53 protein-coding genes (2 of these 53 cut by a window edge) are annotated in these 57,213 nt (G+C 65.4%); 24 read left to right on the forward strand and 29 right to left on the reverse strand.

All coding sequences use genetic code 11. The features are described 5' to 3' along the window. The 6 genes in view from ACOGJC_RS04980 to ACOGJC_RS05005 are tightly spaced (at most 38 nt apart) and all read left to right on the forward strand, a layout consistent with a single transcriptional unit that may run on beyond the window. Window positions 1-876, forward strand: partial view of a DPP IV N-terminal domain-containing protein gene (locus ACOGJC_RS04980; RefSeq protein WP_419847406.1) — the end only. 1,221 nt of this gene lie to the left of the window's left edge; the window shows 876 of its 2,097 coding nt (coding positions 1,222-2,097); its start codon lies off the left edge, out of view; the stop codon is at window positions 874-876. 4 nt (window positions 877-880) lie between these two features. Next, window positions 881-1,846, forward strand: coding sequence for a TIGR03619 family F420-dependent LLM class oxidoreductase (locus tag ACOGJC_RS04985; RefSeq protein ID WP_419847407.1), 966 nt, complete (start codon window positions 881-883; stop codon window positions 1,844-1,846). Window positions 1,847-1,848: 2 nt separating this feature from the next. After that, on the forward strand, window positions 1,849-3,051 hold the full coding sequence (locus tag ACOGJC_RS04990) for a CoA transferase (protein WP_419847408.1): 1,203 nt from the start codon (window positions 1,849-1,851) through the stop codon (window positions 3,049-3,051). 38 nt (window positions 3,052-3,089) lie between these two features. Next, the gene (locus tag ACOGJC_RS04995; RefSeq protein ID WP_419847409.1) at window positions 3,090-3,980 is read left to right on the forward strand and encodes a TIGR03620 family F420-dependent LLM class oxidoreductase; all 891 of its coding nucleotides are present in this window, start codon (window positions 3,090-3,092) and stop codon (window positions 3,978-3,980) included. 5 nt (window positions 3,981-3,985) lie between these two features. After that, a complete protein-coding gene (locus ACOGJC_RS05000; RefSeq protein ID WP_419847410.1) occupies window positions 3,986-4,927 on the forward strand; it encodes an SDR family NAD(P)-dependent oxidoreductase in 942 nt (313 codons plus the stop codon). Between the two features lie 11 nt (window positions 4,928-4,938). Next, window positions 4,939-5,793 carry a phytanoyl-CoA dioxygenase family protein gene (locus ACOGJC_RS05005; protein WP_419847411.1) on the forward strand — a complete coding sequence of 285 codons (855 nt, stop codon included), beginning with the start codon at window positions 4,939-4,941 and terminating at the stop codon, window positions 5,791-5,793. Here ACOGJC_RS05005 and ACOGJC_RS05010 read toward each other — a convergent pair. Both ACOGJC_RS05010 and ACOGJC_RS05015 read right to left on the reverse strand, forming a co-directional pair. Then, window positions 5,790-6,983, reverse strand: a complete 1,194-nt coding sequence (locus tag ACOGJC_RS05010; protein WP_419847412.1) for an acetyl-CoA acetyltransferase — start codon at window positions 6,981-6,983, stop codon at window positions 5,790-5,792. The two genes, ACOGJC_RS05005 and ACOGJC_RS05010, sit on opposite strands and share 4 nt — an antisense overlap. A 13-nt stretch (window positions 6,984-6,996) precedes the next feature. Then, window positions 6,997-8,436: an OB-fold domain-containing protein gene (locus ACOGJC_RS05015; protein ID WP_419847413.1), complete on the reverse strand. Its 1,440-nt coding sequence runs from the start codon at window positions 8,434-8,436 to the stop codon at window positions 6,997-6,999. A gap of 31 nt (window positions 8,437-8,467) precedes the next feature. On the opposite strand from ACOGJC_RS05015, the gene ACOGJC_RS05020 reads away from it, so the two are divergent. Together ACOGJC_RS05020 and ACOGJC_RS05025 are read left to right on the forward strand one after the other, a co-directional pair. After that, a complete protein-coding gene (locus ACOGJC_RS05020) occupies window positions 8,468-9,883 on the forward strand; it encodes an amidohydrolase family protein (protein WP_419847414.1) in 1,416 nt (471 codons plus the stop codon). A gap of 12 nt (window positions 9,884-9,895) precedes the next feature. Then, the gene (locus tag ACOGJC_RS05025; protein WP_419847415.1) at window positions 9,896-12,133 is read left to right on the forward strand and encodes a xanthine dehydrogenase family protein molybdopterin-binding subunit; all 2,238 of its coding nucleotides are present in this window, start codon (window positions 9,896-9,898) and stop codon (window positions 12,131-12,133) included. Window positions 12,134-12,166: 33 nt separating this feature from the next. Here ACOGJC_RS05025 and ACOGJC_RS05030 read toward each other — a convergent pair whose 3' ends face one another. The 4 genes from ACOGJC_RS05030 to ACOGJC_RS05045 all read right to left on the reverse strand — a co-directional run bounded on the left by ACOGJC_RS05030 (window position 12,167) and on the right by ACOGJC_RS05045 (window position 17,417). Then, the gene (locus ACOGJC_RS05030; protein ID WP_419847416.1) at window positions 12,167-13,444 is read right to left on the reverse strand and encodes an ATP-binding protein; all 1,278 of its coding nucleotides are present in this window, start codon (window positions 13,442-13,444) and stop codon (window positions 12,167-12,169) included. Between the two features lie 100 nt (window positions 13,445-13,544). Continuing rightward, entirely contained in the window at window positions 13,545-14,804 is a 1,260-nt protein-coding gene (locus tag ACOGJC_RS05035; RefSeq protein ID WP_419847417.1) for a hypothetical protein, read from the reverse strand. A gap of 167 nt (window positions 14,805-14,971) precedes the next feature. After that, a complete protein-coding gene (locus ACOGJC_RS05040; RefSeq protein WP_419847418.1) occupies window positions 14,972-16,225 on the reverse strand; it encodes a DUF222 domain-containing protein in 1,254 nt (417 codons plus the stop codon). A 64-nt stretch (window positions 16,226-16,289) separates the two neighbouring features. Then, on the reverse strand, window positions 16,290-17,417 hold the full coding sequence (locus ACOGJC_RS05045) for an amidohydrolase family protein (protein ID WP_419847419.1): 1,128 nt from the start codon (window positions 17,415-17,417) through the stop codon (window positions 16,290-16,292). Window positions 17,418-17,483: 66 nt separating this feature from the next. Here ACOGJC_RS05045 and ACOGJC_RS05050 point away from each other — a divergent pair, with 66 nt between their 5' ends. The 8 genes from ACOGJC_RS05050 to ACOGJC_RS05085 are packed head-to-tail and all read left to right on the forward strand — an operon-like array spanning window position 17,484 to window position 24,237. Next, window positions 17,484-18,878 carry an amidohydrolase family protein gene (locus ACOGJC_RS05050; protein WP_419847420.1) on the forward strand — a complete coding sequence of 465 codons (1,395 nt, stop codon included), beginning with the start codon at window positions 17,484-17,486 and terminating at the stop codon, window positions 18,876-18,878. Between the two features lie 12 nt (window positions 18,879-18,890). Next, entirely contained in the window at window positions 18,891-19,700 is an 810-nt protein-coding gene (locus ACOGJC_RS05055) for a PaaI family thioesterase (RefSeq protein WP_419847421.1), read from the forward strand. A gap of 34 nt (window positions 19,701-19,734) precedes the next feature. Next, complete coding sequence (locus tag ACOGJC_RS05060) at window positions 19,735-20,733, forward strand: NADP-dependent oxidoreductase (RefSeq protein ID WP_419847422.1); 999 nt, start codon at window positions 19,735-19,737, stop codon at window positions 20,731-20,733. A gap of 18 nt (window positions 20,734-20,751) precedes the next feature. Continuing rightward, entirely contained in the window at window positions 20,752-21,519 is a 768-nt protein-coding gene (locus tag ACOGJC_RS05065; RefSeq protein ID WP_419847423.1) for a crotonase/enoyl-CoA hydratase family protein, read from the forward strand. Then, complete coding sequence (locus tag ACOGJC_RS05070; protein ID WP_419847424.1) at window positions 21,516-22,073, forward strand: 2-oxoacid:acceptor oxidoreductase family protein; 558 nt, start codon at window positions 21,516-21,518, stop codon at window positions 22,071-22,073. The genes ACOGJC_RS05065 and ACOGJC_RS05070 overlap by 4 nt, the downstream gene beginning before the upstream one ends. Beyond that, a complete protein-coding gene (locus ACOGJC_RS05075) occupies window positions 22,070-22,351 on the forward strand; it encodes a 4Fe-4S dicluster domain-containing protein (protein ID WP_419847425.1) in 282 nt (93 codons plus the stop codon). Before ACOGJC_RS05070 ends, ACOGJC_RS05075 begins: the two co-directional genes overlap by 4 nt. Next, window positions 22,348-23,418, forward strand: coding sequence for a hypothetical protein (locus tag ACOGJC_RS05080; protein ID WP_419847426.1), 1,071 nt, complete (start codon window positions 22,348-22,350; stop codon window positions 23,416-23,418). Before ACOGJC_RS05075 ends, ACOGJC_RS05080 begins: the two co-directional genes overlap by 4 nt. Before the next feature lie 30 nt (window positions 23,419-23,448). Then, the gene (locus ACOGJC_RS05085) at window positions 23,449-24,237 is read left to right on the forward strand and encodes a thiamine pyrophosphate-dependent enzyme (RefSeq protein ID WP_419847427.1); all 789 of its coding nucleotides are present in this window, start codon (window positions 23,449-23,451) and stop codon (window positions 24,235-24,237) included. Here the strand turns inward: ACOGJC_RS05085 and ACOGJC_RS05090 are convergent. Next, window positions 24,234-24,965, reverse strand: coding sequence for a tyrosine-protein phosphatase (locus ACOGJC_RS05090; protein ID WP_419847428.1), 732 nt, complete (start codon window positions 24,963-24,965; stop codon window positions 24,234-24,236). The genes ACOGJC_RS05085 and ACOGJC_RS05090 overlap by 4 nt on opposite strands. Window positions 24,966-25,115: 150 nt before the next feature. Here ACOGJC_RS05090 and ACOGJC_RS05095 point away from each other — a divergent pair, with 150 nt between their 5' ends. The 4 genes from ACOGJC_RS05095 to ACOGJC_RS05110 all read left to right on the forward strand — a co-directional run bounded on the left by ACOGJC_RS05095 (window position 25,116) and on the right by ACOGJC_RS05110 (window position 28,618). After that, window positions 25,116-25,634: a hypothetical protein gene (locus tag ACOGJC_RS05095; protein WP_419847429.1), complete on the forward strand. Its 519-nt coding sequence runs from the start codon at window positions 25,116-25,118 to the stop codon at window positions 25,632-25,634. Between the two features lie 574 nt (window positions 25,635-26,208). Beyond that, window positions 26,209-26,739 carry a hypothetical protein gene (locus ACOGJC_RS05100; protein ID WP_419847430.1) on the forward strand — a complete coding sequence of 177 codons (531 nt, stop codon included), beginning with the start codon at window positions 26,209-26,211 and terminating at the stop codon, window positions 26,737-26,739. A gap of 74 nt (window positions 26,740-26,813) precedes the next feature. Further along, on the forward strand, window positions 26,814-27,635 hold the full coding sequence (locus ACOGJC_RS05105) for an enoyl-CoA hydratase/isomerase family protein (protein WP_419847431.1): 822 nt from the start codon (window positions 26,814-26,816) through the stop codon (window positions 27,633-27,635). Beyond that, window positions 27,635-28,618 (forward strand): NADPH:quinone oxidoreductase family protein, encoded by a 984-nt coding sequence (locus ACOGJC_RS05110; RefSeq protein ID WP_419847432.1) that lies wholly within the window; start codon window positions 27,635-27,637, stop codon window positions 28,616-28,618. The genes ACOGJC_RS05105 and ACOGJC_RS05110 overlap by 1 nt, the downstream gene beginning before the upstream one ends. A 34-nt stretch (window positions 28,619-28,652) precedes the next feature. Here the strand turns inward: ACOGJC_RS05110 and ACOGJC_RS05115 are convergent, their stop codons facing one another. The 8 genes from ACOGJC_RS05115 to ACOGJC_RS05150 are packed head-to-tail and all read right to left on the reverse strand — an operon-like array spanning window position 28,653 to window position 34,685. Then, window positions 28,653-29,120, reverse strand: a complete 468-nt coding sequence (locus tag ACOGJC_RS05115) for a universal stress protein (RefSeq protein WP_419848198.1) — start codon at window positions 29,118-29,120, stop codon at window positions 28,653-28,655. A gap of 14 nt (window positions 29,121-29,134) precedes the next feature. Next, window positions 29,135-29,923: an SDR family NAD(P)-dependent oxidoreductase gene (locus ACOGJC_RS05120; RefSeq protein ID WP_419847433.1), complete on the reverse strand. Its 789-nt coding sequence runs from the start codon at window positions 29,921-29,923 to the stop codon at window positions 29,135-29,137. Window positions 29,924-29,934: 11 nt separating this feature from the next. Further along, entirely contained in the window at window positions 29,935-30,423 is a 489-nt protein-coding gene (locus ACOGJC_RS05125) for an ester cyclase (protein ID WP_419847434.1), read from the reverse strand. Then, complete coding sequence (locus tag ACOGJC_RS05130; protein WP_419847435.1) at window positions 30,414-31,043, reverse strand: cysteine hydrolase; 630 nt, start codon at window positions 31,041-31,043, stop codon at window positions 30,414-30,416. Before ACOGJC_RS05130 ends, ACOGJC_RS05125 begins: the two co-directional genes overlap by 10 nt. 55 nt (window positions 31,044-31,098) lie before the next feature. Beyond that, window positions 31,099-31,911, reverse strand: coding sequence for a trypsin-like peptidase domain-containing protein (locus tag ACOGJC_RS05135; RefSeq protein WP_419847436.1), 813 nt, complete (start codon window positions 31,909-31,911; stop codon window positions 31,099-31,101). Next, window positions 31,901-32,272 (reverse strand): nuclear transport factor 2 family protein, encoded by a 372-nt coding sequence (locus ACOGJC_RS05140; RefSeq protein ID WP_419847437.1) that lies wholly within the window; start codon window positions 32,270-32,272, stop codon window positions 31,901-31,903. Before ACOGJC_RS05140 ends, ACOGJC_RS05135 begins: the two co-directional genes overlap by 11 nt. A 27-nt stretch (window positions 32,273-32,299) precedes the next feature. Beyond that, window positions 32,300-33,523 carry an acyl-CoA dehydrogenase family protein gene (locus ACOGJC_RS05145; RefSeq protein WP_419847438.1) on the reverse strand — a complete coding sequence of 408 codons (1,224 nt, stop codon included), beginning with the start codon at window positions 33,521-33,523 and terminating at the stop codon, window positions 32,300-32,302. Window positions 33,524-33,539: 16 nt separating this feature from the next. After that, a complete protein-coding gene (locus ACOGJC_RS05150; protein WP_419847439.1) occupies window positions 33,540-34,685 on the reverse strand; it encodes an acyl-CoA dehydrogenase family protein in 1,146 nt (381 codons plus the stop codon). 86 nt (window positions 34,686-34,771) lie between these two features. Here ACOGJC_RS05150 and ACOGJC_RS05155 point away from each other — a divergent pair, with 86 nt between their 5' ends. Then, window positions 34,772-39,331: a fibronectin type III domain-containing protein gene (locus tag ACOGJC_RS05155; RefSeq protein ID WP_419847440.1), complete on the forward strand. Its 4,560-nt coding sequence runs from the start codon at window positions 34,772-34,774 to the stop codon at window positions 39,329-39,331. 100 nt (window positions 39,332-39,431) lie between these two features. On the opposite strand, the gene ACOGJC_RS05160 is transcribed toward ACOGJC_RS05155, so the two are convergent. Beyond that, window positions 39,432-40,667: a Fic family protein gene (locus ACOGJC_RS05160; RefSeq protein ID WP_419847441.1), complete on the reverse strand. Its 1,236-nt coding sequence runs from the start codon at window positions 40,665-40,667 to the stop codon at window positions 39,432-39,434. 342 nt (window positions 40,668-41,009) lie between these two features. Here ACOGJC_RS05160 and ACOGJC_RS05165 point away from each other — a divergent pair, with 342 nt between their 5' ends. After that, window positions 41,010-41,306 (forward strand): hypothetical protein, encoded by a 297-nt coding sequence (locus tag ACOGJC_RS05165; protein ID WP_419847442.1) that lies wholly within the window; start codon window positions 41,010-41,012, stop codon window positions 41,304-41,306. 2 nt (window positions 41,307-41,308) lie between these two features. Here ACOGJC_RS05165 and ACOGJC_RS05170 read toward each other — a convergent pair whose 3' ends face one another. The 4 genes from ACOGJC_RS05170 to ACOGJC_RS05185 all read right to left on the reverse strand — a co-directional run bounded on the left by ACOGJC_RS05170 (window position 41,309) and on the right by ACOGJC_RS05185 (window position 43,744). After that, the gene (locus tag ACOGJC_RS05170) at window positions 41,309-41,896 is read right to left on the reverse strand and encodes a hypothetical protein (protein ID WP_419847443.1); all 588 of its coding nucleotides are present in this window, start codon (window positions 41,894-41,896) and stop codon (window positions 41,309-41,311) included. A 27-nt stretch (window positions 41,897-41,923) separates the two neighbouring features. After that, on the reverse strand, window positions 41,924-42,394 hold the full coding sequence (locus ACOGJC_RS05175; protein WP_419847444.1) for a hypothetical protein: 471 nt from the start codon (window positions 42,392-42,394) through the stop codon (window positions 41,924-41,926). Beyond that, a complete protein-coding gene (locus ACOGJC_RS05180) occupies window positions 42,395-43,135 on the reverse strand; it encodes a DUF6338 family protein (protein WP_419847445.1) in 741 nt (246 codons plus the stop codon). A 471-nt stretch (window positions 43,136-43,606) separates the two neighbouring features. Continuing rightward, the gene (locus tag ACOGJC_RS05185) at window positions 43,607-43,744 is read right to left on the reverse strand and encodes a hypothetical protein (protein WP_419847446.1); all 138 of its coding nucleotides are present in this window, start codon (window positions 43,742-43,744) and stop codon (window positions 43,607-43,609) included. A 90-nt stretch (window positions 43,745-43,834) separates the two neighbouring features. Here ACOGJC_RS05185 and ACOGJC_RS05190 point away from each other — a divergent pair, with 90 nt between their 5' ends. Beyond that, window positions 43,835-44,038, forward strand: a complete 204-nt coding sequence (locus ACOGJC_RS05190; RefSeq protein ID WP_419847447.1) for a hypothetical protein — start codon at window positions 43,835-43,837, stop codon at window positions 44,036-44,038. Between the two features lie 339 nt (window positions 44,039-44,377). On the opposite strand, the gene ACOGJC_RS05195 is transcribed toward ACOGJC_RS05190, so the two are convergent. Then, window positions 44,378-45,553 (reverse strand): steroid 3-ketoacyl-CoA thiolase, encoded by a 1,176-nt coding sequence (locus tag ACOGJC_RS05195; RefSeq protein ID WP_419847448.1) that lies wholly within the window; start codon window positions 45,551-45,553, stop codon window positions 44,378-44,380. Window positions 45,554-45,646: 93 nt separating this feature from the next. Between ACOGJC_RS05195 and ACOGJC_RS05200 the strand changes: the two genes are divergently transcribed. Beyond that, a complete protein-coding gene (locus ACOGJC_RS05200; protein WP_419847449.1) occupies window positions 45,647-47,314 on the forward strand; it encodes a class I adenylate-forming enzyme family protein in 1,668 nt (555 codons plus the stop codon). A gap of 12 nt (window positions 47,315-47,326) precedes the next feature. Here ACOGJC_RS05200 and ACOGJC_RS05205 read toward each other — a convergent pair whose 3' ends face one another. The 8 genes from ACOGJC_RS05205 to ACOGJC_RS05240 form a co-directional block, all read right to left on the reverse strand. Further along, the gene (locus ACOGJC_RS05205; protein ID WP_419847450.1) at window positions 47,327-48,715 is read right to left on the reverse strand and encodes an amidohydrolase family protein; all 1,389 of its coding nucleotides are present in this window, start codon (window positions 48,713-48,715) and stop codon (window positions 47,327-47,329) included. A 205-nt stretch (window positions 48,716-48,920) separates the two neighbouring features. Next, complete coding sequence (locus ACOGJC_RS05210) at window positions 48,921-50,033, reverse strand: methyltransferase (RefSeq protein WP_419847451.1); 1,113 nt, start codon at window positions 50,031-50,033, stop codon at window positions 48,921-48,923. A gap of 21 nt (window positions 50,034-50,054) precedes the next feature. Next, a complete protein-coding gene (locus ACOGJC_RS05215; protein WP_419847452.1) occupies window positions 50,055-51,089 on the reverse strand; it encodes a zinc-binding dehydrogenase in 1,035 nt (344 codons plus the stop codon). 26 nt (window positions 51,090-51,115) lie between these two features. Continuing rightward, complete coding sequence (locus ACOGJC_RS05220; protein WP_419847453.1) at window positions 51,116-52,057, reverse strand: ABC transporter permease; 942 nt, start codon at window positions 52,055-52,057, stop codon at window positions 51,116-51,118. Window positions 52,058-52,105: 48 nt separating this feature from the next. Continuing rightward, window positions 52,106-53,197 carry an ABC transporter permease gene (locus ACOGJC_RS05225; protein ID WP_419847454.1) on the reverse strand — a complete coding sequence of 364 codons (1,092 nt, stop codon included), beginning with the start codon at window positions 53,195-53,197 and terminating at the stop codon, window positions 52,106-52,108. A gap of 64 nt (window positions 53,198-53,261) precedes the next feature. Beyond that, window positions 53,262-54,887 carry an ABC transporter ATP-binding protein gene (locus tag ACOGJC_RS05230; RefSeq protein ID WP_419847455.1) on the reverse strand — a complete coding sequence of 542 codons (1,626 nt, stop codon included), beginning with the start codon at window positions 54,885-54,887 and terminating at the stop codon, window positions 53,262-53,264. Then, window positions 54,884-56,185 carry a hypothetical protein gene (locus ACOGJC_RS05235; protein ID WP_419847456.1) on the reverse strand — a complete coding sequence of 434 codons (1,302 nt, stop codon included), beginning with the start codon at window positions 56,183-56,185 and terminating at the stop codon, window positions 54,884-54,886. The genes ACOGJC_RS05230 and ACOGJC_RS05235 overlap by 4 nt, the downstream gene beginning before the upstream one ends. Before the next feature lie 50 nt (window positions 56,186-56,235). Continuing rightward, window positions 56,236-57,213: the 3' portion of an aromatic ring-hydroxylating oxygenase subunit alpha gene (locus tag ACOGJC_RS05240; RefSeq protein WP_419847457.1), read on the reverse strand. The gene runs 210 nt beyond the window's last position; only the last 978 of its 1,188 coding nucleotides appear in the window; its start codon lies off the right edge, out of view; it ends in the stop codon at window positions 56,236-56,238.

The following is a 57,213-nucleotide window of genomic DNA, read 5'->3' on the forward strand; positions in this document are numbered from 1 at the left end:
GTCCGGGCGGCAACCGCTGAGCGAGACGCTGCCGTAGGAGTAGTCACCCCCACCGAGGGCATTCCCATCTCCTCTTCGGCCAGCACCCCTTCTCTCTCCCCTTCGCCCCATTTTTCCGTTGTCGGCAGCCGAGAATTACGCACCGCAGTGCTGTACCCGTCGGACGACGACGGAACCGGCGGCCATCCTCTGCCGGTGCTGCTCGACCCCTATGGCGGCCCCCACGCCCAGCGCGTGCTCAAGGCCCGCTCGCCGTTCCACGTTTCGCAGTGGTTCGCCGACCAGGGATTCGCGGTGGTCATCACCGACGGCCGGGGCACACCGGCCCGCGGTCCGGCTTGGGAGCGGGCGGTGGCCGGCGATCTAGCCCATCCGGTACTGGAAGACCAGATCGACGCCCTCGATACGCTGGCCCAGCACCACCCCCGCCTCGACTTGGGCCGGGTGGCCGTAAGGGGTTGGTCGTTCGGCGGCTATCTGGCTGCGCTGGCCGTGTTGGTCCGGCCCGACCGGTTTCACGCCGCCATCGCCGGCGCCCCGGTTACCGACTGGCACCTGTACGACACCCATTACACCGAGCGCTACCTGGGCCACCCCGACCACAACTCCGAGGCCTACACCCGCACCAGCCTGCTGGAATTGGCCGGAGACCTGACCCGCCCGCTCCTGCTGATCTGCGGCTTAGCCGACGACAACGTGTTCGCGGCGCACACCCTCCAACTCTCCCAAGCCCTGTTTGAAGCCGGCCGCCCCCACCAAGTGTTGCCCCTGCCCGGCGTCACCCACATGACCCCTCAAGAACAGGTGGCCGAGAACCTCCTGCTGCTGCAACGGGCGTTCCTCTTCGACAGCCTCGGACTCCACCCGCCACAATGACCCCATGGCGCGCATAACTGCCGATGGCGAGATTCTTTGCGGGATCCAGCTTCCGATCCAGACCCTCAACGAGCGAATCTGCCAGCCGTGGGAGCCAACTGCCACCGTGGACGACCTGTTGGCCATCACCCAAACCGCGGAGGCCGCTGGGTTCGGGTTCGTGGGAGTGTGCGACCACATCGCCATCCCAAACAACGAATACGCCGCCCACATGTCCACCACGTGGTACGACCCGATCTCCACGCTCAGCTTCCTGGGAGCAGCCACCAGCACCATCCGGCTGCTCTCGGAGGTATACGTCCTTCCCTATCGCCATCCCCTGACCACCGCGAACTCGTTCTGCACCCTCGACCATCTCACCGGCGGACGAGCAGTGATGGGAGTGGGTGCCGGCCACGTCGAGGCCGAGTTCGAAGCCCTGGGATTGAACTTCGCCGACCGGGGGCGGATGACCGACGAGGCCATCGACGCGGTGCGGGTGGCCGTGGAAGCTGCCGGAGGGTTCTGCGAGTTCAGCGGAGAGTTCTACAACTTCAAAGACATGGGAGTGGGCCCCGCCGCCGCGCAGGACACCATTCCCGTCTGGATCGGAGGCAGCACCCGCCCGGCCCTGCGCCGGGTGGTGGAGCGGGGGGACGGCTGGATCCCCCAGGGCACGCCCCGGGAGGCCATGGCCGAGCAGATCGACTACATGCGGGCCCATGCCGACGTGGTGGGCCGCGACCTCGATGAAGTGGACCTCGGCTGGTTGGCCGGGACCGTTTACATCGGCGACCCGCCGGAGGGGCTTTTCCCCCCGGGATGGCCGTTTATCGGCGGCTCTCCCGACCAGATTGCGGAGTCGCTGCGCTATGCCCACGAGCTGGGGACCTCGGTGGTGTTTCTATTCTTCCGATCCCGCGACGCAGCCGAGTATGACGACCAAGTCGCTCGCTTCGGCACCGATGTCCTGCCCCTGCTGGACTCCTGATCATGAGCGGCGTGCTGGCGGGAATGCGGGTGGTGGAGGGATCGGCGTTTGTGGCCTGCCCCTCAGGGGGGATGACACTGGCGCAACACGGGGCCGACGTGATCCGCTTCGACGCCATTGGCGGCGGCATCGACTACCAACGGTGGCCGCTCACCCCCGAGGGCCAATCGTTGTACTGGCAGGGTCTCAACAAGGGGAAACGGTCGATCCAGGTCGACCTCCGCTCCCCCGAGGGCCAAGAGCTGATCACCGCTCTGGCCACTGCCCCCGGGCCTGACGCCGGCATTTTCACCACCAACTTCCCCGCCGTCGGCTGGCTGTCATACGACAGCCTCCGCCAACACCGCGACGATCTCATCATGGTGGCCATCACCGGCAACCACGACGGCTCCACCGCGGTGGACTACACCGTGAACTGCGCCATGGGCTACCCCTGGGTCACCGGCGATGACGGCACCATCAACCACGTGCTGCCCGCCTGGGACATCATCTGCGGCCAAACCGCCGCCCTCGGAGTGCTGGCTGCTGAGCGCCAGCGTTCCCGCACCGGTGAGGGCAGCCTGGTGAATTTGGCCCTGTCCGATGTGGCACTGGCCTCGGTGTCGATGCTGGGCCATGTGGCCCAGGCCCAGCTCCTGGGCACCCAGCGGCCCCGGATCGGCAACAACGTCTACGGTGCCTTCGGCCGGGATTTCGAGTTGGCCGACGGCGAGCGCATCTATATCGCGGGGGTGAGCGGCCGAGAGTGGCAGGGCGTGGTGGCCGCCTGCGGCATCGCCGATGAGGTGGCTGCGCTGGAGGCGGAAACCGGCCTGGACTTCACCCGGGTGGACGGAGACCGTTATTTGGCCCAGGATCGCCTCAATCCACTGGTGGCCCAGTGGTGCGCAAGCCACACCCTGGCTGAGGCGTCGGCCGCCCTCGACGCCCAAGGGGTGTGCTGGGGCCGTTACCAGTCGATGCTGGAGCTGGTAGCCGACGACCCCCGCTGCTCCACCAAGAACCCGCTGTTTGCCGAGGTAAACCACCCCGAGACCGGGCAATATCTCACCTCTGGCCCCCCGCTTCGGTTCTCTGAGGAGCATCTGGTCGATCCCGGCCCCGCTCCCCGGCTGGGCCAGCACACCGACGAAGTGCTGGCCGATGTGCTCGGCCTGTCGGGCAGCGAGATAGCCCGCCTGCACGACAGCCAGATCGTCGCCTGACCATCTCTCTGCCGCTAGCGGGCCGCTACGTTGACCCCATGAGCATGGATATCGGCCGCGTCGGGGTCTGGACCCGCACCGACAGCTTCTCAACCAGCGAGGCCATCGAATTCGCCCAACGGGTTGAAGAGTTGGGCTATGGCGCCCTTTGGATCCCCGACGCCTTCGGCCGCGATCCTTTCGCCCACGCCTCCCTGCTGCTCAACCACACCTCCACGCTGGTACTGGCCACCGGCGTGGTGAACATCCACCTGCGGGAGGCCCAGGCCACCTCCTGCGCCCAGAAGGAATTACACGACCAGTCGGGTGGTCGTTTTCTGCTCGGCCTCGGGGTGTCCCACCAAGCTCCAGTGGAGCGATTGCAGGGCAAGCCCTATCCCAAGCCCATCCCGTCGATGCGGGAGTACCTCGACAAGATGGAAAGCGCCATGTGGTGGGGACCGGAGCTCGACGGCGAGCCGCCCATGGTGCTGGCCGCCCTCGGCCCGCTCATGTTGAAGCTGGCTGCCGAGCGCACCATGGGCGCCCACCCCTACTTCGCGCCGCCCGAGAACTCCCGGCGATCCCGGGAGATCATGGGCCCCGACGCCTGGATCTGCCCAGAGCAGAAGGTGATGCTGGAGACCGACCCGGTGCGGGCCCGGGAGCGGGCCCGAGCATCCATGGCCGGGCCGATCACCATGCCCAACTACCGCAACAACCTCATGCGCTGCGGCTTCGAGGAGAGCGCCCTCGACGATGGCGGCAGCGATGAGGTGGTTGACGCGGTGGTGGCCTGGGGCGATGAGAACGCCCTGGCCGAACGGGTGCGCCAGCATCACGAAGCCGGTGCCACCCACGTGTGCATCCAGCCGCTCGACCCGGTGGACAAGACCCGTCCCAGCCTCGAAACCCTCGAGACTCTAGCCCCTCTCTTGAACGGAGCGTGACCTCAATGTCCAATGTGAATGGTGGGCCCAATGAGTTCCAAGACCGGGTCGCCCTGGTCACTGGCGCCGCCGACAGAATCGGCCTGGGGTTCGCCCACGCCATCTACCTGGCTGAGCGGGGCGCCAAGATCGTGCTCAACGACCTCGGCAGCGGAACCCTGGGCCTGGTCGAGCAGGGCTTCAATCCCGACATCGCCGAGGAGGCCGCGCAACGCATCCGTGACGCCGGTGGCGAGGCCATCGCCAACAACGGCGACGTGGCCGACCCAGCCACCGCCCAGGCGATGGTGGCCAGCGCAATGGATGCCTGGGGCCGGGTGGACATCCTCATCAACAACGCCGGGGTGGCCAGCTCGGCGTTTTTCCCCGACATCGACGCCGACGAGATGCACCGACACGTGGGGGTGACCCTGCTGGGATGCCTCAACACCGCCAAGGCGGCGTGGCCCCACATGGTGGAGCGGGGCTACGGGCGAATCATCAACACCGGCTCCCCGGCCTGCTTCGGCAACCCCATCGCCTCCTATGCGGCCACCAAGTCGGGGCTGTTCGGCTTCACCCGCACCGAGGCCATGTTCGGCCAAGCCCACAACATCACCGCCAACCTGCTGTTGCCCGCGGCCATCTCCCGGCTGACCGAAGGCCTGCCCGAGTCGCCCTTCAAATCGCACCTGCGGGAACACTTCGGCGCCGAGAAGGTGGCCCCGGTGGTGGCCCATCTGGTGAGCGACCAATGCACGGTAACCGGCGAGGCCTTCACCGCCGGCGGGGGCAAGTTCGCCCGCATCGTCTACGCGGCCTCCCCGGCCCAAGACATCGACCTGACCATGGAGTCAGTGGCCTCGGGCATGGCCCACGCCATGGACACCTCCGACTGGACCCCCCAGGGCTCCACCGCCGAAAGCATGGTCCACCTCGGCATGCCCCCCGAGTTGGAGCAGATGTAAGGATTGTCGCTATGGCACTGGTGAGCGACAAGGAAATCGAGGCCTTCTGGCGGGACGGCGTGGTGGTGATCCGGGGAGTGCTCTCCGACGAGACCCTGGCCTCCATGGCCAAGCCGGTAGACCGGGCTCTGGGGTCAGAGGAAATGAACAACATGACCGAGATGGGCACCATGGTGGTACCGCCCAGCGGCGGCACCGTGCTCAACGACCCCGCGGCGGCTAAGACAGGCGCCCCCCGCGGCCAGTTTCATGGCGGCACCGACCACTGGTGGGACGATCCTGACTTCGAGGCATTCGCCACCCAGTCGCCCCTGCCCCAGTTGGCCGCCGAACTGATGCGAAGCAAAGAGCTGTGGTTCTACGAGGACAGCGTGCTGGTGAAGGAGCCCCATACCGAGGAGCCCACCTCCATCCACCAGGACATGGCCTATTTCCAGCTGGAAGGCGACAAAGTGTGTACCACTTGGTGCCCGCTCGATCCCATCTCCAAGGCCACCGGGGCCACCGTTTACGTGAAGGGCTCGCACCGCTGGGAGCGGAACTTCCGCCCCAACTGGTTCGTGAGCCAGCTCTCCATGCCCAACACCGACGGCGAAGAGGTCCCCCACTACGACCGGGACGACTCCGAGCACCTGCTCTGCTTCGACATGGCGCCCGGCGATGTGGCCGTCCACCACGCCATGACCCTCCACGGCGCCCACGCCAACGTGACCGATCAATGGCGCCGAGCCATCTCAGTGCGCTACTGCGGCGACGGCACCGTCTACCGCTTCAAGCGGGGCACCCCCCTAAAGCCCCACCACTCTGAAGTATCCGAAGGCGACCCCGTAAACCACCCCCGCTGCCCCCAAGTCTGGCCCCGCTAGCCCAGGTCGGGGCCGAGGATGGAGACGAAGGAGACCATTTCGCCGGGGTAGCCGCCGAGGTTGTGGACTAGGCCGAGGTTGCGGGTGGACAAGTCGATCTGGCGATCTTCGCCGGCTTTGTTGCGGAGTTGGAGCCAGCACTCGTAGTGCATTCGGAGGCCGGAGGCCCCCACGGGGTGGCCGAACGCTTTTAGGCCGCCGTCGGTGTTGATGGGCATGTCGCCGGTGCGCTCGAAGGTTCCGGCCAGTACCTCTTTCCACGCCGTGCCCCGCTCGCAGAAGCCGAGGTCTTCCATGAGCACCATCTCGGTAGGAGTGAAGCAGTCGTGGACCTCGGCCATGGCCAGCGCGGAGCGGGGATCTTCGATGCCAGCTTGGCGGTAGGCGTCAGCCCCGGCCATCTCGCACTCGGGGAAGGTGGTGTAGTCGTAGTCGGGATCGATGAGCCCGCCGCCGGTGCCCGACACGAACGACAGCGCCTTGATGTACAGCGGATCGTCGCAGTACCGGTGGGCGTCTTCTGCCCGCACCACGATGGCCGCCGCTGAGCCATCAGCCACGCCGGAACAGTCGAACACCGACAGCCGCCCGGCCACCGCGGCCATCTCGCAGATCTTCTCGGCCGGCATCTCCCGGCGGAACTGGGCCAGAGGATTGAGCGCCCCGTTGCGGTGGTTCTTTTCGGCGATCTTGGCCACCACCATGCGCAGCTCGTCCTCGTCCACCCCGTAGCGGGCGGCGTAGGCGGGCAGCACCAGGCTGTACATGGCCGCCGCGGTCAGGTTCCGCTTGGTGCCGTCATGGGGGGCGGGCGCGGCGTTCAGCCCCTGGTAGCCGGAGTCCTTGATCTTCTCCACTCCGATGGCCATGGCCATGTCGTAGGCCCCGCTGGCCACCGCGTAGGAGGCTTGGCGAAGCGCCTCAGAGCCGGTGGCGCAGAAGTTCTCCACCCGGGTGACCGGCTTGCCCTCCAGCTTCAACGGCTGGCTCAGCGTCAAACCGCTCATCCCGCTGGAGGCCGTGCCCAGCCAGAAGGCGTCAACGTCGTCTTTGCTCACTCCTGCGGAGTCGAACGCGGCGGTGGCCGAGTCGATCAGCAGGTCGTCGACTCCCTTGTCCCAGTGCTCCCGGAACTGGGTACACCCCATTCCGATGATCGCTACCTGGTCTTTGATGCCATGACTGGCCATCGGTCGCCTCCCCTTATTCCGACGAAGACCCCGACCGCGCCGGGCGGGCCTTCCAGAAATAGTTGTTGATGCCCTCGGCCTCGTACAGCCGCCGGAAGGTCATCTCCACTCGCTGGCCGATGCGGACCGCGTCGGGTTCTACGTCGGTCAGCTCCACTGGGAGCCGGCCGCCTCCGTCGAAGTCCACTACTGCGAACACCACTGGCGGGCTCACCGAGTACACCAGCCGGTCGATAGTGAAGGTCACCACGGTGGCCCCGACGTCGGCCATTGGTGCGGGGTCCATGGCATCGAGCTCGTCCTCGGCTCGGATAGACACCCGGGCCGGCGGCAAGTGGAGCGTCCCGCTCTCGGTGCCCCGGCTGCCCACGAAGCCGTACTTCCAGTCTTGGGCCCGGGCCGCGGCCGACGACGACGGTCGGGTGGGCTCGGGCCTATTGGGGGGCTGGACTTGGATCATCTCCCGCCACTGCAAGAATGTGGCGTAGTTCACCTCGGCCCCGCCGGCGATCTGATCGGCCACCGGGAGAGCCGGTGTGAATTCGGCCAGCGCCTCAGTGGTCCGCAGCACCAGTACCTCCACCCCGTCAGCCAGCATCACCACCGCGATGGTCTGACCGGGCTCGGCCTGCTCCAGCTCGTTGGCCAGCACCAGACCGGGATGAGCGGTGCCGGTATTGCCCACCGTCGCGGCCAAGTCGTCGGCCACTCGAGCTACCCCGAGCTGGCCCGCCACCCGCTTGACCGCTCGGCCGTGAGACCCGGCGACCACGGCCACATCCACATCCGCCGCCTCAATGCCAGCTGCGCCCAGCGCCTCTTTCCACGCTTGGGCCGCCAGCGGGCCATAGCGGGTCTCGCCAAACCGCTCCTCCCATTGGCCGGTGCTTGGCGAGCCCGGCTGGCGCCAGCGGTCCACGAACTCCTCGGTGGCCGACGCCGATCCCAGCAACTCGGCTACCACCGGCCCATCGTCCTCGGTACCGATCAAGAATGCGGCGGCACCGTCGCCACCAGTGGCTTCGTCAGCGCCGGTGGGCAGTCCGCCCCTGATGTCGGCGGTCACCACCAATGTCGGCCCCTTCGCATCCAGGGCGGTCCGCAGTGCCCCGATGCCGGAACGCACCGCGCCCCCGAAGTCCAGCGCGCCCACCGAGGTGTCCAACCGCAGCGCAGCGTGGATGGCGGTGGCGTTGGTCTTCTCCAGATAGGCGGGGTCGGCGGTGGCGAACCACAGCGCTCGGGGCTCAGCATCAACCGGGCGCAGGGCCAACCGGGCCGCCTCCACCCCCATGGTGGTGGTGTCCTCGTCGTAGGACGCCACCGATCGGGTGCCCCGGCCGCCCCCTTTGCCCATCACCGCGGCGATAGCCGACCGGTCCAAGCGCCGGTAAGGCACATAGCCCCCGAAGCTGATGATGCCTCGCATGATTCCGAAGTGTACGCCTGACACCGCAATTCACTGGGGTCGTAGTGTGTCCCCCATGAGCTTTGAGCCCAGCGCTGAGGTGCGGCGCATCCGCGACGCCATCGACCATCCCATCATCGACTCTGACGGCCACATCATCGAGTTCCTGCCCGAGGTTCACGACATCATGGCCACCGTCGGCGGACCGGAGTTGGTGGACAAGTTCAAGGTGGTCGAGTACGGGGCCCGGAAGTCCATCGACCTGTCGCTGGAGCAGCGCCGGGCCGCCGGGATGATGCGCTCGGCGTGGTGGGGGCTCCCGGCCCGCAACACCCTCGACCGGGCCACCGCCCTACTGCCCAAGCTGCTGTACGAGCGCCTGGACGAGATCGGAATCGACCTGGCCGTGCTCTATCCCACCTACGGGCTGACCTGCATGGGCCTCGAAGACGAAGATCTGCGCCTCGGCGCGGCCCGGGCGTTCAACCTCTACTTCCACCAGGCCTACGAGCCCTACTCCGACCGCCTGATGCCGGTGGCCATCATCCCCATGTTCACCCCCGATGAGGCCATTGCCGAGCTGGACTTCGCGGTGGGCGAGCTGGGCATGCGCCCGGTGATGATGACCGGGCTGGTGCCCCGGCCGGTGGACCCGGAGAACACCAGCCACCGCCATGCCCGCCGCATGGACACCCTGGGCATGGACTCCCCCCACGACTACGACCCGGTGTGGCAACGATGCACCGAGTTGGGCGTGTCGCCCACCTTCCACTCCGCGGGCATGGGCTGGGGCAGCCGCACCTCGGAGACCAACTACGTGTACAACCACCTGGGCAACTTCGCCGCCGCCGGCGAGGCCCTGTGCCGGGCGGTGTTCATGGGCGGGGTGGCCCACCGCTTCCCCGAGCTGCGCTGGGCCTTCCTGGAGGGGGGCGTGGCCTGGGGCGTGAACCTGCTGTCGGATGTGATCGGCCACTGGGAGAAGCGCAACCGCGACGCCATCAGCCACTACGACCCCGCCGCGGTAAACATGGACGAGCTGGACCAACTGTTCGACGCCTACGGAACCCCGGCGGCCAACAGCCATCGGGACCGCCTCCAAGAGGCGCTGCACATGCTCAGCGAGCCCGATGAAGACCCGGCCACCATCGACGAGTTCGCCCTCAGCGGAGTGGACACCGTGGACGACATCTTGGCCATCTGGGACCGCTTTCACTTCGGCTGCGAGGCCGACGACCCCATGACCGCCATCGGATTCAACCGGTCGGTGACCCCGAAGGGCCAGGTGGTGAAGGGGATCTTCGCCTCCGACGTGGGCCATTGGGACGTCCCCGACGTGCGCGAGGTGCTGCCCGAGGCCTACGAACTCGTGGACGACGGCATCCTCGACGAGGCCGACTTCCGAGCCTTCACCTTCGAACACCCGATGTCGCTGTGGGCTGGCACTAACACTGACTTCTTCAAGGGAACTGTGATTGAAGAAGCGTTGTAAAGACCGCCGGTCGTGAGCAATTGGGAAGGCCGGGTCGAAGACTTCGACCTGCTGACCGGACGGGCCCGCTTTGGCGGAGATCTCAACGTTGAGGGCGCTCTCTGGTTGGGGTTCGTTCGATCCCCGATAGCCCGAGCCACCATTGCGGCCTTCGACACATCCGAGGCTGAGGCCCTCGACGGCGTGGTCGGAGTGTTTACCGCCGACGGCTTGGGCTTGACCACCCAAGCCGGCCTGGAGGGAATCTCCCCGGCAAGGATTAGCCGCCCACCGCTAGCCGATGGATCAGTGGCCTACGTCGGGGAGGCGGTGGCCGCCGTAGTCGCTATCAACGAGGCAGTGGCGGTCGATGCCTGCGAGTTGGTGACTGTGGATTACCAACCCCTTCCCCCGGTGCCCGACCAAACCGCCGCTACCGCTGAAGAGGCCCCGCTTCTCCACCCGGATCACGGCTCGAACACTGTGCTCACCATCCCGTCGGGCGATCTGGCCGCCACCCAGGCTGCGCTCGACGCCGCCGATGTGACTGTGACCGTCAAACAGCACTATCCCCGGGTGGCCTGCTCTCCCATCGAGGGAGTCGCCGGTCTCGTGGTCCCCAACGGCGACCGAGTGGCAATCCACATCAATGCCCAGATGCCGTCCCTGACCCACGACGAACTGGCCGGCACCCTGGCCACGGACGATGACCAGATCAGCCTGATCGTTCCCCCCATCGGCGGCGGTTTCGGGGGCAAATGCGACGGCGAGAACGGCCTTTTCGCGGTGGGCGCCCGCCTAGCCCTACGGCTGAACCGCCCACTCCGCCTCGCCCAGTCTCGCCCCGAGAACCTGCTGTCGATGCAAGCCCGCGACCAAAGCCAGCGCATCACTTTGGCCGCTAACCGAGACGGCATCGTCACTGCCCTCAAGGCCGAGGTGAGCGCCGATGTCGGCGGCTACGCCGGGATGGGCGCGTTTGAGCCGCTGCAAACCCAACGCCTCATCCCCGGCCCCTACCGGATTGACCAGGTTGCCGTCAACGCCTCCGCGGTAATGACCAACACCGTTCCCACCGGGCCGTACCGGGGACCGGGAAGAGCTGAAGCTATCGGGCTAGTGGAGCGAGCCATGGACACCCTGGCCCGCGACCTAGATCTGGACCCCGCCGAAGTCCGCCGCCGCAACCTGCTGCGGCCCGCGGATTTTCCTCGGCAGATGCCTGGTGGACTGGTCATGGACGAGGCCGACCATCTCGGTGCGTTGGAACGAGCCCTGTCGGAGATTGGCTATCAACAACTCAGAGAAGACCAAGCCGCCCGCCGCGCTGCCGGGAATCAAAATCTGCTCGGCATCGGCATCAGCTGCTGGGCCGACTTCACCGGCCGTCACGAGCCCTGCCAACCGGCGGCGGCCCGAGTTGCTGAAGACGGCAGTATCGAAATCGATGCCGGCATCGCGCCAATAGGCCAGGGCATGCAGACCGTCGTCACACGCCTAGCGGCGGAAACACTGGGCCTCGACCCGGCCCACGTCGCCTCAGTAACCCCTGATACCGGCCGCTTCCGCGCGGCACTAGGGAGCTTCGGCTCTCGATCTGCGTCCCTGGCCAGCAGTTCTGCCGTCCAAGTGTCGGAACGCCTTCGAGACAAGCTGAAAGAACGGGCAGCAGACTTGTTGGAGGCCGCGGTAGACGACATCGAATTGCGCCCCAATGGCACCCTAGGAGTGCGAGGCATGCCCACCGCCAGCATCCCACTGGCCGACTTGGCCGGAACCGAGGCCACCGCCGCCTTCGACCAGGGCCAGCCCACCTTCCCCGGCGGCACCCATGTCGCCGTCGTGGAAGTGGACACCGAAACCGGCGCAGTAGATCTGCTTCGCCACGTCGCTGTCACCGACTGCGGCCGGCTGCTCAGCGAGGTACAAGCCTCCGGCCAAGTCCAAGGCGGGGCCGTGCAAGGCATCGCCATCGCCCTGTTCGAGGAGATGCGCTACGACGCCGACGCCAATCCGCTCACCACCAGCCTGGCCGACTACCTCGTGCCCGCGGCCAGCGATGTCCCTGAGGTAGAGACCCAATTCATAGAGACCCCCACCGACCGCAACCCCCTTGGTGTCAAAGGAGTGGCCGAAAGCGGCGCCATCGCCGCCCCCGCCGCCGTCCAGAACGCCATCATCGACGCCCTCTCCCCCCTAGGAGTCACCCACATCGACATGCCCTGCACCCCCGAACGCGTCTGGCAAGCCCTCCGCAACTCCGGGCGGTGATCACGCAGTCTCCAACTAGTCAATAGCCATTTCTCACTTCGAGATTGGTGAGCGCCACAGGGAACTCAGGGGAAGGGCCCACACTCGGTCATCAACCTGAAACGGCACTGAGGCGCTACTCAGAATCACTCCACCGGCAAAGTCGTCCCCAAGTCGGTCTCTCAGCCACAAGATTCCCCTAGCGTCATCCCGACTGACAACGCTTGAAGACTTGACTTCGATTCCAACGACTTTTCCCTGGCTTTCGAGCACGATGTCTACTTCTTTCCCATCGCGATCTCGCAGGTGGAACATCTGGGTCTCTTTCTTCGCGGTCTCGATATGCGCCAACAATTCAGTTGCCGCAAAGGTCTCGAACATCTGCCCCACCATGTTCGGGTCTCGGCCCAAAGACGCGGCGTCAACGTTGAGAATGTGAGCGGCCATACCTGAGTCGGTCAAGTAGACCTTGGGAGACCGGTTCAGCCGCTTCAGTCGCTTGGTGTGCCATGCCGGGACACGGCTGATCACGCTGAGGTCTTCGAGCATGGCCAGATGGAGGTCCGCTGTCTTGAAGTCCACACCGGCGTCTTTCGCGGTGGCCTGTTTGTTGAGCTCTCGGCCCGTACGAGCGGCACACGACCCCAGCACAGCACGCAGCTTCCCCCCTTGAGGCGAGCGATTGGACACTTGCAGTGCATCCCTGTCGACAAGCTGGTCAACGTAGGCGCTGTACCACCGGCGCCGATTCCGGCCACTCAGCTCTACCGCTACGGGAAACCGCCCGCCCAACATTGCTTCGAGATAGTCATTGCGGGTCCACTCCGACTGTCCAAATTGCATCTGTTCAAGCTCAAAAAGGTCGTCGATCGGGTTGTACCGCTCGTTGCGCTCCATCTCAGCCCGGGTCAAGCCGTGCATCCTGACTCGGATGAGACGACCTGTACCCGGCCATGTGGTCGCCTGTTGGGCGGCCCGCACAGAACCGGTGACAATAAACCTTCCCGGCCGATTCAATCGGTCTGCATCCACGGACCGCTTGATCGCTCCCAGGATCTCAGGTGCTTCTTGCCATTCGTCAACCAAGAGCGTGCCGTCTGTTGCTGCCAAAGCCCCGTCGGGATCTTCTCTCGCTGCTAGCCGGGCACCAGGTCTGGACAAATCCAACGTACTGTCGGCAAAGCGGCTCATTGACGTTGATTTGCCACAGCCGCGAGGTCCGACCACCAGCAAGGCGGAAAACACTGGTAACAGCTCTTCAGCCACCAGCCATTCGACGGCCCGGGGATAGAGCTCTCCTGCTCCCAGCCTCGGATTTTCCGGCGTGCCCATAGGAGAATCCTACATTTGCCGAGCTTTAATTCCCAATATTGCCGGAGATAAATTCCTGATTCTGCCGTGTTCTAATTCCCAATATTGCCAACTGACCCGCCTACTCCTGCCAAACCGCATTGCGGATGCCACTGGCCAAGACGTTGAACGTCCCATCGGCCAGATCCAGAACGCCCATCCGCCCGTCAACCAGGGTTACCAGCAGCCAACCTCTCTCCAAGTCCATATCGTTGATCGCGTCGTCAACTTCGACCTCGTAGAGCGGGTCCAGGGTCTCAGAATCGACAACTACGACTTTGGCCGATGACCTGTTGCACGCCACCTCCGGAGGCGGGAGGCAAAACTGCTCGGCTACTACGAGATTCCCCTGTTGGTCACCTGCGGGCAGCATCCACCCCAACCCGCGAACATTGGAATCGGTCGCACTCTTGTCCAGACTTATCTTCGCCAACCATGGATACCAGCCCAGACCACTCACGAAGGTCCGGACCACCACCGCAACGGCATCCTCACCTACCCATGTTGATCGGACCACGATGGATCGGCCGAATTCCCACCGCTGGTCGGATGCCCTGCTGGAATCCAAGACCAAGTGGTGGTAGGGAAGGTCCCCAAATGCCTCATAGGAATAATCTCTTCGATCTGAGGCAAATTCGCTGAACACAACCGGCCCAGATCGTAAGGACGCAAGTCCATCGCGTGAATCGCGTAAGGCATAACTTTCAACCAATAACGTTCTCTGACCGTCTACCGACGTGTACCAAATGCTGTAAGGGAGCCAATAGCGCTTCTCTCGCTTCTCAATGTCCAAGAGTTCGAACCCTTGCCCCGACGGGTCACAGCACATTCTCAGCAATACAGACCTTGGTTCGACCCACTCCACATCTCTGATGAATCCGGGGGGGACCTCTGCGTCGGGGTACTCCGGATGCTCCGTTCCTCGCTCTCCGCAATACAGGAAAGTCTCTTCGCTCATGTTGTATTCCCATAGGGTCGTGGTGATTCCTGATTGAACATCGATGGAGACAACGTCGCACTGCTCCGTCGAAGCGATGATCGCCACGGGCATGTCCCCAGTCGTTCCGAATGGCTCCCCCTCCAGGGTGGTACCACCCGGCAGTGGCTCTGCACTCGGATAAATGACATGCATCGTTCCTTCAAAAGGCTCTGCTGGTGCTGCTGAAATGGGTGCATCAGTCAGAGGCACGGGCTCGGGAGTGCTGGTCGGATTCGCAAGCTGGTCCGGCTCCACTGCTAGCGATGTCGAAGTCGGAACCGGGTCCTCGCTAGGAGCCGCCGTCGGCGTTGCAAGAACCGATGGCGTAGCGGATCCAGTCACTAGAGCTTCCTCGCTGGGCACCGCCGTGCCAGGGTCTAGAGCTTCCTCCAAAATCGACGGGTCCGACTCGCAGCTGATCGAACCCAACAACAAGACCACTGCCAATAGCAGTACTGAGCCTCCCCGGGCATAGTGCACAGGCACCATCAAATCATGGCAATGAAACCGGTGGGGGTAGGAGTGTCCGCTCAGGCCGCGGTTGGTTGTTCAGCGGGCGGCGGGTGGGTTGTGGGGCTGGGCCGGGGTGGGGGTTGGAGGCGGTATCGGCCGGTTTTGGTGTCGTTTTCGATGGTGTGGTGGTGTTTGTGGACTTTGGTGTGGCAGCGGGGGCATAGCAGTACGAGGTTGGTTATGTCGGTGGGCCCGTTTTGGTCCCAGGGCACGATGTGGTGGGCGTCGCAGATCTGTGGTCTTAGGCCGCAGCCCACGCAGCGGCGGTCTCTTTTGTACAGGGCCAGCTTTTGGGCTTTGGTGGGCGCTCTTTGGGCTCTGCCCATATATAGGGGCTGCCCGTCGGCTGAGAAGATCATCGGGACGATGTCGGCGTCACAGGCCAGGCGGCGGAGTTCGTTGAGGTCAATGGGCGTTCCGTCGATGAGACCGGCGTTCTTGAGCCGGCCTTCGATGGCGTCGTATTCGGCGGACACCACCAGCACGGTTTTCTGCGGGCGGGTCCCGCAGTCAGGCACGCCCGCCAAGGGGTTGGGGTTGGCGCTGTCGGCGGGCTGTTGGGTGACGAGCGCTACTAAGGCGTCGGCGTTGCGCTGCTCGAAGGTGCGGATGGGGTCGTAGGCGATGTCATCGACGAGCATCTTGTCGCTCATGGCGCCAAGCGCGACCTTGAACCGCTCGCCGGACACCTGGTCGAGCTCGCCGTGCACCACGACCATGCCGCCGGTGCCGTCGAACACCTTGAGGGACCGGCGGGCCCGCTGGCGCTCGGCCCGGCTCATGCCGTTGTCGACGCGGCGCTGGTCCTCGCGCGCGGCGACGGTCTTCTTGAAATCGTCGTGGCCCTGCCAGCCGCCCAACTCCAACAGCTCTTGTTGGTCTTGTTCGCTCATCGGCGCCCGCTTGTGAGACTCCACCACCATCCCGCCCTGATCCGCGGAGATGCGACCATCCTGAACCGCGCCGAGAATCTGGGGCATGGCCGCGACGCCCTGGGCCGTTCTGGCCAGCTGGCGGGCCCGATACGCGCTGATGCCGAACTGATGGCAAACCGTGGCCGCCGCACCCGGACCCTCGAGCTCCCCGTAGCGGGCAACCAGCCCGACCAGATACCCCTCAGCCCGGCGGCGCAACAAATCAGCCTGGCCCATCAAACCCAACAACTCCGAAGCACCCGCCCCAGAGAAATCCGGGAACCCGAAACCCCCACCAACGCCAGCATCGCCGCTGGCATCAGCACTGTTTGTACTGGGATTCGCCGTAAATTCCATAAATGAAATTATACCAACCCCGGTGACATATTCCTCCCTGAAATATGCCCAAAAAGCCGAAAAATCAGACGGTCAGCCCGTAGAGCTCGGCGCAGTTGTCTCGGAGGACTCGGTCGATTTGGTGGTCGGTCATGTGGGTGGTCTGCTCGGTGAGCATTTCTTGGGACCAGGGCCAGGTGGCGTCGGAGTGGGGGTGGTCGTTGGCCCACATCACCCGGTTCACGTTCATGAGGTCGAGCAGCTTGAACGCCACCCAGTCGTCTTGGAACGTGAGGTAGACGTTCTCCCGGAAGTAGTCGCTGGGCTTCTTGGACAGCTCGGCGCTCTCCAGCCAGTTGCGGTGGCGGTTGTAGGCGTGATCGGCCCGGTACATCCAGTGGGGCGCCCAGCCGGCGTCGGCCTCCACGCACACCACCTGAAGGTCGGGATGGCGCTCGAATACGCCGCCGAAGATCAGTGTGCCGATGATGTCCTGATTCCCCCGGATGATCCCCAGGAACGAGTTGATCTTGGGCCCCCGGAACTGGGCGGCCATGGGATGGTCGTTGCCCGACGTGAGGATGTGGAACGACAGCGGCATGCCCATCGACACCGATGCTTCCCAGAAAGCGTCGAACTCGGGAGCGTCGTAGTCGATCCCCGAAGCCGGATAGCCGGGCAGCATGACGCCCTTGAGCCCGAGGGCCTTCATCGCTTCCAAGTCGGCGATGGCCTCGTCCACTGAGCGCACCGCAGTCTGGCCCAACCCGATCAACCGCTCAGGGGCGTGGGAGTTGAACTCGGCAATCCAACGGTTGTAGGCGTCGAAGCAGGCCTTCTTGTAGTCGCCGTCGGGGTGGTTGCAGATGGTCATGCCCACCGACGGGTAGATCACCTCGGCCACCACTCCATCCCGATCCTGCTCGTCGAGCCGGGCCACTGGGTCGTACCCACCGGGGTGCAGGTCCTCCCAGCGGGTGCCGCTGGACAGGCTGATCTCGTGCCAGCTCTTGCCCGCCGCCGCGATCATTCCATAGGGCATCCGATTGCGGCCGTTGTCGATGGACATGAACGCCCCCATGGCGTCGTCCCAATCTACACGGGGGGCCCGATCCCGGAACTTGGGGTCGATGTAGTCGATGTAGGTGTTGTCGGGCTCGGTGACGTGGGAGTCAGCCGAGATGCAAGGACGTACGGGGGTGACGGTACTCATGATTCGAACCTTCTCAATCGGGTGTCACTGAGACAACCACCAACGGTAGTAGCTAGCGTTGCCGCCATGAGCAGCCAACGATCCGCCGCCGACATCCGAGCCGACCTCGGCCATCCCGTCATCGACGCCGACGGCCACGTGTTCGAGCACTACCCGGCCCTCCACCAGTACTGCCTCGACGAAGGCCTCGACGGAGGGCTCTACCCTCAGATGTCCAACTGCTCGTTCAACGGGGAGCCCAATTGGTCGGGCCTCTCCCCTGATGACCGGCTGGCCCGACGCTCCTTCCGGGGTCCGTGGTGGGCGCTGCCGCTAGGCAATACTCGGGACTTCGCCACCGCGGTGTCTCCGGCGATGTTCCACGACCGCATCGAGGAGCTGGGCATGGACTTTGCGGTGTGCTACCCCAGCATCGGCCTCAACTTCCCGGCCTACCGCGACGACGAAATCCGCAACAAGCTCTGCCGGGCGCTCAACCGCTACCTGGCCGACAGCTACCAGGGCCTGCAAGACCGCCTCACACCGGTGGCGGCCATTCCCACCCAAACCCCCGAAGAGGCCATTGAGCAGCTCGACTTCGCCGTCACCGAACTGGGCTTCAAAGCAGTGATGATCGGCGGATTCGCTCTCCGCCAGGTGCCGGCCGGAGGCGAGATGGCCACCTGGATCGACTCGCTCGGCCTCGACTCGGCCTACGACTACGACCCGCTATGGCAGCGGCTGGTAGAGCTGCAAACCCCGGCCAGCCTCCACTCCGGTTCGATGGGCTGGGACGGCCGGCGCTCAGTCAGCAACTTCACCTACAACCACATGGGCAACTTCGGCACGGCCAGCGAGGCCACCGCCAAGTCGATCTTCTTCGGCGGGGTCACCCACCGCTTCCCCGACCTGCGCCTCGGCTTTTTGGAGGGCGGGGTCACCTGGGGCGCCCAGATGGTGTGCGACCTCCTGAGCCACTGGGAAAAGCGCGGCCCCGAGGGCCTCAAGGCCTACGACCCGGCCCTCTTCGAGCCCGATTACTTCGAATCCTTGCTGGCCGAGGCCAACGACCCCATCGATCTGCCCTCCGGCTTCGGCAAAGTGATGCAGAAGGGCATCAGCTCTGATCAGGTCGTTCACGACTTCGAGGCCGCGGGCATAACCTGCCCCGAGGACATCCTCGAGCAGATCGACCGCTCCTACTGGTTCGGCTGCGAGGCCGACGACCCGCTGGTGCGGCTGGCCTTCGACGGCGCCCTGCCCGAAGGGGCCACCCTCAACGCCATCTTCTCCTCCGACGTGGGCCACTGGGACGTGCCCGACATGTCCGAGGTGCTCCCCGAGGTGTGGGAGCAGGTGGAGCACGGCTGGCTCAACGAAGACCAATTCCGGGCCTTCACCTTCGACAACGCCCACCGCTTCTTCTCCGAAGCCCGCCCCGACTTCTTCAAGAACACGGTTTTGGAGAGTGCCACCGTCTAGAACTAAGGGGCCATGACCGTCCCCGCACAAGCACCTCCGACGTTCACGCTCCTCGCCCAGTTGGGGATCTATTGCGACCCCAACTCGCAGCCCGGATACGGAAAGCTCCGGGTGTTCGAAGAGCAGTGCCACGGCGGCCATGTGAGACCCTCGGTGCTGATGCTGGCCGCCGACATCACCGGGGGCATGATCGGCGAGAAGGAAGACCCAGAGTGCTGGCACTTCACCACCGACTTCCAACTCCGAACCGCCGCCGTCCCGCTGCCGGAGCAAATCGACGTACACACCGAGGTGCTGCGGGCCGGGGCCAGCACGCTGATCTGTGAGTGCCGCTTCTCCACTCCTGACGGCGCCGAAGTGGGCTACGCCCAGATCGGTTTCGGACGCCACCACCAACGTCCCGGCGATCCGGCCAAGCCCATTCACGACCCTCCCCGGCCCGACCTCATGGGGCTTCCCGACATCGACCGGCCCCTGGCCGAAGTGGCCGGCATCGAGGTGGTGGACGCCTCCGTCGGCCATGTTGAGGTGGAGCTCACCCCGCAACTGCTCAACCCCGCCGGCATCATGCAGGGCGCCATGGTCACCCTGGTGGGCGAGGTGGGCGCCGAGACCCTGGCCGAACATGAATTCGGTGCCCCCCACGCGGTGGCCGACATGGACATCCGCTACCTGCTGGGCGGCAAGATCGGCCCGGTTTACAGCACCTGCCGCTGGATGGGCGACCCGTCGTCGGGCTGGGTGGTGGCCGAGATCAGAGACTTAGGCAAGGGCGACCGCCTGATCGCCACCATGATGCTTCGGGTCCGACCGGCTCGCTGAGGGGGCATTCGCCCCGCCGGAGTAGTTTGGCAAGATGAACCGCCAGTGGATCTACGCCGTGCGGCCCGACGGACCAGTCAGCGTGGACAACTTCGAATACCGGGAAACCGACATCCCCGAGCCCGGCGACGGCCAGGCACTGGCCCGGCTGTGTTACCTCAGCTTCGAACCGGCCATGCGCACGTGGTTGGAGGACTTCATCACCTACATGCCCCCCGTACCTCTGGGCACGCCCATGCTGGCCCCCGGCGTTTCCCAGGTGATGGCGTCCAACACCCCAGCGCTGAACGAAGGCGACCTGGTCAGCGGCATGATGAGCTGGCAGGACTACGAAGTGGTGGGCGAACAGACCAGAGTGGTGCCTCCCGGCACACCCATCCCAGTCATGCTGGGCCCCCTAGGCGGCACCGGGCTCACGGCCTATATCGGCTTGCTCGATATCGGCCGCACCGAGCCGGGCGACACGGTGCTCACGTCGGGCGCGGCCGGGGCCACTGGATCGGTGGCCGCTCAGATCGCCCGCGTCAAAGGCTGTCGGTCGGTGGGCATCGCCGGAGGGACGGACAAGTGCCGATGGCTTCTGGAAGAAGCCCGGCTAGACGGAGCCATCGACTACAAGAACGAGGATGTGGACGCCCGGCTCGCAGAGCTCTGCCCTGATGGCGTGGACGTGTACTTCGACAACGTGGGCGGCGACATGCTGGAGACGGTCATGAGCCACATGGCCCAAGGAGGGCGGATTGCCAGTTGCGGCGCCATCTCCACCTACAACCAGGGCATGCGCCGGCCGGGACCGTCCAACATGTTCCAGGTCATCGAAAAGCGCCTCACCATCCAGGGCTTCGTGATGTTCGACCACATGGACCGGGTACCAGCGGCCATCGAAGACCTCGGTCGTTGGGTGGCCGAAGGTGAAATTGCCTTCCAGACCGACATCCAGGAGGGGTTCGACAACATTCCCACCACTTTCTTGCGGCTGTTCTCCGGGGCCAACCAGGGCAAGCAGCTCTTGAAGGTGCGGGACCCGGAGTAGGAATCGGGGTAGCGCGCGATGAGCCTGGTCCTCTACGAGACCGAGGGACGGGTGGCGGTGATCACCCTGAACCGACCTGAGGCCCGCAACGCCATGAGCCCGGAACTGTCCGCCGCCCTGGGCGAGGCATTCGACCGATTCGAAGCCGACGATGACCTGTGGCTGGCCATCCTGGCGGGCAATGGCCAGATTTTCTGCGCCGGGGCCGACCTCAAGGCGCTGTCCGAGGGCCGGGCGGCGGGCATCATCACCGCCGAGGAGGGCTTCGGCCGGTTCGCACGACGGCGCCGGGACAAGCCGGTCATCGCCGCGGTGGACCGCCCCGCGCTGGCGGGGGGATTCGAACTTGTACTGGGCTGTGACCTGGTGGTGGCGTCCACCGAGGCGGTCTTCGGCCTGCCCGAGGTGAAGCGGTCGCTGGTGGCGTCCGAGGGGGGCGTCACCCGGCTGCCCCGCCGCATCCCGACCAACATCGCCATGGAGCTGGCTCTGACCGGCGACACCATCGACGTCCACCGGGCCCACTCCCTGGGCTTGGTAAACGTGGTGTGCGAACCCGGCCAGGCATTGGCCGAAGCCAAAGAACTGGCCGAGCGCATCGTGGTCAACGCCCCCTTGGCGGTCAGGGCCGCTCGCCGGGCCATCCTCGAGGGGCTGGAGACTACCGAGGCCGAGGGATTCGCCATCGCCGCCCGAGAAGGCGGCGCCGTCTCCAAAACCGAGGACTTCAAAGAAGGTCCTCTTGCCTTCGTGGAAAAACGACCTCCAAACTGGAAGGGCAGATGAGTCCTTCAACCACCGGAGAGCGGGAGCTGATGCTCACCGGGATCGGCGGCCAGGGTGTGCAGCTGGCCGCCCAGGTCATCGCCCAGGGGGCCACGGCTGACGGCAAAGAGGTGCTGGTGTTCGGCAGCTACGGCGGCATGATGCGGGGCGGCCACACCGACAGCACGGTGGTGATCAGCGACCGGCCGATCGAGGCGCCGCCGGTGCTTTCGACCACATGGTCGGCCATCTTGATGCACCACCAGTTCTGGGCCCCGCTGCGGGAGCGCATCCGCGACGGCGGCTTGGTGCTGGTGAACACCTCAGTATTCGAGGATGAGTTGGACCGGGACCGCTATCAGGTGGTCGAGGTTGCCGCCACCGATGTGGCCACCGATCTGGGCAATTCGCTGCTGGCTGCCATGGTCATGGCTGGGGTGTACGGGCGAACGTCAGGACTGGTGAGCTTGAACGGCCTGGTGGAAGGCATGCGCCGCTCGGTGCCGCCCTATCGCAGCCAGCTCATCGAGGCCAACGAGGGGGCGCTGGCCGCCGGCTGGGAGATGGCGGCATGAGCCCAAGCACTCCGAGAAATACCGTCACCGTCCGGGGCACGGTGGTCATCGACGTCGAAGCCTGCAAGGGCTGCGACCTCTGCATCGACGCCTGCCCGCCCCGGGTGCTGGAAATGACCACCCGCGAGGCCAACACCAAGGGATACCGGTACCCCCGGCTGCTGGCCGGCTGTACCGGCTGCCAGGCCTGCGCCCAGATCTGCCCCGACTTCGTATTCCAGGTGTACAAGTACGACACTCCCCTGGAGCTGCCTCTGCACGATGAGGGCGGGCCATGAGCGAACGGGCGCTGCTAGAGGGATCGGAGGCCATGGCCCGGGCCGCGGTGGCTGCCGGCTGTCGGTTCTTCACGGGATACCCGATGACCCCGTTCACCGAGTTGCTGGAGCACATGGCCGCGCTGCTGCCCGAGGTGGACGGCGTGTGCATGAACGCCGAGAGCGAGCTGGAGGCGGTGGGCATGGCCTGGGGGGCAGCCACCACTGGTCACTTGGCGGCCACCGGATCAACCGGTCAAGGGCTGTCGCTGATGCAGGAGTCGCTGTCTGAGATCACCAACGCCCGCCTACCGCTGGTGGTGTTCAACATGGCCCGGGGCCAAGGCGATTACTTCCAAGCCACCCGCGGCGGCGGCCACGGCGACTATCGCCACATCGTGCTGGCCCCCATGGATGTGCCCGAGGCCGTGGAACTAACCGAGCTGGCCTTCGACTTGGCCAGGCAGTGGCGCACTCCGGTCATGGTGCTGGGCGACTATTTCCTGGCCCACACCTACCAAGCGGTGTCGGTGCCCTCCATCGACAGGGCCGCTCCCAAGGTTCCCGACTGGGCCCTGAACGGGTCCACCGGAGGCTCAGGCGCAGCCAAGATCATCTCGCCGCTGGGCAGCGGCAACGAGGGGGAAGAGGGGTTTGACCTGGGGGCCCACTTCGCAGACTGCGCCGCCCACATTCAGGCCCTGGAGGCTGGCGTGGAACCGCTGGTCGACATCGGGTTCTGCGACGACGCTGAGTTGGTGGTGGCCGCCTACGGCTCGGTGGGCAAGTTCGTGCGCTATGCCTGCCTGCGATTGCGCGACGCCGGGCACCGGGTGGGCTACGTCCGGCCCATCACGCTGTGGCCGTTCCCGTCGCAGGCAGTGCAAGACGCAGCCGCCGGATCGGCCAAGGTGGCGGTGTACGAGCAGAACATGGGCCAGATGATCGACGATGTACGGCTTGCTACACTCGGGGCGGTGCCGGTGGAGTTCATCGGGGGCCCCAGTTGGGACCACTCCGGTTTCGGTATTGGACCCGACATCAACGTCCCCGATATCTCCGAGCGCATTTTAGAGGCCCTGCCATGAGGGAAAACGGGCCATGACGGGAAACGGGCCATGAGCGACGACCGGGTATTCATCTCCACCGACAAGCCGCCCGCCGAGTCCGCCGCGCTGGTGGACGACTTCACCCCCTCGCTCATCACCCAGGCCAACCACCACCTCTGCCCCGGCTGCGGGGAGCCCATCGCCATTCGGGCCGCGATGGAGGCCATCGAAGAACTGGAGCTGGCCCAAAGCACAATCTCGGTGTTCGGCATCGGGTGCTACACCGCCTTCGCCCACAACCTCGACGTAGAGGTGGTTCAGGCCCTGCACGGCCGGGCCCCGTCGGTGGCCACGGGGGTAAAGCGGATGCTGCCCGACGGGTTCGTCATGACCATCCAAGGCGACGGCGACATGGTCAACGAGGGCCTCCAAGAGGTGCTGCACGCCGCCGCCCGGGGCGAGAACATCACCTGTCTGCTGTTGAACAACGGGGTTTTCGGCGAGACCGGCGGCCAGATGACCACAACCACCACCCTGGGCCAGCGCACCAAGACCTCCATCGAGGGGCGCGACCCCCACCAGCACGGGCACCCCATCCTTTTGTCCGATCTGGCCGCCACCCTGGACGGCGCGGCCTACGTGGCCCGATGCGCAGTCAACAACGCCGGCAACGTGGCCCGCACCAAGCGCTACATCACCAGGGCCTACGAGTCGCAGATGGCCGGGGCCGGTTTCAGCCTGGTGGAGATTCTCACCATGTGCCCCACCGGCTGGTTCGTCGACACCCTAGAAGGCCCCGACTACCTCCAAGACACCCTCGCCCCCGTCCACAACATCGGCGAACTGAAGACCGTCTAGTCCAACAGCAGCTCTCGCAATGCCTGGCGATGGCCGTCATCCAGGCTCAAGCCATCAGCCCAGTACTGGTCGAAGCTGCCCCATGTGTCGGCCAGCACCTCCAACTGCCAAGCGAAATAGTCCTCGTGCACGGTGACCATCGGCATCATCAGGTCCCCATAGCGACTGGGATTCACGTGCTGGTTGGTCTCCAAATAGTGGTCCACCACCTGTTGTTCGGGAACCTCCAGAGCCAAGAGAAGCAGGCTGGCCGCCCATCCGGTGCGATCCTTGCCCGCGCTGCAATTGAACAGCAGCGGAGCCGCCCCCGGCGCCAACAGTCTCCTGACGAACTCGCCAAATTGAGCAGTCCTTATGGGTTCGCTCACCGATCTTCCGGAAGCCTCCTTCATCCACTGGAAGGCCTTGCCGTTTCCAAAGCGTTCTTCCAGTTCCTCGGCGCTCAACGCGGCAAAGTTCTCTCGTAGCCCGGAGGGATTCGCGGAGTCCGCCATCGGCAGCGAGATCTGTTCCACCCCTTCGGGCAGCCGGTTGGGGCCCTCGGCGGCATGATCCCCCTCGTTGCGGAAGTCGAACACCGTGCGAATGCCCAAGTCAACCATCGCTTGCAGATCAGAGTCAGTGGCTTCGGCTAGATGGCCCGCTCGATATACCAGGCCGGTCCGCACCCGTCGGCCGTCAACGGTGGTCTGGCCTCCCAGCGAGCGGAAATTACGGATGGAATCCACGCCGGGCACCCTACCTAGTAGGCCTCAAAACCCTTGCACTCAAGGCAAAACTGCGAATAAATGACAGGAGCCGTGGAAGAGGCTAAAGTCTCGCGTCAATATCCGAGTAGGGGCCGGCCGACCATTGGCGTGGTCCAAGGAGACACAACTATGACCAAGACCAAGTTGATTTTCATTGGGCTGGCAGTGGCGCTGGTCGGTTTCTTGTTTGCCGGGTCCGCCTCGGCTCAAGACCAGACGCTGAGCGCTGATCCGGCCTCGGTGCCGGAAGCCGGCACCTACGACATCACGTTGACGCCTGGTGGCTTCACCGCCGCTGGCACCAACCTGGCCGTTTGCGGCACCGGTGATCCCGATGTCGAGTGGGGCCAGGCAACATTGATGCAGCACTGCGGTGGGTTCGGTAGCCCGGTTGATGCGACTGGTGGCCCGATCACAGCAGAAGGTGTGGAAATCACCGACGCTGGCGTAACGTTCCTGATCTTCGAACTCGTTCCTGATGGTCAGTCCGCTCTTGTTCAGGTGAACATCGGCGAGGCCATGGATGACATGGATGACGAGCTGGCCGATACTGGCGTGGAAACGTCACTGCTAGTGATCATCGGTGCGGGCATCGCCCTCGCTGGTGTGATGGTGTTCGGTCTCAGCCGTAGGCTGCGCACCCTGTAACACCACTTCCTGATCGGAACACTCGGTGCCCCGGGCCTTCGGGTCCGGGGCACCGGTCGTTAAGCGCCGGCGCAAAAAAGCGCATTCGTCAGATGGATGACACAAACGAGGTGTTGCGCTATGGTTTCACCACCTATCGGAGTGAGAGCCGGACCGTCATAGACGCGGCCAAAGGAGTTCAGTCATGACTAAGACCAAGCTGGTGTTCATCGCGATGGCATTGGCGCTTGTGGCCTGGGTAGGTGCAAGCGCCGCCTCTGCACAGGATGGCCCCACCCTGACCGCCGACCCCGGGTACGTTGATGCCCCCGGCGAATACGAATTCACTTTGACTGGATCAGGTTTCACTGTTGGATCGGTCAACGCGACCTCTTGTCCCACGGATCAAGAAGTCACGGCTGCGAATTTCATAGTCGTGTGTGGCCTTGGTACTACCGCAACCTCAACGGGTGACGGAGGATTTACCGCCACAATTACCGCCACTGTGGGAGAAGGCGGAGTTGCCTTGCTCCTGTTTGAACTCAGGCCTGGTGGCGAAAGGGCGGAAGTCTTAGTAACCGTTGGTGCTCCGGACATGGGCGATGACATGGGCGACGGCGACGACATGGGCGATGACATGGGCGACGGCGACGACATGGGCGACGGCGACGACATGGGCGACGGCGACGACATGGGCGACGGCGACGACATGGGCGACGGCGACGACATGGGCGACGACATGGGCGACGACATGGGCGACGACATGGGCGACGGCGACGACATGGGCGACGACATGGGCGACGGCGACGACATGGGCGACGACATGGGCGACGGCGACGACATGGGCGACGGCGACGACATGGGCGACGGCGACGACATGGACGACGACATGGGCGACGGCGACGACATGGACGACGACATGGGCGACGGCGACGACATGGTGGCTGACGATGACATGGACGACGACATGGCTGATGACATGGACGACGACATGGGCGATGACATGGACGACGACGAGCTGGCTGACACTGGTGTGAACACGCCGCTGCTGGCCATCATTGCTCTAGCCGTGGTGCTCGCCGGTGCGATGGTGCTCGGCCTTAGCCGCCGGCTTCGTACCCAGTAACACCATTTCCTGATCAATACACTCGGTGCCCCGGGCCTTCGGGTCCGGGGCACCGGTCGTTATAGGGTCAACCCGTGACCTACGAACTGATCCTCATTGATGACCCTGCCCCGCATGTCCGGCGGATCACGCTCAACCGCCCCGAGAAGCGCAACGCAATCAGCACTCCAATGCGAAAAGAGCTGTTGGACGCCCTCCAAGCAGCCGATGTCGACGACGATGTGCGGGTGTCGATCCTCAGGGGAGCAGGACCGTGCTTTTCCTCGGGCTACGACCTGACGGACTCGCTCATGGAAGATCCGCCCCACTACACCGCAGGGGGCGACGGGCAGTGGTCCCGCCATGTGACCGACAGCTGGCTGGCCATCTGGGAGCTGGCCAAGCCGGTCATCGCCCAGATCCACGGCTACGCCCTGGCCGGCGCCTCAGAGCTGGCCGCGGCCTGCGACTTGGTCTACGTGGCCGAGAACGCCGACATCGGCCACCCGGTGGTGCGGGTGCTGAGCCCGCCCGATTTCAATTACCACCCCTGGCTGGTGGGGTTCCGCAACGCCATGGAGATGATGCTCACCGGCGACTCCTACTCTGGCGCCGAGGCCGCGGCCATGGGCTTCGCCAACCGGGCCTACCCCGAGGACGAATTGGAGGAGCGGGTGCTGGAGATGGCCCAGCGGGTGGCCCGGGTGCCGTCGGACCTCCAGCAGATCAACAAGCGCAGCGTTCACCGGGGCATGGAGGCCATGGGCACCCGCAACGCCATCCGCACCATGTCGGAATACCAGGCCCTGGCCGGCAACGTCGGCTCGGTTCAGGAGTTCAAGCAACGGGCACTGGAGAGCATCAAGTCGGTGGTCGACCGTCCGGCCGCGGCCGATGGTGACGGAGAGGGGAGCTGATGCGGATTTGGCGCCAGCACGAGTTGGGGGACCCCGTCGAATTGCTCAAGCAGGAAGAAGCCGCCCCTCCTGTACCCAACCCGGCGCAGATCGTGGTGGACGGCGAAGCCGTCGGACTGACGTTCGTGGACTGCCTCATGGCCCGGGGCCTCTACCAGATGGAGACGAAGCTGCCGTGGTCGCCGTGTACCGAGGTGGTGGGCCGAGTGCGGGAGGTCGGTGGCGAGGTCGACCACTTGGCCGTGGGCGACCGGGTGGTGGGCATTGGCGGCGGATCGCTGGCCGAGCAGACCGCGCTGCGGGCCAGCGGGGTCCACAAGCTGGCCGAAGGAATCTCCGCCGGTGCGGCGGCCGCTGCGCTGGTGAACTACGGCACGTCGTGGTTCGCCCTCCACGACCGAGGGCACTTGGCCGAAGGAGAAACCCTGCTCGTGCACGCGGGAATGGGCGGTGTGGGCTCAGCCGCGGTGCAGCTCGGTCAGATTGCCGGGGCCAGGGTCATCGCCACCGCCGGCGGGGCCGAGAAGACCGCTTTGCTGAAGGAAATGGGGGTGGAGCTGGCCATCGACTACCGGGAAACACCCGACTTTGTCGACATCGTGCGGGCCCACACCGACGGCCAGGGAGTGGATGTGTGCTTCGACCCGGTGGGCGGCGACGTGTTCGACCGGTCGCGAAGGTGCATGGCCTGGGACGGCCGGCTGTTGGTGGTCGGCTTCACCAGCGGACGGATCGCCGATGCCCCCACCAACCACATCTTGTTGAAGAACTACTCGGTGGTCGGCGTCCACTGGGGGGCCTCGGTGGGCCGCAACCCCGAGCCCTCAGAAAGGGCCCGACAAGCCATCTTCGCTCTGCTCGAAGAAGGCCGACTCGACCCCCCGGTGTTCCCCCCGTTCGCCTTCGATGAGGTCCCCGCCGCCCTGGATGCCATCTACAACCGCAGCACCTGGGGCAAGGTCATCGTGGAGTTGCCGCGGTAATCGAACCCGGGCGGCTGCCCAAATCCCGCGGTTGCTACGTGGGAAGGTCGGGGCGGACGATCACCACGGGGCAGCTTCCGTGCTGGGCGATCTGCTGGCTGACCGATCCCAGCAAAAGCCCGCGAAAACCGCCCCGGCCCCGCGAGCCCACCACCAGCATGGCGGCATTGTCCGACTCGGCGATCAGGGTGTCGGCGGCCCGACCCCGAATCATGCGGCGCCTGATCTCCACTCCCTCGGCGTTTACTTCAGCCAGCACCTCGTCGATGATGCTGTCCTGCATTCGCTTGACCTCGGCCTCCAAATCGATGGGGTCCAGCGGCACATAGTTGAAGTCCGGAGAGGCCGGCACATAGGTGGTGGAGTAGGCGGTAACCACGTCAACGAAGGCGTTTCGGTATCGGGCCTCCTTGATAGCCCAACGGAGCGCAGCTCGGGCTCCGCCCGATCCCTCCACTCCGACGACGATCCGGTTCTCGGTGCCGCTCACATCGTCCGCCATGTTCACCAGTGTACCTACATCGGGTCGTAGGGGAAGTCCGCGTCCACCCCTCCGTCAACCACCAATGTGCGACCCGAAATGAAGCCGGAAATCGGCGCCGAAAGGAAGAGCACGGCCCCCGCGATATCCGAGGGCACCCCCATGTGTCCCATCGGCACGGCAGCGTTGTTGATCGCCCTGCGCTCCTCGTCGAACAGCGCTTCCATGCGGGGAGTCAGGATCGTTCCCGGCGCCACGCAGTTGGCCCGGATCCCGTGGGGGGCCAGCTCGATGGACACCGATTGCATCCAGGCCATCAGCCCGGCTTTGGCCGCCCCGTAGTGGGCGTGGTTGGGGGCGGCGGTGAGCCCGCTGACCGAGGCGATGAACACCATCGTGCCCCCGCCGGTCTCCTTCATGGCCCGCCCGGCGATCTGCGAGATGAGATAGGCGTGGCGCAGCACCATGTCGAACTGCCAGTCCCACTCTGCGTCGTCGATATCCAGCACTGGCGACCATCCCGACACGCCCACGATGTCGACGATCCCGTCGATCGATCCCATGGCCCGGCCCGCTTCGTCAACCAGGGCCTGCACGTCATCTCGCTTGGTGATGTCGGCGGTCCAGGCGATGCCGTCCACCTCGGTGGCCACCTGCTCGGCCCGCTCCGATTCGAGGTCGACGCAGAAGACCTTGGCCCCCATCTGGGCCAGGGCGTGCGATGACTGGCGGCCCATGCCCTGCCCCGCACCGAGCACGATGAAGCCCTTGTTGTCGAGCCGCATGAGCTCGGCGTAGTCGGGCACCGGTGAAAGATCAGCCATGGTCAAACCCCCTAGTCGGTTTGTGGTTCGGATTGAGATGCTGCCACTTTGCGAAGGCGGCGGACCACCTCGGAGAAGTCGGAGTAGCCCCACTGCTCGGTGATCTTGCCGTCGGCCAGGCGCACCATCTCGATCATTCCCCATTCCACGGCCTCGCCGGTGGGCTCGATGCCCAGCAGGGGGCCGGTGTGGGTGCCCTGAGCGGCGATCTTGATCACCACCAAGTCGCCCTCGGCCACGATCTCTTCGATGTGGTCTTGCCAGTCGGGAAACGCCGTGCGCCAGGTGGCGATCAGCCGGCTCATCCCGTCGGGACCGGCCGGACCCGGCCCCACGCCGTGGGCCACGAAGTCATCGGCGAGGACCTCCCCGAGCAGTTCCACCTTCCCGCCGTTCACGATGTCACGCACCAGCCGCTCCACGACGGCCTTATTGGCCGCCGGATTATCGGCGGCCCCAGCGTCATCAGCTGCTGCCTCAAGGCTGTCGGTCATGCCCATCGGGCCACGATGTCGTCCACCGTGAGCATGGTGGTGAGAAAGGCCATGGTGTTGTCCATCACCGCGTCGCCGTAGTCGGCCGGGATGCCCGCCACCGCGTCGCCGGCCAGCACCACCTGATAGCCCAGATCAACGGCGTTGATCACCAGCCCCATCACCCCCACGTTGAGCGACACCCCGGCGGCCACCACCGTGGTCACTCCCAGATTGCGCAGGGTCTGGTCGAGGCAAGTGCCCATGAACGGCGACATCCCGTGCCAGCGGGCGATCTCGATGTCGGATGGCTGGGGATCGAACTCCTGAATGACCTCGGCCGACTCCGACCCGATCAGCAACCCGCCGTTCTGCTCGCTCATCTTGGCCGAAGCCGCCAGCATCCGGCAGTTGGCCACGCTCCCCGCCCGGTCTTCTCGAAAATGGGCCAGACAGTGCACCACCGGCACCCCCGCCGTTCGAGCATCGGCACACAGCCGAGCCCCGGCGTCAATGGCCCCCCGATCCAGCATCACGTCCCGCAGGCCCCCCATCGAGGCCATGTCGCCGATCACTCCCCGCTGGCACTCCATGGTGACCACTGCGGTGTGCGACGGGTCAAGCAGCTCGTTCAAGTCCACAGGCATCGAACGAGACTAGCCCCTAGCGCGTCCGGCAGGGCAGGCCACCGCGACCAGGGACCTAGCGCGTCCGACAGGGCGGGGTCGGCAGAGGAGTTCGATCGATTTCAGCCAGAAAGGCGGCGATCTCGTTGCGGTCGAGGGCGTACCCCTGATCGGGCTGGCCCCGGGCGACGGCGAACACCATGCCCACCACCTTGCCGTCGGCGTTCATCAGCGCCGCCCCGGAGTCGCCCGCGGTCAACAGCGAGCGTATTTCCAGCACGTCGCGGCCCTCGGTCTCCTGGGCGTAGAAGTCGCGGCCGGTGGCCAAGATCCTGCGGGTCACCTCGAAAGGCACGAACTCCAGCCCGTCATCGGAGTCCACCGTGGCCACATCGCCCACATCTGCGGCCCTCGCCACCATCGGAGCCAGCGCAACCGATGTCAGCAACGACATGCCCGGCGATGACCTCAGGGTGGGAAGCTGCACGGCGGCGATGTCTCGACCGGGGTCGAATCCCACCAGCACGCCGATCTCCGAATCGCCGTTGGCCGCGCTCACCGTGATCTGCTCAACTCCGGCCAGCACATGGGCGTTGGTGAGCACCAAGCCGGGTTCCACCAAGAACCCGCTCCCCTCGGTGAACTGTCCGCAGGCCATCCCGCTGACGTGGACCGCAGCCCTCTCAATGTCGTCGCGCTCGGCCAGCACCGGCCGCTGCGGCGAGTCCAGCGCCCAGGTGAGACCCCAGCCCACCAGCAATCCCACCACGAACAACCACAACAGCCATCGCAGCCACCTTTCCCAATTGGGCGACTTCCCCCCGGACGGCGGTACCTCCGACGGTGGCGCCTCAAGCGGCGGTGCCGGGGGCACCGAATCAGACAGCACGCAGATCGTCGAGTGAGTAAAACGCCCGCAGCGAGGTCAGCAGGCCGTCGTCGTTGAACACGGCCACATCCACCACGTCGAGCTCGTAGTTCACCCCGTCGAAGCACACTTTGGCCACCATCGGGGCGGCCGCCTCATTGCCCGCTACCCGCACCGGCCCGGTCAGCACCAAGGTTTCGGCCAGCTCGTTGCCCTCGTAGAAGGCCCGAACGGCGTCAATCCCCTCTTGCACCGGCCCGCCCACCGGCACCTGGCACGAACCGTCGGGGGCGTAAAACGACACAATGGCTTCCTTGTCACCGGCGCTCACCGCAGCGGCGTAGTCCTCCATCACCTGGCGCATGTGCTGAGCATCAACCATCGCCCCTCCCTTTCAGTTGCAGGGCTTTCAATTGCGGGGAATCTCGCTCCACGGGGTGTTCTTGTCGACACCGGGCTCTTTGGGCAAGCCCAGCACCCGCTCGCCCAGGATGTTGCGCATCACCTCGGACGTTCCGCCCTCGATGGTGTTGGCCCTCGACCGCAAGAAGCCCTTGACCGGAGCGGCAGTCCGGTGGGAAGCAACGTCTGAGTGATCGGGCCTCGACATCGGATAACCCTGGGGAAACAGCATGGCCTCCGACCCCATCACGTTGATCAGGCACTCATAGATTCGCTGGTTCAGCTCGGCCGACACCGCCTTGCCCACCGACCCCTCGGGACCGGGCGTGCCTGCCGACGACAGGGTCCGCGCCCGCCAGTTGGTGAGCCGCAATACCTCGGCCTCAGTCCACAATCGGACCACTCGATCCCGCAGCACCTGGCGGCAGACATCATCTCGGCCATCGGCTTGGTTCCGCAGTTGCTCCCAAGCCGACACCAAGACGCCGATGAGCCCGCTGCCTCGTTCGGGGACCCCGCCGCCCAGGGCCACCCGCTCGTTCATCAGGGTGGTGATGGCCACATTCCACCCCTGGCCCCGCTCCCCCAGCCGCATGGAGTCGGGAATGCGGACGTCGTTCAGGAATACCTCGTTGAACTCGGCCTCGCCGGTGATCTGGTAGAGCGGGAGTATCTCCACTCCCGGCAGCGTCATGTCGAGCACGAAATAGGTGAGGCCCCGGTGCTTGGGGGCATCGGGATCGGTGCGGGCCACCAGCATTCCCCACCGGGAGCGGTGGGCCAGCGAGGTCCACACCTTTTGGCCGCTCACCACCCATTCCTCGCCGTCGAGCTCGGCTCGGGAGGCCAAGCCGGCCACATCAGAGCCCGCGCCGGGCTCGCTGAACATCTGGCACCAGATCTCCTCGCCGGTGAACAGCGGCCGCAGCAAACGGTGGTGCATCTCCTCGGTGCCGTGGGCCAACACGGTGGGAGCGCCCATGCCGATGCCGATGGGGTTGACGTTGAGGTCGTGCCAATAGCGGCTGCCCTTGCGCAGCTCCTCGTCCACCACGGTTTGGGCCTTGGGCGACAGGCCGAGCCCCCCTTTGCCCTCGGGAAAGTCGACCCGGGACAGGCCCCGGTCGAACTGAGCCCCCCGAAACTCGTATTGGGTGGCCTCGGCGGGGTCCACCTCCACTAATAGGTCCCGCACCTTCTGGCGAAGCTGATCCTCAGAAACCTCGGCCACTTAACTCAACGTCCTCTCAGGAGTACCGATCGCGGAGGTGGCGGGCGATCACCATCTTCTGGATCTCGCTGGTCCCCTCCCCGATGATCATAAGGGGCGTGTCCCGGAAGTAGCGCTCCACCGGGTACTCCTCGGTGTAGCCGTTGCCCCCGTGGATGCGCAGCGCGTCGGAGGCGATCTCGAAGGCGGCCTCGGACGCGAACAGCTTGGCCATGCCCGCTTCGAGGTCGATGCGCTCGCCGGAGTCGTAGCGGCGGGCGGCGTCGTAGGTCATCAGCCGGGCGGCGTGGAGCTTGGTGGCCATCTCGGCCAGCTTGAACCCGATGGCCTGGTGGTCGTAGATGGGCCGACCGAACGTCTCCCGCTCCTGGGCGTATTTCATGGCCGCGTCGAGCGCGGCCTGGGCAACCCCCACCGCCCGGGCGGCGATGTTGATCCGCCCCAGCTCCAGCGCGGAGAGGGCATAGCGCAGCCCGTGGCCCACCCCGTCGGGGCCGCCCAGCACGTTGGCGTCGGGCACCCGGAAGTCGGAATAGGCCATCTCCACCGTCTCCACGCCCTTGTAGCCCAGCTTGGGGATGGTGCGCGACACGGTGAGCCCGTCGGCGCCCGGGCCCGGCGCTTTCTCCACGATGAAGCAGGTGATGCGGTCATCGGGGGTGCGGGCCAACAGCATCACCATCTGGGCCCTCATGCCGTTGGTCACCCACATCTTGGTGCCGTTGACAATCCACTCGTCGCCGTCAGGCACCGCCCGGCAGCGGATGTTGCGGGTGTCGCTGCCCGCGTCGGGCTCCGACAGCGAGAAGGCCGACCGTACCGACCCGTCACACATGCGGGGCAAAAATCGCTCCCGCTGCTCGTCGGTGCCGTAGCGACCGATCATGGTGGCGGCGATCTTGTGGGTGTTGAGGATGCCGGCCAGCGACATCCACCCCCGGGACAGCTCCTCGATGATGCGGGCGTAGGTGGTGGCGTCCAGACCCAACCCGCCGTAGGCCGGGTCGATAGTGGCTCCGAACAGGCCGAATTCGCACATCTGGGCGAACATCGCCTCGGGAAACTCGTCGGCATGCTCGAGGTCGGGGGCGTTGGGAATCACCTCCCGCTCCACCCAGGTTCGGATGGCGCCGACCAGTTCGTCGGCCAGTTCGGTGTCCATAGCGGGACCACGATAGGCCATTTTGTGCCTGTGGGCGGCTCTGGGGCGTGTCATCTATTGGGACTGATTGGGATATAGTTTTCCCCATGCTCTTTGCAGGAATGCCAGCCTTTTTCGCCGCCAAATGGTCCCGACGGGGCCTGGGACTGGGGCTGGCAGTGGTGCTGGCCGCGTCCGTACTCGTTGCCGTTAACGCCCAAGAGGCGACCGCGCAGTCGGCCGATCAGAGCGCGGCGGAGCGTTGCTCGGAGTTTCACCTCTTCGGCGCCGAGCCGGTGGACGTGGCCAAAACCGCCGACGGCGAATCTGTGCTGGCCCAGGTCCGCTGGGGATTCCACGACGGCATCTGCTTTTTGACCCTCGACGACGACGCGTTGGCCGCTCTGCGGGCCGCGGGGCCGCCCCCGAGCCTGCCAACGGGCGAGACCGACGACTCGAGGCGCTGTTTTGAGCACCACCGGTTCGGGGCTGAGCCGGTAGACGTGGCCAAAACCGCCGACGGCCAAACCGTGCTCTCCCGGGTGAGTTGGGGGTGGAACGGCAGCATCTGCTTCTTGGCCCTCGACTCGGCCGCGATCAACACGCTGCGGACCGCCGAGCAAACCCCCGACGCCCCCGCCGACCTCACCGCCGACGCCGGCAACGGCCACATCGCGGTCAGCTGGAACGAGCCCGCCGACACCGGCGGATCGGCCATCACCGTCTACACCCTGGCCTACAAAGCCACCACCAGCGGCTGCCCGATCACTCTCGACGCCACCTGGACCGTCCGCACCATCTCCAACACCTCCCTCACCATCACCGGCTTGACCAACGGCACCGCCTACCGGCTGTGCGCCAAAGCCGCCAACACCGCCGGAGACAGCGGATGGGTTGGCACCACCGCCACACCCGCCACCACCCCGGGCTCTCCCGGCAACGTGGACGCCACCGCCGGCGACGGCGAGCTCACCGTGACGTGGACCGCGCCCACAAACAACGGCGGAGCGCCCATCACCGACTACACCGTGGCCTACCAGGCCGGCGCCACCGCCTGCCCGGCCGACGCCGACGCCACCTGGAACCCCCGCATCACCTCCGAAACCACCGCCACCATCGCAGGCCTGGCCAACGGCACCGCCTACCGCGTGTGCGTCAAAGCCACCAACACCGCCGGAGACAGCGGATGGAACGCCACCACCGCAACTCCCGCAACCCTGCCCGGCGCCCCCACAAACGTGCAAGCCATCGCCGGCGACGGCCAGCTCACCGTGTCGTGGACCGCGCCCGCCAACACCGGCGGAGCCCCCATCACCAGCTACACCGTGGCCTCCAAGGCCAACGCCTTCACCTGCCCCGCCACCGCCGACGGCACCTGGGCCCGCCGCACCACCTCGAACACCTCCATCACCATCACCGGCCTTGCCAACAACAACGCCTACCGCATATGCGTCAGAGCCACCAACAGCGCCGGAGACAGCGGATGGAGCGGCACATCCAGTTCCCCGAGCGACCGGCCCGGCCCGCCGACCGGCGTGCAGTTCACCAGCAGCGGCCCCGACCAGCTCTCCGTCACCTGGTTCGCACCGGCCGCCACCGGCGCATCGGCCATCACCGGCTACACCGTCCAATGGTGTTCGGCCTCCAACGATGTCTGCGCCAGCTCGTGGAGCTCGGCCAGCGCCACCGGCAACAGCTACACCATTAGCGGCCTTACCGGCAGCACCTCCTACGGGGTGCGGGTCCAGGCCGCCAACAGCCGCGGCACCGGCCCGTGGAGCAGCACCCGATTCGCATCCACCACCGCGGCCACCCCTCCCGGCACCCCCTCGGGCCTGACGGCCACGATTGACGACCGCCAAATCGCCGTGCGATGGACCGCGCCGCGCGCCAACGGCGCCTCTATCACCCAGTACACCGTGGATTGCCGACTGGCCAGCACCGCCATCGCCACCGGCAACTGCGGCAGCAGCGATTGGGTCAGGTTCTCCACCACGTCGACCACCTCGGTCACCATCTCCGGGCTGGCCAACGGCACCGCCTACGAAATACGGGTGAGCGCCACCAATAGAGCGGGCAGCAGCGGTTGGAACTCCGTTACGGCCACGCCGGCTGCCCGGCCCCGCATCCCCTTCGATGTGCGGGCTTCGAGCAGCGGCCGCAACATACAGGTCACCTGGACCGCCCCACCCTCTGGTGGGTCGCCCATATCCAGCTACACCGTTGAGTTCTGCTCCGGGGGCTGCACCTCGTGGCGATCGACCACCGTCTCCGGAAACCCGCCGGCCACCACCGCCACCTTGACCGGCCTGGCCGAAGGCACCACCTATCGGGTGCGGGTCCGAGCCAACAACCGAGCCGGCGAGAGCGGCTGGAGCACCACCGACTCCGCTACCACGCCCACCCGGCCCGGCACGCCCACCGGCTTGACCATCACCGCCTTCGGGAACGACGACTTGACGGCCACTTGGACCGCGCCCACGTCGGTGTCAGGCATAAGCCACTACAACGTCCAAACTTGTCGCGCCGCGGCAAACCAAGACGGCACCTGGCGTTGCGTCAGCGGCTGGAGCAACGCCGGCACCGCCACCGACACCTCCCATGTGGTTACTGGCCTCCTCGGCAGCACCTCCTACAGCGTGCGAGTCCAAGCCGCCAACGCTGCCGGAACCAGTGGCTGGAGCAACACCTACACGATTACGACCGACGCCCCCGAGGCCCCGGACACACCCTCCGAATTCACCGCCACCCCTGGAAACCGCAACTTACGGCTGAGTTGGACCGCACCGGCGACCAACGGGGCCCGCATTACTCGCTACACCATTATCTGCGAGAGCGGCACCACCGACGGCAGCCATCGCTGCGACCGGGCAGCCCCCAACAACACCTACACGACCTCTGGCACGAGCTACACCATCTCCGGGCTCACCAACGGCACGAGCTACACCTTGACGTTGTCCGCCACCAACAGCGCCGGCACCAGCGGCACGATCGCAGCAACAGCCACCCCGGCCACCCGGCCCGGCCAGCCCCGCAACATCGTGCTCACCGAGAGCTACCCCGGAGGCAACGTGGTCAGCCTCAACGTCGCTTGGGAAGCACCCAGCAGGGACGGGAACCCCGATACCGGGGGATCGCCGATCACCGGCTACACCGTGCAATACCGGGCCAGCAACGGCAACTGGAGCTTCGCCCATGCCGGCGACGCAAGTATCACCAGCATCGACATCACCGGCCTCCCCGTGGGCCCCCGGTACTACGTGCAAATCCGAGCCACCAACGTCGCCGGCGACAGCAGCTGGGTCCAAGCCACTACCCACCCGACCGGCACACCGGGCAAACCTGATGTTGCCTCTTTCTCAGCGGCGGACCGCGGCCAACTGACGGTCACCTGGACCGCACCAAGCTCTACCGGCGCATCGGGCACCATCACCGATTACGACGTCCAGTGGTGTACCTCGAGGGAGTTGGAGCGAACCGTCGACGGAAGCACAGTAACCACCTATCCGTGTACAGGCGGGTGGCGTACCGCTCCCGATGCCGACGTCGACGAGGACGACGCCAGCTACGTCATCACCGGCCTCACCGGCAGCACCGCCTACAGCGTGCGGGTCCGAGCGGTCAACGTCCACGGGAACGGCCCGTGGAGCGACGTAGATGCAGCTAGCTTCGCCACCACCGACGCCCCCGCCGTCCCGGGTAGTCCCGCCGACCTCACTGCCACCCCCGGTAACCGCAATATACGGCTGAGTTGGACCGCACCGGCGGCCAACGGAGCCCGAATCACCCAATACACCATTACCTGCTCCGGCACCACCACCGGCGGCAACCACGTCTGCGATAGAACTGACGGCACTAACACCTACCGCACCGGTGGCACTAGCTACACCATCTCCGGCCTCACCAACGGCAACTCCTATTCCTTTACCGTGTTGGCCACTAACAGCGCTGGCGGCGGGGCCACTGCCTCGGTATCAGCCACCCCGGCCACCCGGCCCGACCGACCTGACCCCGACGACGTCACAATCACCGAAGTCTACGCAGACGGCTCGGTCAGCCTGACCGTAACGTGGGTTGCGCCGGACGACGGAGGCCATCCCGACGGCATCACTAGCTACACCCTGCAATACCGCCCCAGCGGCAGCAATTGGAGCTTCCACTACGCCGGTACCGGCCTTACGACCACAATCACCGGCCTCCCCGTCGGCCGCCGATACGACGTACAGATCCGTGCCCACACCCCCGCCGGCGTGAGCAGCTGGACCCAAAAGTCAATCACCCCCACCGGCAGGCCCACCGCGCCCACCAGCGTGAGCGCCTCAGGAGGGGCAAACACTGTAACGGCTAGCTGGAGTACTCCCGACAACATAGGCGCATCGGCCATTACCAGCTACAACGTCCAGTGGTGCACCGTCACGGTGGGGTCCGTCATCACCGACCGCACTACTGACCCGCCGACCCGGAGTGATACCTATTCATGCGGTGGCTGGAGAAGCGGCGGTACCGCCGCAGCCACTGCCTCGAGCCTCCCGATTACCAACCTCCCGTGCGGTCGTCGAATCGGGGTGCGGGTCCAAGCCGTCAACTCCTACGGTGCCGGTCCGTGGAGCGACACCGATCGCCTCAAAGCGACATGGTCCGTCGAAACTGACGCCTGTCCCACGTAGTAGCTCACTCAACCCCTCATGACCAGCGCCATCTGCGCTGGTCATGAGGGCCGCGGGCTAAGCCCTCTCGAAGGTGTCGCAGGGGTGACCGCAGGGCCAGTCAATCCTGTGGCTCGGTGTCCGGCCCGCCCCGCTCAAAGTTGACCGGCGAAATCCTTGTGGCTGCGAAGGCGTCGGTGATGGCCTCAGCCTCATAGACCCGGTTGCGGCGGCCAGCGCTGCGCTGGACAAGTACACCGGCCTCTTGCAGCTGCTCAAGGCTGCGCGCTCCGGTTCGCCATGAGGCCCCGAGCAACTCGGCCGCCTTCTCCGCGTTGAGAACCGGATGAGCCGCCAAGTGATCGAGCAACCGCCGCGCCGCGGTGCGCCCATACCCATGGGCGGCAACCTTGTGTTCCCAAGCACTCTTAATCCCCGCCACCTGCCCGATGAGGAACTCGGCGTAGACGGCGGCCTCCGCGACGGCATCGGCCGCGATGATGATCCATTTCCGAACCGCCCGCGACCTGACGGGGTCGTCGGGCGGGACGACAACGCTCGTTTCACCCAAAGATGCGATGTAGAGGTCTTTGCGAACGGCCAAAGCCGAGCTGACCGGCAGGGTACAGGGCGGCGCCAGCCGGCTGCGCTGGAACATCATCTGCATCAGCGCCCGGCCCGTACGCCCGTTTCCATCCCCGAACGGGTGGACCATCTCGAACTGGGCATGCACAACAGCCATCTCAACCAGTGGATGTCCCTTTCCCCGGTTGACCCGCTCAAGCAGATCTTCCATCAAGGCCGGCACGCATTCGGGAGGCGGCGGGATGTAGGAGGCGTTCAACGGGGTTGACCAGAGTTGGCCCGGGCCGATCCAGTTTTGACTGGTCCTGATCTGCCCGGCATGGGGGTCGTCTTCCCCCATGAGGATGCGGTGGACGGAAACGACGTCTTCGATCGCCAATGGCCTGTCGTGGGCGGCGGTCTCCAAAGCATGTTCGAAGGCGGTGACGTTTCTCAGAGCCTCGATGTCGTTCGGACGGGGCTGTTCCCCGAACAGACCCAGCTGGGCCTCGGCCCGAGCCAACCGGCGGGCAGACGGGTACACACCCTCGATAGTGCTCGATGCCGCGCTCTCCGCTCGGCGCACCAGCCACTCCGCGGGCAGCGCCGTATCCCCTCCACAGTTGCGCTCCAGTCGCCGAACGGCTTCCTCGGCGACCATCACCCGTTCCAGGCAGTCGCTGTCCAGCTCGACATCCCAGTTGGCTATCGGATGAGGAAGCTCCCACCCCCAAGCAGATACAAGCCCCACAACAACGAGGGCAGCGGCGAACAGGGCGGTCGGGGCCTTCATGGTGGCCCCCCTTCAAGCGGGAGCAGATGTCTTGTCGAGAGCACTACCAGCCGACCCGAAGGGGAACCATAACGGCTCCCGCGAACGGCTGATAAAGCTCTCGACACACACACCCCCCAGCTACACTCAACCCTCAAACAACGACAAAACCCCCGGCGGTAACCGGGGGCCAGTCGTCCATGCGAAAGGAAAGAGCTATTGCAACGCTCGTCCCGTGCTACCCCGCCACAACCCCACCCACCACTCTGCCGCTGCTCGGACTTCAAAGCCCACGCCCAAACCCACCGCCCCCACCGACCCTCCCAGCCCCGGAACGTGTGGGGCTCACGCCCCCTCCGCTAGATGGACTGGTCCGACTTCATCTTCTGGTGGCTCGAATGGCCCCTCAAAATCACCATCGCGACAATCCTCACAGTCACCCTCACCCTGTTCTGGAACAACGTATTCACGCTGATCTTCCGAGGAATCTATGTGTGCTACTCACCAGAAGATGACCAGTACTACACCGACGCAATCCAAAGTGGAAAAAGGTGGAGCCGTTTCGCGAGGGCAATGAACCACCAGCTTGAACAAAAGGGCGCACTGCGCGGCCTGTTCGTGTGGCACGGATGGTTTTGGTCCGAAGAACACAAACAATAAGTCTAAAAACCCCAGGTCACCGCTTTGTCGACACCGCCTAGTCCGCCGCTGCCGCACATGGTGATGAGGCCCCACCGGCCGGCGGTGCGCTCTAGTTCGTGCAGCGCCTTGGTGACCAGGATCGAGCCGGTGCCGCCCAGCGGGTGGCCCAGGGCGATGGCCCCGCCGTTGGGGTTAACCCGCTCCATGTCGGGCTCGTGTTCGGCGGCCCAGCACAGAACTACCGAGGCGAAGGCCTCGTTGATCTCCACCACGTCGATGTCGTCGATGGCCAGACCGGAGCGCTCCAGCAGCCGGTGAGTGGCCGGAATCGGCCCCTCCAGCATCAGCACCGGATCGCACCCCACCAGGCAGGTCTCGGCCACTCGGGCCTTGGGGGCAAGGTCGAGTTGGCTAGCCCTGTCGGCGGTCATCATGAGCACCGCCCCGGCACCGTCGGAGATCTGCGATGACGACCCCGCGGTGTGCACCCCGTCCGGGTCGAACTGGTCTTCTAGCTCTTCTGGCAGGGAGCCTGCCGATGCACCAGCCGGTTCTTCTTCCGGTGCTGTTTCTATGCTCTCTTCGTTATAGGAGGCAGGCGAAAACAAGAGGTCAGACCCAGACCAGCCTTCGCTCTATTGGTCGTCTCCGTATATCTCGCGCTGCCAGAGCACTTCGTCCTCCAGTTCTTTGCGGAGCCGCTCCTCTTCCTCCTCTTGGCATTGGAGGAGAAGGCGGTGCTGGTTCGGGTTGATGTAAAGCCACAATGGATAGAAATAGCTGTTCCCGCCGCTCAGCGCGCGGTTTCTCTCCAGCACGCCCGGTTCGGAGCCGGGTCGCAGCCCTAGGTCGGACCATGCGTAGTCGTTGGACACCACCACTTCCTCCATCACGGGCCAGAGGCATTCCCAGGTTCGGACGCAGTTGTCGAGCGAGAAGCCATCTGCCTCGCAGTCCGCAATGAGCTGGACATGGACGCGTTTCTCCTCGTTCTCCATCAACTCGGTGAACTCCAGATAGCTGTTGTAGTCCGTGTCATCTGAGTCATGGCAGGCCGACAGTCCGATCAAAGCGGATACCAGAAAGACGGAGAATAGTGAACGCATTTAGATGGGATAGCCAATCGGGTCTTCGCCCGGAATGATACGGACGTAAGACACGAGCATGAAGTTGATGCGCTTGGCGCTGATTATGGCCCGCGCCGGGTCCGGGCCCGAAAATGTATCGGATTCGGAGCCTCGTGCCAGAGGCGGCCCATCCATGTCCATATCAGGAGGCCAGTACATGATGCTGTGAAGACAGATATCTCGCTCCTGTGTCTCCTCCAGCCCGGCGTTGAAACTCTCGACGTAGCCCGCGATCACAGAGCCGTCGGTCAGGTAGCACTCCACGAAGGTGGCTGTGTCTTTGTCGCCATACCTGTCCTCCTTCTTCGGTCGATACCACCTGTAGGTCAGCCAATTTCCCCACGCGGACCTGATGGTCATTGCACGCTTGTCGTCTATCCAAGTGATGAGCTTCCCGAACCCGAATGCACCGAGACACGATCCCGCCATGATAAGCACACCCCACCACAGCAGGTAGAGATAGTGGTCGCTGAAGTACCCAGAGTAGTCTTCTGCGAATTCACCGACATTGGGCGTGTGGTCAGGAAACCACGCTCGGATGCCGGCAAATACGCCGAGTCCGCCAGCGACGGCAACGATACCTGGGAATAGCAGAAGAGCGGTCTCGCGGAACCCAGGAAAGCCCTTGGTCTGGCGACCCAGCTCTCTTCCTGTCCTATAACTGATCCCCGGGAGGATGATGAACCCGAGGATTACAAGGCTGAGAAAAGCCCCGAACACTTATCTGGAGCTTCCGTGGCCCCTCGGACGTGGAGTCGTGTCTGACTGACCTGATTGTCTCCGCAGTGGAGGAGGAGGCGCGTCCAGCACCCTGCGGGGCGGCGAATACCCCGAACGCTGCTGCCCAGCTATCTCACGTCGCTCGCCCATTGCGGTGTCTCTCCTTGGTAGGCCAGTGGCATCAGATTAGCCCGTCCACGATGAGCCGAGTAGTTGATGCCTCTGTTCTTATCGGCAGTCCTCAGCATACCAGCGCCAGCGAAGTCAAGCATACGGTATGAAAATGTAATAGTTCCAAATGGGTTGAAACTCCGCTCCAATTTCGACGCTAGCACCTACACGTGTAGCTATTCCAAGCTACTGCCCGAGAGCGCTTTGTGCTGCCGTGGCCCTGCCACGAATCGCGCTGTTCTTCCAGCTATGCACCTCGCAGTTACGGCCCGTTTCCGCGCTCCTGGCAGAAGAAGTTGGCTAGATGTCCGGCCCGGCCCGCTCGAAGTTGACGGGCGAAATCCTTGTGGCGGCGGCAAAGGCGTCGGTGATGGCCTCAGCCTCATAGACCCGGTTACGGCGGCCAGCGCTACGCTGGACGAGAACACCGGCACTCACCATTCCGGTTTCGGGGGTGCAGCGGGATCCCCTGACACTTAGCGGCAGATAGGGTCGGGTGGCAATAGGTTCCACACAGAAGGGTCTGGGATGGCAATGGCGTTTCGCCTGATGCGGAGTGTTTCATGGCGCAAGAACCGCACCAAGGCACATTCTGGCGGATTGACGCTTGCCGACATTGATGCAGATACCGGCAAGGGGCCTGCTGCGGACCTCTCCGACTGCACCTTCCACGCCAGCACAGAGGACTTCATCACCGCGCTCAGGGCACAACGAAACAGGTCAGAGCGCTAGAGCATTCCAATCGACGCCCGAAATGCCCACGCACGCTCAGAAGCCCGCGTTCGAACGCAGCAGTCCCATTCGAATCTCCGGTGAGGATGGCCACCCTTTCGAATTTGGGGACGCAGCGGGACTTGAGGCGTTCGATAAGGGCACCGGACAACGGACTGTCACAACAGGTGGACCAAACACAGGGGGTCACGCCAGCCACACTGACTCCCTGCTTTTAACTTCTTATCACTTTTTAACTATTTCTCACTTTACAACTACCTATACCTAGTCCCGCTGCGGGCGGCCGGCTAGCTGACACCCCCTTCTGTGCCATAAGCCTCCGGGGAACCTGCGACGGAGCTAGATCCTCTCGATGAGGGTGCCGGTGCCTAAGCCGCCGCCGCAGCACATGGTGATTAGGCCCCACTGGCCGTCGGTGCGCTCTAGTTCGTGCAGCGCCTTGGTGACCAGGATTGAACCGGTACCGCCTAGGGGGTGCCCTAGGGCGATGGCACCACCGTTGGGGTTTACTCGCTCCATGTCGGGCTCGTGCTCGGCGGCCCAGCACAGCACCACCGAGGCGAAGGCCTCGTTGATCTCCACCACGTCGATGTCGTCGATGGTCAGCCCGGAGCGTTCCAGCAGCCGGTGAGTGGCCGGGATCGGCCCCTCCAGCATCAGCACCGGGTCGCACCCCACCAGACAGGTCTCGGCCACTCGGGCCTTCGGGGTGAGGCCGAGCTCGCTGGCCCGATCGGCGGTCATCATGAGCACCGCCCCGGCACCGTCGGAGATCTGCGATGACGAACCGGCGGTGTGGACGCCGTCGGGCCGAGCCACTGGCTTGAGGCCAGCCAGCCCTTCCAGCGTGGTCTCCCGCATGCCCTCGTCCACGCTGATGGTGGCTGTCTCCTCGGTCTTCTTGCCGTCATCATCCAGCACGGGGGCTTCAATGGGCACGATCTGGGTTTCGAATCGGCCCTCGTCCCAAGCCCGGGCGGCCCGCTGCTGAGAGGACAGCCCGAAACGGTCGCAGTCTTCCCGAGTGACGCCCCACTTGTCGGCCATCCGCTCCGCACCCTCAAACTGAGAGGTGAACTCGTAGTTGGCAAAGTAGTCGCGGGTCACCGGTCGGCCCACCCCATCGGCGGTGGCGTTCGACCCGATGGGCACGATGCTCATGCTCTCCACTCCGCAGGCCAGAACCGCATCCTCCACGCCGGACTTCACCAGGCTGTAGCCCAGGTTCACCGCGTGTTGCGATGAGCCGCACTGGGAGTCCACCGTGCTGCACGCCGTTTCCTCCGGCAGCCCGGCGGTGAGCCAGGCAGTGCGGGTGACGTTCATGGCCTGGGCCCCGATTTGGTCGACACAACCGCCCACCACCTGGCCGATGGCGGCAGGATCAATGCCCGACCGCTCCACCGCGGCCGACTGCACCTGGCTGAGCAGGCCAGTGGGATGAACAGAAGACAAACCGCCGTTTCGCTTGCCCACCGGGGAGCGAACGGCTTCGACAATAACGACCTCGGTCATAGGGCCACGATAGAGCCTCCGGCTTGGGTCCAGCCCGTCGAAGCTGATCTGCGACCAGTGAAAGAACCCAGCCAATGATTAGGGTTCAGGGCCGTGGGTGTTCGTGAGGACGTGATCCAAGAGCTGACCGGGCCCGGTGGGATGTTCGAGCTGACCACCGAGGAGGTGCTGGGGCAGCCGGCGGCGGTGTTCACCAGCCGGATGCGCTCGCTGCGGGAGATGGTGGCCAACACCGCCAACTTCGGCGACCGGGAGTTTCTGGTGCTGGAGGATCAGCGGCACACCTTCGACGACTTCATCTCCCAAGTGGCAGCGGCGGCGGCGGCGCTGCAACAGCGGGGCATCGGCCACGGCGACCGGGTGGCCATCTTCGCGGCCAACCGCCCGGAGTGGGTGGTGTCGTTCTTCGCCGCCACCAGCATCGGCGCCATCGTGTCGGCCTATAACGGCTGGTGGACCGCCGATGAGGTTGACTACGCCACCGCGCTGAGCGAACCGGCGCTGGTGATCGCCGACCGCCCCCGCCTAGAGCGCTCCGGCACGGGCGCTACGAATGCCCCCTGTCTGGTGATCGAAGACGACTGGGCCGACTTCATGGCCACCGGGGCTGGAACCGCCCTCGAAGACATCGACGTTGCCCTGGCCGAGGACGATGCGGCGGTGATCTTGTTCACCAGCGGCACCACCGGGCGGCCCAAGGGGGCGGTGGCCACCCATCGGGGGCTGATCGGCTTCGTGCAGTCCACCATGATGAACGGGGCGGTGCGGGTGTTCGCCGAGCTGCGCACCAACCCACCGGCCGACGACGGCTCGGCCCCCAGCCATCCGGCCCAATCGGTCACGTTGGGCACCTCTCCCCTGTTCCATGTTTCGGGGCTGTACGGCACCACGCTGATCGGCATGGTCACCGGGGGCAAGATCGTGTACCGCCGGGGCCGCTTCGATCCCGAGGGGGTGCTCCAGCTCATCCAGGACGAGGGCGTCACCACCTTCGCCGCCCTGGGCAGCATCGGCTCGCGGCTGGTGAACCATCCCCGGTTCGGCCAGTTCGACACCTCCAGCGTGATCAACGTGGGCTTCGGCGGGGCGCCAACCAGCCCGGCGGTGCTAGATCTGATACGCCAAGCCTTTCCTAACGCCGCACCTTCGGTGGGCATGGGCTACGGGTCGTCGGAGTCGGTGGCGGTCATCGCCGGCATCGGCGGGGCTGAGTACCGGGAGCGGCCCACCTCGTGTGGTCGGGTGGCCATCGGCTTCGAAGCCGAGATTCGCGGCCCCGACGGCCGGGCGCTGCCCACGGGGCAAGAAGGCGAGATCTGGTGCCGCAGCGCCTACACCATGCTGGGCTACTGGAACGACCCCGAGGCCACCGCGGCAACCATCGACTCGGACCGGTGGCTCAACACCGGCGACATCGGCTGCTTCGACGACGACGGCTACCTCTACATCAACTCCCGGGCTCGGGACATGATCCTGCGCAACGCCGAGAACATCTACCCCATCGAGATCGAATACCGCCTCGACGCCCACCCCTCGGTGGCCGAATCGGCGGTGTTCGGCGTGGACCACCCCGAGATGGGCCAAGAGGTGAAGGCCGTGGTGGTGCCCGCTGGAGATGCCGCGGTGGATCCCGATGATCTGGCCCAGTGGTGCCTGGGAGTACTGGCCCCCTACAAGGTGCCCACCGTTTGGGAGATCCGCCCCGCTCCCCTCCCCCGCAACGCGGCGGGCAAGATCGTCAAGCGGGAGCTGTATTCCTAGGCGGCTGCCCGGCTACCAGATGGGGAACTTCGCTTTGTCGGGGAGGCCGGAGCGGGCCACCACGGCCTCGCCGGCTTGCTGGCAGCGGGCGTAGAAGGTGTCCTCGTCGATGGTGGTCATGCGACCGTCCTCCACCACTTTCTGGCCGTCCACGAACACGGTGTGAACGCCCCGGCCGTCGGCTGACCACACGAGCTGGTTCATCACGTTCAACAGCGGGCGCCACTCGGGGCGGTCGGTGTCGTGCAGCACGACGTCGGCCAGCTTGCCCGGCTCCAGCGAGCCGATCTCGTCTTGCATCAGCATGGTGCGGGCCCCGTCCAACGTCGCCATCTCGTAGGCCTTCTCGGCCGGGAACATCTGGGGGTCCATGCGGGCGTCTTTGAACAGCCCGGCCACCAGGTAGGTAGCCCGCATCAGATCGGAGTAGTTGGAGGCGTTGTTGCCGTCGGTGCCCAGGCTCACGTTCGCCCCGGCGGTGACCATCTCGGGCATCTTGCCGATCTGGGTCACGCCGTAGCTCACCTTCAGCGCAGTGGTGGGACAGTGGACCACCGACGTTCCGGCCTCGGCCAGCAGCCCGATCTCGTGGTCGTCGACGTGGACGCAGTGGGTGATGGCGGTGTCGTCGCCCAGCACCCCCAGCTCACCGAGGTGGACCATGGGGCGCTGGCCGAAGGCGGCGATGAAGGTGTCGGGATCCAACGCGGCCGGAGACATGTGGAAGCTGAGCCCCACGCCGTACTCGTCGGCGGTGGCCCTTGCCGCCTGCCACAAGGGGTCAGAGCAGGTGGTGTGGCCCACCACCATCGACCATGCCCCCAGCCGCCCGCCGGCCGCGCCTTGGAACCGCTCGACGGTGTCGCGCAGGTTGGCGATGGCCTCGTCGGTGTCTTGGCGGTACACGCTGGGCTCCGGCGGCAGATCCCATATCCACTTGCCGATCCGGCCCCGGATGCCAGCCTCGTCGAGGCCGTCCATCACTTCGTCGACAAACTGAATAGTGCCTGCCTCCAAGAAGCAGGTGGTGCCCGATTTGAGCATCTCCACCGCGGCTAACTGGCCCGACAAGCGCTCCTCCTCGGCGGTGTATACCGAATAGAGCGGGCACAGCCACTGGAACACGTTTTCCTCGAAGGGGGTGTCGTCGGGGACGTAGCCTCTGGTTAGGGGCTCGCCGGTGATGTGGATGTGGGTGTTGACCAGCCCCGGCGTTACTACGAATCGGTCGCCGCCTACTGTTTCGGTTGCTTCGTATCTGGTTTCGAGATCCGATGACTTGCCTACGTCGATTATCTGGTTGCCTCTTATGGCTACTGCGCCGTTTTGGATTATGTCGCGGGTGGGGTTCATGGTTACGACGTACCAGGCTTTGATTAGGGTGTCGATGCTCTCGGTCATTGTGTTCCTTTCGTGTTTCGCGCGCGTCCGGGCGGCGGCTTCCTTGGGGTTTTTGGCGCTGGTCCGGTGGGGCGGCGGGTCCTGTCCCGGCCCAGCCCGCCGTCCTCCGCGGGGTCCGGGCGGCGGGCGCCCTGAGCCGGGCCACCCACCGCCCCACCTCTCCTCGTGGTCCCGGAGTTAGCCGCCGCCCTTGGCTTGCTATCCATCAATTCACCTGCTTGTTTTGGAGTGGGGGTTTTGTGGCGGTGTAGGCGTATTGGTGGCCGATCGGTTCGATGAGGCGGAGGGACTCGAAGCCGGCGACCTGGAGCCATTCAGCGGTTTGGGCTGCGGTGATGGGGAAGCCGTGGACGGTGCTGGCCATCATGGTCATGCCCATCAACGCGCTGTGAGGGCTCCATTGGGGCTCGGGGGCTACGAAATAGTCAGCCAGTAGGAGGCGGCCTTCGGGGCGTAGGGCCTCGTGGGCTCTGGCGATGAGACGTTGAGAGCCTTCGGACCCCTCGGTGCGGCAGACGTGGCCCAGTGCCACGATGTCGTAGCCCTCCGGCTCGATGTCGATGGTGTGGAAATCGCCGGGGCGGAATTGGCAGCGGTTGGCTACGCCGTATTCGGTGGTGGTGCGGTGGGCTATTTCGATTACTCCGTCTAGGTCGTTGATAACTGCGGTGGCTTCGGGGCAGGCCTTGAGTATGGCGATGGCCCAAGGGGCTCCGCCTGCCCCCAAGTCCAGCACCCGCGGCCCCGCCATTGCGCTGTAGCGCAATTGAAGATCGGCTCTGGTGGCGGCTCGGAGCATTGTCATAAAGGTGCCCTCCACTAGAGGGCGGTAGAACTCGGCTGGATCATCGTCGATGGGGTGGGCGGGGCGGCCGGCTCGGATGGTGTCGGCTAGTCGTGACCAGTTGTCCAGTGGGCCGGGGGCCACGGGCACTAGTGATGCCATTGACGCGGCACCATCGGTGGTGAGATAGCGGACCGCGGTGTCGTTTAGGCCGTAGCGACCACCCACTCGCTCCAACAGCCCAAGCACCGCCAGCGAGTCGAGCAGCGCTTCAAGATGAGGGGCAGAGACCTCGAGCTCTTTGGCCAGTTCACTTGCAGTCACTACCGGTGGGATGCCCGGCGTCGCTCCCTTGTTGGCCAACTCATCGAATACCCCTAGCTCTAGGGCGGCAACCAACACGTGGAATGAGCCGAGGCCGCCGATCACTGCCCATACCGGGGCCGACGGTGGGGGTTTGTGGTCGGTCCAGGGGCGGCCTATTCGTTGGGGGACGTGGGATTTCTTTAGTTCGGGATACGGGGAATCGGCCACTTGTTTTCCCGAAAGCCCAGATCAGGGTTTGAGCAGGATTTTGCCGAAGAAGTTGCTGGTTAGCATTTTTTCTTGGGCTTCGGCGGCGTTGGGTAAGTCGAATAGTGAGTCGATTGCGGCGTTGAAGCTGTTGGCGCAGAAGGTGTCCCAGGCGGGGGCGAACTCTTCGGGGCGATAGGGGTCGGAGCCCAGGATTTTGATGCCGGAGTGGAACACGTAGCCCAGCGAGGGGATGACGGCTTCGTCGCCGGAGGAGTTGCCGCAGTTCACCAGCCGACCGCCGATGCCCAGGGCGAATAGGGACGGGCCGAAGAGGGCGGTGCCTACGTGGTCGAACACCATGTTGACTCCGGCTCCTTCGGTTAGCTCCCTCGCCCAGCCAGCCACGTCGCCGGTGCGGTTGTTCAGAACATGGGCCGCGCCTAGTTCTTTGGCCTGCTCGCACTTCTCGTCGGTGCCCGCAGTGGCCAAGACGGTGGCACCAGCGTTTACCGCCAGTTGGATGGCGGCTACTGACACGCCCGACCCGGCGGCGTGGATCATCACCGTCTCGCCCGCGGCTAGCCCACCCACATCGAACAGGGCATGGACGGCGGTCAGCCAGCAGGTGGGGAAGGTGGCGGCGGTCTCCAGCGACATGGCGTGGGGTACTGCATAGACGTGGGAGGCCGGCACCAGGCATCGCTCGGCGTAGCCGCCGTCGACGGTGCCTCCGATGATGCCCAGCTCACCGTACAGGTCGCCCCGGCCCCCCAGCTTGGAGCGGTCGTCTACCCCGGCCAGCGACGGATCGACCACTACCCGGTCGCCCACGGCCACGCCGTCGACCTCGTCACCCACCTCCGACACCACCCCGGCCACGTCCATGCCCGCGATGTGGGGCAGGGTGAAACCGGGCATGGCGAACCAGCCATTGCGCTGCACCACATCCAGCCGATTCAGCGCGGTGGCCACCACATCCACCACCACGTCCACCGGGCCGGGCTCGGGGTCGGGAATCTCCTCGTAGCGGAGCACGTCGGGGCCACCGGGCTCGTGGTATCGCATCGCCTTCATCGCCGCTCTCCTTGGTCTCAGCCCGTCTATTTCAGACCACGGATGAACGGTCGGGCCAAGGCGGCTGGGGGTCGAACTCGTTTGGCGAAGATGGCCATGGCCCCGATGGTGACCAGGTAGGGCAGGGCCTGCAACAACTCGGTGTTGAGCTCATAGCCCAGTCCTTGCAGCGACAACTGGAAGGAGAGGGCACCGGCGAACAGGACGCATCCGGCCATGGTGCCCCACAGGGTCCAGCCGCCGAAGATCACCGCGGCGATGGCGATGAACCCCTGGCCGCCGATCACCGAGTCGTCGAAGGTGGCCAGCCGGGCGAACAGGAAGTACGCCCCGCCCAGTCCGGAAGTCATTCCGGCGTAGTAGATGGACTGGCGGCGGCGGCGATTCACGTCGATCCCGCTCACGTCGGCCGACTGGGGGTTTTCCCCCGCGGCCCGCAGCTCCAAGCCCCACCGGGTGCGATACACCAGCCACCACGACAGCGGCACCAGCCCGTAGAGGAGGTAGAACGGCCACGGCTCTCCGAACAGCGCCTTCCCGAACAGGGGGATGTCCACCAGGATGGGGATCTCCACCTCGGAGGCATAGTCGGCCCGAGGGTCGATCTCTCGGTCCAAGAACCCGGTGAGCCCGACGACCAAGATGTTCAGGGTGAGGCCGACCACGAACTGATCGGCGGTCAGGCGATGGCTCATCTCGGCCTGCACCGCGGCGATGACCATCCCGCCCACTGCACCGAGCATCAAGCCCACCGCCACCGATTCGGCCAGGTGATAGCCGAGCGCGCCGCCAAAGGCCCCGCTCAGCAGCATTCCCTCCACCGATATGTTCAACGTGCCCGACCGCTCCGCCACCCATTCCCCGGTGGCCGCGAACGCCAGCAGGGCGGCGAACAGCGCGCCGTTGATGTAGGTCGACTCGCTGGACAGCACATCGCCCACCGCGGAGAAGAAGTCGATCAGCACCATGACCGGCCCTCCTCACTGGCAGTTGGCGTCGCATCGATCAGCACGACATCACACCCTCTCGGTGGCCGCGGCCCGGGCCCGGCGTCGATCCCGCAGGAAGATCACTGCGGGGGGAACCAGCAGGGCCAGCACCAGCAGGCCCTGCACCACGTCGGTGATGCGGCTCTCCACCCCGGTGCTGTTCACGAAGCCCGCTCCGGTGCGCAGCATGGCGAACACGAAGGCGGCCACCACCGCGGGCAGGGCCCGCTCTCGGGCCATCAGCGCCACCAGCAGGCCCGTCCAGCCGATGTTGTCGGAGAAGCCGGGCACGAGCCGGTAGTTGCCGAACGAGAAACCGCCGCCGGCGAACATGGCCGCCCCAGCCAGGCCGGCGAAGGCTCCGCCGATGGCCAAGGCGGTGGCGCCGTAGGTGGTGGAAGACACCCCGGATCGCTGGGCAGCCCTAGGGTTGTGGCCCAGCATCCGCAGCCGAAAGCCCCATACCGTGCGGGCCAGCACGTAGGCCACCGCCAAAGCGAGCGCCAGCGCCACATAGACCGTGATGGGAAACTCGTTGCCGAATATGTCGGGGCGGGGAATCCGGTTGTTCTTGGCCAACTGCTCGCTCACCAGGTTGCGGTTGCCTCGGCTGGCCTCGTCGGCCAATAGCAGCCATTGCCACTTCAATCCGTATCCCACGGCCTGAATGGCCACAAACACCAGCAGGAGGGTGCTCAGCACCTCGGGCACTCCCCGCCAATAGCGCAACAGCCCAGCCAGCGACGCCCACACTGCCCCGCCCAAAGCGCCGAACAGCAACAACACCACCACGTTCAGCGGGCCGGGACCGCCGATGCGGAAGCTGAAATACACCGCGAATGCCGCGCCCATGAGCAACTGGCCTTCTTGGCCGATGTTGATCAAGCCCGCCTTGGCCGAGATCACCGTGCCCAACGCCACCAACAGCAGGGGGGCGGCCACCCCCAGGGTCTCTCCCCAGCGCCCGGACGCCAAGATGCTGCCATCCACCAAGGCCTCTACCACCGGCCACCAGTCGCCCCCGGTGGCCTCCACGATCACGCTGGACAAGGCGATGGCCACGACCACGCTCAGCGCATACAGCGCCACCCACTCGGCTAGGCGAGCGCCGCGGTTCACGGTGCAGTTCCCCCTTCAGGTGGGCGGCGCGACAGCCCAGGGCCGTCAGGTGTGATTGACACAGTCATTCGGTGCTTCCGCCCATCAGCAATCCGAGGGTTTCGAGGTTGGCGTCTTCGTGGGTGAGTTCCCCGACGATTCGGCCCCGGGACATCACCACGATGCGGTCGGCCAACTCCAGGATTTCCTCCAGCTCGCTAGAGATCAGGAGCACGGCCACGCCGTCGGCCGCTGTTTGGCGCAGCCGGTCGGTCATGTACTCGATGGCCCCCACGTCCAGGCCCCGGGTGGGCTGGGCGGCCACCAGCACATCGGGCTCAGCGGCCAGCTCTCGGGCCAGAACCACCCGCTGCTGGTTGCCGCCCGACAGCGACCACAGCGGGGCGTCGGGCCCCGAACAGCCGATGTCGAACTCCTCGATCATCTCTTGGGCCGTTTCGGTGGCCTTGCCCTTGTCCATGACTCCGTGGCGGGCCACTCGATGGGGGTCCACCATGAGCAGGTTCTCGGCCACCGTCATGTCCAGAACCACACCGGAGTCATGGCGGTCTTCGGGGATCACCGCCACTCCCGCCTTGGCCATGGCGCCGGGAGAGTTGGCCGGCACCGAAGCGTTGTTCACCACCACCCGACCGGCATCGAGCGGAATGAGACTGGACAGCAGATCACCCAGGGTCCGCTGGCCGTTTCCCTCCACGCCGGCTACGCCCACGATCTCACCGGCCCGGAGGTCCAGGCTGATGTCGTCGAGCAGCCTCGCCCCGCCCCGCCCCCGCACCGAGACTCCCTCGATCCGCAACACCGGCTCATCGGAGATCACCGTGTCCGCGGGCGGCTGGCGTTCGGGGTCGGCATCGGCTGGTTCCTCGATATCGGCCGGTTCCTCCACATCGGCGATGCCGAAGGCCGCCCGCTCGGAGCGCAACGACACCTCCCGCCCCACCATGGCCCGGGCCAGACTGCGGGCGTCGGCCTCTTGGGTGGGCCGGCGATCCACCACCCGGCCCTGGCGCATGATGGTGATCTCGTCGGTGGCGTGCAGCACCTCGTCGAGCTTGTGGCTGACCAGCACCACCGCTCGACCTTCGGCGGCGACCACATCCCGTAGCGTGCTGAACAGCTGCTCGGACTCCTCAGGGGTGAGTACCGAGGTGGGCTCGTCGAACACCAGGATGTGGGGGTCGCGGCGCAGGCACTTGATGATCTCCACCCGTTGGCGCAGGCCGGCGGTCAGTTCGCCCACTCGGGCATCGGGATCGATGTCGAGGCCGTACTGCTGGCTGATGGCTGCCACCCGGTCGCGCACTCCCGCCGACTTCAGCCGACCCTCCTCACCGAGAGCGACGTTCTCCCACACCGAGAGCTGGTCGACCAGGCTGAAGTGCTGGTGGACCATGGCGATGCCCAGGGCAGCCGCGGCCAGCGGATCGAGAATGGTGCGGGGCTGGCCGTCGATGCGGACCGTTCCCGCATCGGGCAGCACCAATCCGATGAGCACCTTCATCAGCGTGGACTTGCCCGCGCCGTTCTCGCCCAGGATGCCGTGGATGCGGCCCCGGTGCAGGGTCAGATCCACCTGATCGCAGGCGACGATCCCCCCGAAGCGCTTGGAAATGCCGACGAGTTCGACCGCAGGCGCCGAGGGGTCAGGCCCCCCGGCGCCGGTCATTTCGGTCGTTGCGTCGGTCACCCGCCGCCGTAGGCCTCGCCGGAGATCCCGCCGAGCACGCCGAGCAGCTCGCCGTCGTTGGCGACAGCATCAAAGGCATCGGCCAGCAGTGCTTCTGCTTCTGCCGACGGGTCGCACAGCTCGCCGCCATTGAGACCTTGCAGGGTTGGGAACTGGTAGGTAGCACCCTCGGTCAAGTCTCCAGAGATGATGCGGGGCAGCGCTTGCTGGGCATATCGCCCGCCGTCGAACACGATGGCACCGGTCCACGCGATCCCGTCGTCGCGGGAGCAGATGTCGGCCGGACCAGCGGCGAACACCGCGATTCCCTCGTCGGTGGCCAGTTGGCCGACCGGATTCAGCGCCCCACCCAGGTAGGCATAGGCCAGGGTGGCCCCTTCGGCAATGGCGTTGGTGAGCGCGGCGGTGGCGTTGGCCGAGTTGTCGAAGTCAAACGGGAAGGCGCCGGTGGCGACGTACTCCATGGTGAACGACGGGTCGACTGTCTGGAGGCCGTACACGGTGGCGTTGTAGGCCTCCTTCTCGAAGCCGAGGTCGCAGCAACCCAGGAACACTGCGGTATCCCCGCCGTGGTCCTGCAACGCAGCCCCCATGGCCACGCCCGCGGTGTAGTGGATGGGCGAACCCCAGTCGGTGGCCTGAGCCAGACCGGATATCTCCGGGAACCCGGCACCGCAGTTGCAGTACCAGAAGATGTCGGGATACTGCTCTGTGAGGTCGGCCAGGGGCTCGGCGATCTCGCTGGCCCCCACCAAGATCACGTCCACGCCCTGGGCGGCTAGATCCGACATGGCTTGAGCAGCTTCGGCGGCGCCGATGCTGTCGCTCACGATGGGCGGAGCAAACCCGTTTTCGGCGGAGAACTCCTCGGCGAAGTCCACCAGTGCCTGGTAGTAGCCCTGGTCGTCGCGAGGCCCGGCGGCCGCCACACCAATGGTGAGGGTGCCGTCACCGTTGGCGTCGAACGTGTCCAGAATCGCTTGCAACTCCATGTCCATGGGCGGCTCGGTGGGCTCCGGCTCAGGCTCAGGCTCGGGCTCGTCATCCATCGGCTCAGGCTCAGGCTCGGGCTCGTCATCCATCGGCTCAGGCTCAGGCTCGGGCTCGTCATCCATCGGCTCAGGCTCAGGCTCGGGCTCGTCATCCATCGGCTCAGGCTCAGGCGCAGGCGCCTCGACCGCCGCGCCCCCGCCGTCGTCGTCATCATTGCCGCAACCCGCGGCCATTAAGGCCAGCACCGATAACAGTGCGGCCAACACCATCAACAGCCGAAGTCGGCCATTCGTTCGCTTCGTCATGGGTTCCCCTCCTGTATGGGCGATCTGTTTCAGCCAGACCAGAGCCTTAATCATGCCCCGTCAGACGACATCATGCTCATTGGCCAGTGCTGGCGGTAGCGCTGGACGAGCCAGCGGTTGAACTGCACGTGGGTTTCCTCCTGCCAGGAGTACCGTCCTCGTACGGCGAAGCGGGATCGCAGGCCCCGCTGAACTTTGGTGGTGGCGTCTTGGTCTTGGGCCACGAACACCTGTACCCCCTCGTCGCTGGCTTGGAAGAGGTGGTCGAACATGGGGTGCTCCAGCGCGCTGGGGTGCAGCAGGTAGCCGATCTCCACGTCGATGGTCTCGGCCGATGTGGGCCGCACGATGAAGAAGAACGCCTGGTCGGGGGCGGTGCCGAAGCACAGAGTGGGGGGGATCAGGGCGAACGTGGACCGCCACCGCTCCTCCTCGGTGAGCTGGGGGAACACCGGCAGCAGGGCCTTGCGGGTGGCGTTGAACCCGCCGTCGATGTGGGTGTAGCCGTTCTCCCGGAAGATCACGTTGGAGTCGTCCGACCACGGCACCGGGAACCGGGCCATCTCTGAGGGACAGAAGTCTTGGATCACCTGGTGGAGGCGGTTGGCGTGGTAGCCGTCGTTGAAGTTCTCGAACATGACCTTCCAGTTCCAGGGCAGGTCTTCGAGGGTGAAGGTGCCGGGGCACACGCAGTTGTCGAGCTCGTAGTTGGTTAGGTATGGCTCGTACCGCTCCAGGGTGGGGGCCAGCGGCGCAGCGTCGGGATTGAAGTTGACGAATATGAACCCGTGCCAAAGCTCCACCGCCAGATTGGGCAGGCCCCAGTCGTCGTTGTCGAACCCCTCGGTTTGCTCCATGGCCGGGGCGCCCATCAGGCGGCCGTCGAGGCGGTAGCTCCAGTGGTGGTACGGGCACCGGAAGGAGCGGCTATTGCCCTCCCCCTCCACCACCTGCATGCCCCGGTGGCGGCAGATGGCCGAGAACGCCGCGACGCTGCCGTCCCGCTGGCGGGCCACGATCACGGGCTC

Origin of the sequence: Candidatus Poriferisocius sp. (assembly GCF_965204015.1) — a bacterium.
Taxonomy (GTDB): domain Bacteria; phylum Actinomycetota; class Acidimicrobiia; order Acidimicrobiales; family Bin134; genus Poriferisocius.

Excerpts from the sequence above, each read along its gene's own strand:
- ACOGJC_RS05010 (WP_419847412.1), bottom strand. The coding sequence starts at position 6,983 with ATGGCCAGTCATGGCATCAAAGACCAGGTAGCGATCATCGGAATGGGG.
- ACOGJC_RS05115 (WP_419848198.1), bottom strand. The coding sequence starts at position 29,120 with ATGGCGGACGATGTGAGCGGCACCGAGAACCGGATCGTCGTCGGAGTG.
- ACOGJC_RS05120 (WP_419847433.1), bottom strand. The coding sequence starts at position 29,923 with ATGGCTGATCTTTCACCGGTGCCCGACTACGCCGAGCTCATGCGGCTC.
- ACOGJC_RS05160 (WP_419847441.1), bottom strand. The coding sequence starts at position 40,667 with ATGAAGGCCCCGACCGCCCTGTTCGCCGCTGCCCTCGTTGTTGTGGGG.
- ACOGJC_RS05100 (WP_419847430.1), top strand. The coding sequence starts at position 26,209 with ATGGGCGATGACATGGGCGACGGCGACGACATGGGCGATGACATGGGC.
- ACOGJC_RS05150 (WP_419847439.1), bottom strand. The coding sequence starts at position 34,685 with ATGGACACCGAACTGGCCGACGAACTGGTCGGCGCCATCCGAACCTGG.
- ACOGJC_RS05005 (WP_419847411.1), top strand. The coding sequence starts at position 4,939 with ATGGCACTGGTGAGCGACAAGGAAATCGAGGCCTTCTGGCGGGACGGC.
- ACOGJC_RS05155 (WP_419847440.1), top strand. The coding sequence starts at position 34,772 with ATGCTCTTTGCAGGAATGCCAGCCTTTTTCGCCGCCAAATGGTCCCGA.
- ACOGJC_RS05055 (WP_419847421.1), top strand. The coding sequence starts at position 18,891 with ATGACCGTCCCCGCACAAGCACCTCCGACGTTCACGCTCCTCGCCCAG.
- ACOGJC_RS05195 (WP_419847448.1), bottom strand. The coding sequence starts at position 45,553 with ATGACCGAGGTCGTTATTGTCGAAGCCGTTCGCTCCCCGGTGGGCAAG.
- ACOGJC_RS05130 (WP_419847435.1), bottom strand. The coding sequence starts at position 31,043 with ATGCCTGTGGACTTGAACGAGCTGCTTGACCCGTCGCACACCGCAGTG.
- ACOGJC_RS05030 (WP_419847416.1), bottom strand. The coding sequence starts at position 13,444 with ATGGGCACGCCGGAAAATCCGAGGCTGGGAGCAGGAGAGCTCTATCCC.
- ACOGJC_RS05040 (WP_419847418.1), bottom strand. The coding sequence starts at position 16,225 with ATGGAATTTACGGCGAATCCCAGTACAAACAGTGCTGATGCCAGCGGC.
- ACOGJC_RS05075 (WP_419847425.1), top strand. The coding sequence starts at position 22,070 with ATGAGCCCAAGCACTCCGAGAAATACCGTCACCGTCCGGGGCACGGTG.
- ACOGJC_RS05020 (WP_419847414.1), top strand. The coding sequence starts at position 8,468 with ATGAGCTTTGAGCCCAGCGCTGAGGTGCGGCGCATCCGCGACGCCATC.
- ACOGJC_RS05110 (WP_419847432.1), top strand. The coding sequence starts at position 27,635 with ATGCGGATTTGGCGCCAGCACGAGTTGGGGGACCCCGTCGAATTGCTC.
- ACOGJC_RS05125 (WP_419847434.1), bottom strand. The coding sequence starts at position 30,423 with ATGGGCATGACCGACAGCCTTGAGGCAGCAGCTGATGACGCTGGGGCC.
- ACOGJC_RS05000 (WP_419847410.1), top strand. The coding sequence starts at position 3,986 with ATGTCCAATGTGAATGGTGGGCCCAATGAGTTCCAAGACCGGGTCGCC.
- ACOGJC_RS04985 (WP_419847407.1), top strand. The coding sequence starts at position 881 with ATGGCGCGCATAACTGCCGATGGCGAGATTCTTTGCGGGATCCAGCTT.
- ACOGJC_RS05190 (WP_419847447.1), top strand. The coding sequence starts at position 43,835 with ATGGCAATGGCGTTTCGCCTGATGCGGAGTGTTTCATGGCGCAAGAAC.
- ACOGJC_RS05220 (WP_419847453.1), bottom strand. The coding sequence starts at position 52,057 with ATGGTGCTGATCGACTTCTTCTCCGCGGTGGGCGATGTGCTGTCCAGC.
- ACOGJC_RS05095 (WP_419847429.1), top strand. The coding sequence starts at position 25,116 with ATGACCAAGACCAAGTTGATTTTCATTGGGCTGGCAGTGGCGCTGGTC.
- ACOGJC_RS05045 (WP_419847419.1), bottom strand. The coding sequence starts at position 17,417 with ATGAGTACCGTCACCCCCGTACGTCCTTGCATCTCGGCTGACTCCCAC.
- ACOGJC_RS05205 (WP_419847450.1), bottom strand. The coding sequence starts at position 48,715 with ATGACCGAGAGCATCGACACCCTAATCAAAGCCTGGTACGTCGTAACC.
- ACOGJC_RS05065 (WP_419847423.1), top strand. The coding sequence starts at position 20,752 with ATGAGCCTGGTCCTCTACGAGACCGAGGGACGGGTGGCGGTGATCACC.
- ACOGJC_RS05175 (WP_419847444.1), bottom strand. The coding sequence starts at position 42,394 with ATGCGTTCACTATTCTCCGTCTTTCTGGTATCCGCTTTGATCGGACTG.
- ACOGJC_RS05060 (WP_419847422.1), top strand. The coding sequence starts at position 19,735 with ATGAACCGCCAGTGGATCTACGCCGTGCGGCCCGACGGACCAGTCAGC.
- ACOGJC_RS05140 (WP_419847437.1), bottom strand. The coding sequence starts at position 32,272 with ATGGTTGATGCTCAGCACATGCGCCAGGTGATGGAGGACTACGCCGCT.
- ACOGJC_RS04995 (WP_419847409.1), top strand. The coding sequence starts at position 3,090 with ATGAGCATGGATATCGGCCGCGTCGGGGTCTGGACCCGCACCGACAGC.
- ACOGJC_RS04990 (WP_419847408.1), top strand. The coding sequence starts at position 1,849 with ATGAGCGGCGTGCTGGCGGGAATGCGGGTGGTGGAGGGATCGGCGTTT.
- ACOGJC_RS05050 (WP_419847420.1), top strand. The coding sequence starts at position 17,484 with ATGAGCAGCCAACGATCCGCCGCCGACATCCGAGCCGACCTCGGCCAT.
- ACOGJC_RS05070 (WP_419847424.1), top strand. The coding sequence starts at position 21,516 with ATGAGTCCTTCAACCACCGGAGAGCGGGAGCTGATGCTCACCGGGATC.
- ACOGJC_RS05080 (WP_419847426.1), top strand. The coding sequence starts at position 22,348 with ATGAGCGAACGGGCGCTGCTAGAGGGATCGGAGGCCATGGCCCGGGCC.
- ACOGJC_RS05215 (WP_419847452.1), bottom strand. The coding sequence starts at position 51,089 with ATGAAGGCGATGCGATACCACGAGCCCGGTGGCCCCGACGTGCTCCGC.
- ACOGJC_RS05165 (WP_419847442.1), top strand. The coding sequence starts at position 41,010 with ATGGACTGGTCCGACTTCATCTTCTGGTGGCTCGAATGGCCCCTCAAA.
- ACOGJC_RS05085 (WP_419847427.1), top strand. The coding sequence starts at position 23,449 with ATGAGCGACGACCGGGTATTCATCTCCACCGACAAGCCGCCCGCCGAG.
- ACOGJC_RS05235 (WP_419847456.1), bottom strand. The coding sequence starts at position 56,185 with ATGACGAAGCGAACGAATGGCCGACTTCGGCTGTTGATGGTGTTGGCC.